This window comes from Enterobacter hormaechei subsp. xiangfangensis, assembly GCF_001729785.1.
GTDB classification, from domain to species: domain Bacteria; phylum Pseudomonadota; class Gammaproteobacteria; order Enterobacterales; family Enterobacteriaceae; genus Enterobacter; species Enterobacter hormaechei_C.
The window spans coordinates 1-56,016 of record NZ_CP017183.1 but is presented as its reverse complement, the minus strand read 5'-3'; the positions used below and the strand labels follow the sequence as shown (position 1 = coordinate 56,016).

The 56,016-nt window shown below is 56.8% G+C and carries 54 protein-coding genes, 1 pseudogene and 1 other annotated feature; of the genes and pseudogenes, 18 read left to right on the top strand and 37 right to left on the bottom strand.

Features of this window, described 5'->3' with window-relative positions; translation table 11 throughout:
* Window positions 1-69 precede the first annotated feature (69 nt).
* Window positions 70-1,569, bottom strand: a complete 1,500-nt coding sequence (locus BFV63_RS00270; protein WP_032608159.1) for an MDR family MFS transporter — start codon at window positions 1,567-1,569, stop codon at window positions 70-72.
* Window positions 1,570-1,647: 78 nt separating this feature from the next.
* Here BFV63_RS00270 and BFV63_RS00265 point away from each other — a divergent pair, with 78 nt between their 5' ends.
* Window positions 1,648-2,295 carry a TetR/AcrR family transcriptional regulator gene (locus tag BFV63_RS00265; protein WP_003861018.1) on the top strand — a complete coding sequence of 216 codons (648 nt, stop codon included), beginning with the start codon at window positions 1,648-1,650 and terminating at the stop codon, window positions 2,293-2,295.
* Here the strand turns inward: BFV63_RS00265 and BFV63_RS00260 are convergent.
* Entirely contained in the window at window positions 2,292-2,711 is a 420-nt protein-coding gene (locus BFV63_RS00260) for a GNAT family N-acetyltransferase (RefSeq protein WP_048241594.1), read from the bottom strand. The genes BFV63_RS00265 and BFV63_RS00260 overlap by 4 nt on opposite strands.
* Window positions 2,712-2,848: 137 nt before the next feature.
* Between BFV63_RS00260 and BFV63_RS00255 the strand changes: the two genes are divergently transcribed.
* Window positions 2,849-3,145, top strand: coding sequence for a YicS family protein (locus BFV63_RS00255; protein ID WP_003861030.1), 297 nt, complete (start codon window positions 2,849-2,851; stop codon window positions 3,143-3,145).
* Window positions 3,146-3,193: 48 nt separating this feature from the next.
* On the opposite strand, the gene BFV63_RS00250 is transcribed toward BFV63_RS00255, so the two are convergent.
* Window positions 3,194-4,144 carry a LacI family DNA-binding transcriptional regulator gene (locus tag BFV63_RS00250; protein WP_048241596.1) on the bottom strand — a complete coding sequence of 317 codons (951 nt, stop codon included), beginning with the start codon at window positions 4,142-4,144 and terminating at the stop codon, window positions 3,194-3,196.
* A 293-nt stretch (window positions 4,145-4,437) separates the two neighbouring features.
* Between BFV63_RS00250 and BFV63_RS00245 the strand changes: the two genes are divergently transcribed.
* The 6 genes from BFV63_RS00245 to BFV63_RS00220 all read left to right on the top strand — a co-directional run bounded on the left by BFV63_RS00245 (window position 4,438) and on the right by BFV63_RS00220 (window position 10,362).
* A complete protein-coding gene (locus BFV63_RS00245; RefSeq protein WP_003861034.1) occupies window positions 4,438-4,752 on the top strand; it encodes a PTS sugar transporter subunit IIB in 315 nt (104 codons plus the stop codon).
* Window positions 4,753-4,763: 11 nt separating this feature from the next.
* A complete protein-coding gene (locus BFV63_RS00240; protein WP_003861036.1) occupies window positions 4,764-6,092 on the top strand; it encodes a PTS cellobiose transporter subunit IIC in 1,329 nt (442 codons plus the stop codon).
* 17 nt (window positions 6,093-6,109) lie between these two features.
* A complete protein-coding gene (locus BFV63_RS00235) occupies window positions 6,110-7,486 on the top strand; it encodes a glycoside hydrolase family 1 protein (RefSeq protein WP_022650104.1) in 1,377 nt (458 codons plus the stop codon).
* A 5-nt stretch (window positions 7,487-7,491) separates the two neighbouring features.
* Window positions 7,492-7,794, top strand: a complete 303-nt coding sequence (locus tag BFV63_RS00230) for a PTS lactose/cellobiose transporter subunit IIA (protein ID WP_014168006.1) — start codon at window positions 7,492-7,494, stop codon at window positions 7,792-7,794.
* 138 nt (window positions 7,795-7,932) lie between these two features.
* Entirely contained in the window at window positions 7,933-9,312 is a 1,380-nt protein-coding gene (locus BFV63_RS00225) for a carbohydrate porin (protein ID WP_022650103.1), read from the top strand.
* A 144-nt stretch (window positions 9,313-9,456) separates the two neighbouring features.
* Window positions 9,457-10,362 carry an EamA family transporter gene (locus BFV63_RS00220; RefSeq protein WP_023315096.1) on the top strand — a complete coding sequence of 302 codons (906 nt, stop codon included), beginning with the start codon at window positions 9,457-9,459 and terminating at the stop codon, window positions 10,360-10,362.
* A 48-nt stretch (window positions 10,363-10,410) separates the two neighbouring features.
* Here the strand turns inward: BFV63_RS00220 and nepI are convergent, their stop codons facing one another.
* The 3 genes from nepI to BFV63_RS00205 form a co-directional block, all read right to left on the bottom strand.
* Entirely contained in the window at window positions 10,411-11,601 is a 1,191-nt protein-coding gene (nepI, locus tag BFV63_RS00215) for a purine ribonucleoside efflux pump NepI (protein WP_047653544.1), read from the bottom strand.
* 65 nt (window positions 11,602-11,666) lie between these two features.
* Window positions 11,667-12,194, bottom strand: coding sequence for an SRPBCC family protein (locus BFV63_RS00210; protein ID WP_023323930.1), 528 nt, complete (start codon window positions 12,192-12,194; stop codon window positions 11,667-11,669).
* 97 nt (window positions 12,195-12,291) lie between these two features.
* Window positions 12,292-12,744, bottom strand: coding sequence for a DUF1198 domain-containing protein (locus BFV63_RS00205; RefSeq protein ID WP_003861042.1), 453 nt, complete (start codon window positions 12,742-12,744; stop codon window positions 12,292-12,294).
* 99 nt (window positions 12,745-12,843) lie between these two features.
* Here BFV63_RS00205 and BFV63_RS00200 point away from each other — a divergent pair, with 99 nt between their 5' ends.
* Entirely contained in the window at window positions 12,844-13,746 is a 903-nt protein-coding gene (locus BFV63_RS00200; RefSeq protein WP_069597422.1) for a LysR family transcriptional regulator, read from the top strand.
* Here BFV63_RS00200 and BFV63_RS00195 read toward each other — a convergent pair.
* From BFV63_RS00195 to BFV63_RS00150, 10 genes are all read right to left on the bottom strand, one after another.
* Complete coding sequence (locus tag BFV63_RS00195; protein WP_069597421.1) at window positions 13,734-14,738, bottom strand: alpha/beta fold hydrolase; 1,005 nt, start codon at window positions 14,736-14,738, stop codon at window positions 13,734-13,736. The two genes, BFV63_RS00200 and BFV63_RS00195, sit on opposite strands and share 13 nt — an antisense overlap.
* 161 nt (window positions 14,739-14,899) lie before the next feature.
* Window positions 14,900-16,291, bottom strand: coding sequence for a hexose-6-phosphate:phosphate antiporter UhpT (gene uhpT, locus BFV63_RS00190; protein ID WP_023315092.1), 1,392 nt, complete (start codon window positions 16,289-16,291; stop codon window positions 14,900-14,902).
* Between the two features lie 132 nt (window positions 16,292-16,423).
* Window positions 16,424-17,734, bottom strand: coding sequence for an MFS transporter (gene uhpC / locus BFV63_RS00185; RefSeq protein WP_003861050.1), 1,311 nt, complete (start codon window positions 17,732-17,734; stop codon window positions 16,424-16,426).
* Window positions 17,727-19,232, bottom strand: coding sequence for a signal transduction histidine-protein kinase/phosphatase UhpB (gene uhpB / locus BFV63_RS00180; RefSeq protein WP_048241598.1), 1,506 nt, complete (start codon window positions 19,230-19,232; stop codon window positions 17,727-17,729). The genes uhpC and uhpB overlap by 8 nt, the downstream gene beginning before the upstream one ends.
* Window positions 19,229-19,822, bottom strand: a complete 594-nt coding sequence (uhpA, locus tag BFV63_RS00175; protein ID WP_003861054.1) for a response regulator transcription factor UhpA — start codon at window positions 19,820-19,822, stop codon at window positions 19,229-19,231. Before uhpA ends, uhpB begins: the two co-directional genes overlap by 4 nt.
* An 82-nt stretch (window positions 19,823-19,904) precedes the next feature.
* Complete coding sequence (ilvN, locus tag BFV63_RS00170; RefSeq protein WP_003861055.1) at window positions 19,905-20,192, bottom strand: acetolactate synthase small subunit; 288 nt, start codon at window positions 20,190-20,192, stop codon at window positions 19,905-19,907.
* Window positions 20,193-20,195: 3 nt separating this feature from the next.
* Complete coding sequence (ilvB, locus tag BFV63_RS00165; protein ID WP_003861056.1) at window positions 20,196-21,884, bottom strand: acetolactate synthase large subunit; 1,689 nt, start codon at window positions 21,882-21,884, stop codon at window positions 20,196-20,198.
* A gap of 229 nt (window positions 21,885-22,113) precedes the next feature.
* Complete coding sequence (gene ivbL, locus BFV63_RS22930) at window positions 22,114-22,212, bottom strand: ilvB operon leader peptide IvbL (RefSeq protein WP_057979964.1); 99 nt, start codon at window positions 22,210-22,212, stop codon at window positions 22,114-22,116.
* Window positions 22,213-22,319: 107 nt separating this feature from the next.
* Window positions 22,320-22,799 (bottom strand): Hcp family type VI secretion system effector, encoded by a 480-nt coding sequence (locus tag BFV63_RS00160; RefSeq protein WP_048241601.1) that lies wholly within the window; start codon window positions 22,797-22,799, stop codon window positions 22,320-22,322.
* Between the two features lie 198 nt (window positions 22,800-22,997).
* Window positions 22,998-23,711, bottom strand: coding sequence for a hypothetical protein (locus tag BFV63_RS00150; RefSeq protein ID WP_023315090.1), 714 nt, complete (start codon window positions 23,709-23,711; stop codon window positions 22,998-23,000).
* Window positions 23,712-24,431: 720 nt separating this feature from the next.
* On the opposite strand from BFV63_RS00150, the gene tisB reads away from it, so the two are divergent.
* The 4 genes from tisB (at window position 24,432) to emrD (ending at window position 27,288) form a co-directional block, all read left to right on the top strand.
* On the top strand, window positions 24,432-24,521 hold the full coding sequence (tisB, locus tag BFV63_RS22260) for a type I toxin-antitoxin system toxin TisB (protein WP_022646551.1): 90 nt from the start codon (window positions 24,432-24,434) through the stop codon (window positions 24,519-24,521).
* 64 nt (window positions 24,522-24,585) lie between these two features.
* A complete protein-coding gene (locus BFV63_RS00140) occupies window positions 24,586-25,032 on the top strand; it encodes a GNAT family N-acetyltransferase (protein ID WP_003861064.1) in 447 nt (148 codons plus the stop codon).
* A gap of 62 nt (window positions 25,033-25,094) precedes the next feature.
* Window positions 25,095-25,928 carry an EamA family transporter gene (locus BFV63_RS00135; protein ID WP_023323922.1) on the top strand — a complete coding sequence of 278 codons (834 nt, stop codon included), beginning with the start codon at window positions 25,095-25,097 and terminating at the stop codon, window positions 25,926-25,928.
* A gap of 175 nt (window positions 25,929-26,103) precedes the next feature.
* On the top strand, window positions 26,104-27,288 hold the full coding sequence (gene emrD, locus BFV63_RS00130; protein WP_003861070.1) for a multidrug efflux MFS transporter EmrD: 1,185 nt from the start codon (window positions 26,104-26,106) through the stop codon (window positions 27,286-27,288).
* Here the strand turns inward: emrD and BFV63_RS22255 are convergent.
* A pseudogene (locus BFV63_RS22255) lies at window positions 27,194-28,279 on the bottom strand (cellulase family glycosylhydrolase); the annotation flags it as partial. The gene emrD and the pseudogene BFV63_RS22255 sit on opposite strands and share 95 nt — an antisense overlap.
* Before the next feature lie 84 nt (window positions 28,280-28,363).
* On the bottom strand, window positions 28,364-29,290 hold the full coding sequence (gene dsdC / locus BFV63_RS00125) for a DNA-binding transcriptional regulator DsdC (RefSeq protein ID WP_048241919.1): 927 nt from the start codon (window positions 29,288-29,290) through the stop codon (window positions 28,364-28,366).
* A gap of 204 nt (window positions 29,291-29,494) precedes the next feature.
* Between dsdC and dsdX the strand changes: the two genes are divergently transcribed.
* Window positions 29,495-30,832, top strand: coding sequence for a D-serine transporter DsdX (gene dsdX / locus BFV63_RS00120; RefSeq protein ID WP_048241602.1), 1,338 nt, complete (start codon window positions 29,495-29,497; stop codon window positions 30,830-30,832).
* Window positions 30,833-30,849: 17 nt separating this feature from the next.
* Window positions 30,850-32,136: a D-serine ammonia-lyase gene (gene dsdA, locus BFV63_RS00115; RefSeq protein ID WP_022650093.1), complete on the top strand. Its 1,287-nt coding sequence runs from the start codon at window positions 30,850-30,852 to the stop codon at window positions 32,134-32,136.
* Window positions 32,137-32,168: 32 nt separating this feature from the next.
* Here dsdA and BFV63_RS00110 read toward each other — a convergent pair whose 3' ends face one another.
* From BFV63_RS00110 to BFV63_RS00095, 4 genes are all read right to left on the bottom strand, one after another.
* Window positions 32,169-32,516 carry a DUF202 domain-containing protein gene (locus tag BFV63_RS00110; RefSeq protein WP_022650092.1) on the bottom strand — a complete coding sequence of 116 codons (348 nt, stop codon included), beginning with the start codon at window positions 32,514-32,516 and terminating at the stop codon, window positions 32,169-32,171.
* Complete coding sequence (locus tag BFV63_RS00105) at window positions 32,506-32,853, bottom strand: YidH family protein (protein WP_003861080.1); 348 nt, start codon at window positions 32,851-32,853, stop codon at window positions 32,506-32,508. The genes BFV63_RS00110 and BFV63_RS00105 overlap by 11 nt, the downstream gene beginning before the upstream one ends.
* Window positions 32,854-32,945: 92 nt before the next feature.
* Window positions 32,946-34,268, bottom strand: a complete 1,323-nt coding sequence (locus tag BFV63_RS00100; protein WP_048241604.1) for a 6-phospho-alpha-glucosidase — start codon at window positions 34,266-34,268, stop codon at window positions 32,946-32,948.
* A complete protein-coding gene (locus BFV63_RS00095; protein ID WP_045346070.1) occupies window positions 34,265-35,887 on the bottom strand; it encodes an alpha-glucoside-specific PTS transporter subunit IIBC in 1,623 nt (540 codons plus the stop codon). Before BFV63_RS00095 ends, BFV63_RS00100 begins: the two co-directional genes overlap by 4 nt.
* A gap of 222 nt (window positions 35,888-36,109) precedes the next feature.
* Between BFV63_RS00095 and BFV63_RS00090 the strand changes: the two genes are divergently transcribed.
* Window positions 36,110-36,844: a GntR family transcriptional regulator gene (locus tag BFV63_RS00090; protein WP_003861087.1), complete on the top strand. Its 735-nt coding sequence runs from the start codon at window positions 36,110-36,112 to the stop codon at window positions 36,842-36,844.
* On the opposite strand, the gene BFV63_RS00085 is transcribed toward BFV63_RS00090, so the two are convergent.
* The 3 genes from BFV63_RS00085 to ibpA all read right to left on the bottom strand — a co-directional run bounded on the left by BFV63_RS00085 (window position 36,824) and on the right by ibpA (window position 39,650).
* On the bottom strand, window positions 36,824-38,485 hold the full coding sequence (locus tag BFV63_RS00085) for a putative transporter (protein WP_032608144.1): 1,662 nt from the start codon (window positions 38,483-38,485) through the stop codon (window positions 36,824-36,826). The two genes, BFV63_RS00090 and BFV63_RS00085, sit on opposite strands and share 21 nt — an antisense overlap.
* 189 nt (window positions 38,486-38,674) lie before the next feature.
* Window positions 38,675-39,103 (bottom strand): small heat shock chaperone IbpB, encoded by a 429-nt coding sequence (gene ibpB / locus BFV63_RS00080; RefSeq protein WP_003861091.1) that lies wholly within the window; start codon window positions 39,101-39,103, stop codon window positions 38,675-38,677.
* 136 nt (window positions 39,104-39,239) lie between these two features.
* Window positions 39,240-39,650 carry a small heat shock chaperone IbpA gene (gene ibpA, locus BFV63_RS00075; RefSeq protein ID WP_003861094.1) on the bottom strand — a complete coding sequence of 137 codons (411 nt, stop codon included), beginning with the start codon at window positions 39,648-39,650 and terminating at the stop codon, window positions 39,240-39,242.
* Window positions 39,644-39,718, bottom strand: a sequence feature (ROSE (Repression Of Heat Shock gene Expression) occurs in the 5'-region of heat shock genes and acts as an RNA thermometer to modulate expression.). It overlaps the preceding gene by 7 nt.
* Window positions 39,719-39,965: 247 nt before the next feature.
* Between ibpA and BFV63_RS00070 the strand changes: the two genes are divergently transcribed.
* A complete protein-coding gene (locus BFV63_RS00070; protein ID WP_003861096.1) occupies window positions 39,966-40,298 on the top strand; it encodes a YceK/YidQ family lipoprotein in 333 nt (110 codons plus the stop codon).
* Here BFV63_RS00070 and BFV63_RS00065 read toward each other — a convergent pair.
* From BFV63_RS00065 to BFV63_RS00030, 8 genes are all read right to left on the bottom strand, one after another.
* Window positions 40,295-41,524: a YidR family protein gene (locus BFV63_RS00065; RefSeq protein WP_072203092.1), complete on the bottom strand. Its 1,230-nt coding sequence runs from the start codon at window positions 41,522-41,524 to the stop codon at window positions 40,295-40,297. The two genes, BFV63_RS00070 and BFV63_RS00065, sit on opposite strands and share 4 nt — an antisense overlap.
* Window positions 41,525-41,575: 51 nt before the next feature.
* Window positions 41,576-42,913, bottom strand: coding sequence for an MFS transporter (locus BFV63_RS00060; RefSeq protein WP_015570129.1), 1,338 nt, complete (start codon window positions 42,911-42,913; stop codon window positions 41,576-41,578).
* Between the two features lie 180 nt (window positions 42,914-43,093).
* The gene (gene dgoD / locus BFV63_RS00055) at window positions 43,094-44,242 is read right to left on the bottom strand and encodes a galactonate dehydratase (RefSeq protein ID WP_003861103.1); all 1,149 of its coding nucleotides are present in this window, start codon (window positions 44,240-44,242) and stop codon (window positions 43,094-43,096) included.
* A complete protein-coding gene (locus tag BFV63_RS00050; RefSeq protein WP_023315081.1) occupies window positions 44,239-44,856 on the bottom strand; it encodes a 2-dehydro-3-deoxy-6-phosphogalactonate aldolase in 618 nt (205 codons plus the stop codon). Before BFV63_RS00050 ends, dgoD begins: the two co-directional genes overlap by 4 nt.
* Entirely contained in the window at window positions 44,840-45,718 is an 879-nt protein-coding gene (locus BFV63_RS00045; protein ID WP_003861107.1) for a 2-dehydro-3-deoxygalactonokinase, read from the bottom strand. The genes BFV63_RS00050 and BFV63_RS00045 overlap by 17 nt, the downstream gene beginning before the upstream one ends.
* Window positions 45,715-46,404, bottom strand: a complete 690-nt coding sequence (dgoR, locus tag BFV63_RS00040) for a D-galactonate utilization transcriptional regulator DgoR (protein ID WP_003861109.1) — start codon at window positions 46,402-46,404, stop codon at window positions 45,715-45,717. The genes BFV63_RS00045 and dgoR overlap by 4 nt, the downstream gene beginning before the upstream one ends.
* Before the next feature lie 226 nt (window positions 46,405-46,630).
* Window positions 46,631-47,443 carry a sugar-phosphatase gene (gene yidA / locus BFV63_RS00035; RefSeq protein WP_048241608.1) on the bottom strand — a complete coding sequence of 271 codons (813 nt, stop codon included), beginning with the start codon at window positions 47,441-47,443 and terminating at the stop codon, window positions 46,631-46,633.
* A gap of 113 nt (window positions 47,444-47,556) precedes the next feature.
* On the bottom strand, window positions 47,557-48,582 hold the full coding sequence (locus tag BFV63_RS00030; protein ID WP_048241609.1) for a zinc-dependent alcohol dehydrogenase family protein: 1,026 nt from the start codon (window positions 48,580-48,582) through the stop codon (window positions 47,557-47,559).
* A 113-nt stretch (window positions 48,583-48,695) separates the two neighbouring features.
* On the opposite strand from BFV63_RS00030, the gene BFV63_RS00025 reads away from it, so the two are divergent.
* Window positions 48,696-49,631 (top strand): LysR family transcriptional regulator, encoded by a 936-nt coding sequence (locus BFV63_RS00025; protein ID WP_047055137.1) that lies wholly within the window; start codon window positions 48,696-48,698, stop codon window positions 49,629-49,631.
* A gap of 33 nt (window positions 49,632-49,664) precedes the next feature.
* Here the strand turns inward: BFV63_RS00025 and gyrB are convergent, their stop codons facing one another.
* Genes gyrB through dnaA form a run of 4 tightly spaced genes read right to left on the bottom strand, consistent with a single transcriptional unit; the run spans window position 49,665 to window position 55,677 of the window.
* A complete protein-coding gene (gyrB, locus tag BFV63_RS00020) occupies window positions 49,665-52,076 on the bottom strand; it encodes a DNA topoisomerase (ATP-hydrolyzing) subunit B (protein ID WP_003861119.1) in 2,412 nt (803 codons plus the stop codon).
* A 28-nt stretch (window positions 52,077-52,104) separates the two neighbouring features.
* Entirely contained in the window at window positions 52,105-53,178 is a 1,074-nt protein-coding gene (gene recF / locus BFV63_RS00015) for a DNA replication/repair protein RecF (RefSeq protein WP_003861121.1), read from the bottom strand.
* Window positions 53,178-54,278 carry a DNA polymerase III subunit beta gene (gene dnaN / locus BFV63_RS00010; protein WP_003861122.1) on the bottom strand — a complete coding sequence of 367 codons (1,101 nt, stop codon included), beginning with the start codon at window positions 54,276-54,278 and terminating at the stop codon, window positions 53,178-53,180. The genes recF and dnaN overlap by 1 nt, the downstream gene beginning before the upstream one ends.
* Window positions 54,279-54,282: 4 nt before the next feature.
* On the bottom strand, window positions 54,283-55,677 hold the full coding sequence (gene dnaA, locus BFV63_RS00005; protein ID WP_003861124.1) for a chromosomal replication initiator protein DnaA: 1,395 nt from the start codon (window positions 55,675-55,677) through the stop codon (window positions 54,283-54,285).
* Window positions 55,678-56,016 lie beyond the last annotated feature (339 nt).

Here is a 56,016-nt window from a genome sequence, read left to right as displayed (position 1 = left end):
GTAAGCGTAGCGCCACCGGGCGATGGGCATCAGGCTACGGTAGTCCAGGCGCAAGCAGAACCGCTAACCTCACGCCTGCCGACGCAGCGGCGCTTCGCGCAAAAACCACGACAACACAAACGCCAGCACCATAATCCCCGCCGCCAGCATGAACACCGCATGGATCGCCGAGCCGAACGCATCCAGATAGTCCAGACGCAGGGCATCAGGCAGATGGTGTATGGCAACGGGATTAAGTTCGCGCGGCAGTTCCGCCCCTTCCGGCAGCCTGTCGATCAGACCTGATTGCAGAATATGGGTGAACACCGCGCCAAACAGCGCAACGCCAATCGCCCCGCCAATGGAGCGGAACAGCGTCACCCCAGACGTCGCGACGCCGTATTGATCGGCTGACACGCTGTTTTGCACCGCCAGCACCAGCACCTGCATCACCAGTCCCAGCCCCATGCCCAGCACGCCGGTAAACAGGTAAAGCTGCCAGGTTGGAGAGGTGATTGAAATGCGCGTCAGTAACATCATCCCCACCACGCCGAGCAGCGTGCCGAGGATCGGGAACAGACGATATTTCCCGGTACGGCTGATGATGCGCCCGCTGATGATGGAGGTGAGCAACAGCCCCCCCATCAGGGGGATGAGCTGCAAACCGGCCTGCGTCGGCGTGGCGTCTTTTACCACCTGTAAATAGAGCGGCAGGAAAGTGACGGAGCCAAACAGCGACATGCCGATAATAAAACCGATCAGGCTACAGAGCAGGAAGCTGCGGTCGCGGAAGAGCGACAGCGGGATAATCGGCTCCCACGCCAGCCGCTCTTCGTAGATAAACCCGGCGATCCCCGTCAGGCCGAAGGCCAGAATGCACCACAGCTGCGGGTCGCTCCATTGGCGGATCGTCCCCCCCTCGGTGGTAAACAGAATGATGCACAGCAACGCCATGCTGAGGTAAATCGCCCCCAGGTAATCAATCTCATGCTTGCTGCGCCGCGCGCTGCCGTGGAAAACCGCGCCAATCACCAGCAGCGCAAACAGCCCCAGCGGCAGGTTGATGTAGAAAATCCAGCGCCAGGATGCGTGCTGAACGATAAACCCGCCGATCAGCGGCCCTATCACCGTCGCCAGGCCAAACACGCCGCCAAACAGCCCCTGATAGCGACCCCGATCGGCAGGCGGGATCACGTCCGCCACGGCAGCCATGCTGATCACCATCAGCCCCCCGCCCCCCAGCCCTTGCAGGGCGCGCATCAGCACCAGCTGGGTCATGTTCTGCGCCAGACCGCACAGCGCGGACCCCACAAGGAACAGCACAATCGCGATTTGCAGAACGATTTTTCGGCCAAACAGATCGCCGAATTTGCCGTACAGCGGCACCACGATGGTCGAACTGAGGATATAGGCCGTTACCACCCACGAGAGTTTATCCAGCCCGCCCAGCTCACCCACGATAGTCGGCAGCGCGGTGGAAACAATGGTTTGATCCAGCGCCGAGAGCAGCATCACCAGCAGGAGTGCGCTGAACAGCAGCTTAATCGACGGCGCCTTTTTCGCAGGTTGAGTCATTACGTCGGACTCCATAAGACATCACTTGAAATTAATTAATCGTATAATTAATATTTGTGGAAGTGATGAATAAGATCAAGAGATACGGTGACCATGTCAGCACAAAAGGACAATTCTGAACCCCGCCGCCCCGGTCGGCCACGCGGCGGCAAGCGCGTTACCGCCAGCCGTGAACAGCTGCTGGATATCGCCCTGAATCTCTTTTCCCGCCAGGGGATCGCCAATACGTCGTTGAACGCTATTGCCCGCGAAGCAGGCGTGACGCCCGCCATGCTGCACTACTACTTCAACTCCAGAGAACAGTTGCTGGATGCGATGATTGAGGAGCGCTTCCTGCCGTTACGCGAGCGGATCGGGGCGATTTTCGCCGACAACCGGGATTCGCCGGTGGATGCCCTGACGGAAATGGTCAGGGTGCTGGCCGAACTGGCTGAAAAGTATCGCTGGTTTGCCCCGCTGTGGATGCAGGAGGTGATTGGCGAGATGCCGGTACTGCGCACCCATTTGCAGGCACGCTTTGGCGATGAGAAATATCACACCACGCTGGCAACCATCAAAGGCTGGCAGCAGGAAGGAAAGCTGAATCCGGCGCTGGCCCCCGAACTGCTGTTCACTACGCTGCTGAGCCTGGTGCTGGTGCCGTTCTCCCGCATGCGCAATGACGAGAGGCTTAGCGCCCTCTCGCCGGAGATCGTGGTGCGCCACGTGTTAGCCGTGATAGGCACCGGGATCGGCGGTTAAAGATTTTTGGACAGATAGTGTCTCTGCATTCCCTGATAAGGGTAATCCTGCAAGGACATCTGCACCTGATAACCCTGTTTTTCATAGAACGGACGCGCCTGGAAGCTGACCGTATCCACCAGCGCGTGACGACAGCCTTTGCGACGGGCCTCCTCTTCAGCCGTTTTGATAAGCTGGCTTCCCACGCCCGTTCCCCGCACGCTGTCGCTGACCCACAGATAGTCGATGTTCAGCCAGTCGCCTTTCCGTACGCCGATTAACCCGCCCAGCATGACGCCATTGTCGTCTCGCATATATACGCCAATATCGCCACTAAACGTCCCCAGATCTAAATACTGCGCGTTATAGGCTCTTAGCCCCGTTAATAATTCTTCTTTTTCCTGTGGTGTGACGTTCTCCGTCGTGATCAGATGCATAGCGTTCTCCTTGTTTTTGTGCAGTTTAACTATCGCACAACTGCATAGCAGGGAAAATTCATACTTTTGACCGGGGTCACGGCGCTGAAAGTAACCCTACATTTCAGAGAAAGCCTGTGACTTTACCGGAGGTTTCGATGAAATCTGCACACCTGGTTTGCCTGCTCGTTTGCCTGATTTTCGCTGCGTTTGTTCACGCGCAGGAGAAGAGCGCTCCGGAGAAAGAGGCCCAGATAAAACAGCAGGTCCTGAAAGATGTAAAGAAAACCTGTACCCCGCAGAAAAAGCAGAGCGATAAAGCCTGGCAGGCGATGATTTTGTCGTCTGAGGCCAATCAGCTGCTGATCAAAAACGCCATCACCGCCGTGAAGCGTGACAACCTGGACGCCTACTGGGATGCAGTAAGTCAGGTGGATTGTATGGAAGATTACTGAGGGTTGAGCGCCGGGTGGCGCTGCGCTTACCCGGCCTACATTACACGTTTAACGCTTCCGCACATCTGGAATAATTAAATCCCCGCGCAGCACGTAGGACCCCAGCATCTGCGTTTTCTCTGTCAGCCAGCTCACGATACGCGCCGCCATGGCGTCCATGGAATACTCAATGGCCGGGATCACCGGGATACCCGGCAGATGCAGCGAACCGCCGAGGCTAAAGACCATGATGTCTTCCGGTACCGATTTATTAAACGCCTGTAACTGCGGGATCACCCGCTGGGCTTCCTGCTCATCCGCCACCAGCAGCGCGTTGAAGTTCAGCGTGGACGCGTTGTTGAGTAATTCCTGAAGCGCAACGGACGATGAAGTTGCGTCCATATACACGAGGTTGCGATTAAAGGGCAGGAAGTTTTTCTCCAGCGCATGTTTGTAACCCAACAGCACCTGATCGGCAAAGCCGCTGCCGTGCGGGTGGATGAGCGCTATCTGGCGACGCCCCTGGCTGGTGAGATAGTTGCAGGCCGTTTCAGCCGCGAACGCGTGATCGAACTGAATGCTGTTGGCGTTATCGGCTTCCATACAGTCGACCAGAATCACGTTGTCCATGTCCACGTCCAGCGGGAAACGCGCGCCAATCACCAGAATGTCATCACATAAGCCGCAGGAGAGTTCTTCAAGGGCGTTCATCACTTCTGTTTTCGTGTGTGCGAAACGCAGCAGCAGATGTTTTTGATGCTGGCTGAGGTGTTTTTCCAGCGCGTACAGGTAACCGGTGGTCTGGTTAATGTTTTCCTGCGCGCAAATCACCCCAATGCAGCCCGTCGACTGGCTGAGCAGCGACTGGGCGATCACATTGGGACGATAGTTCAGCTCGTCCACCGCTTTCAGAACAGCCTGGCGGCTGGCTTCTTTAACGCCACGCGACCCGCTCAACACCCGTGATACCGTGGCTTTGGACACCCCGGCCAGACGCGATACATCGTTGATTGTAGACATCTCTCTCCCCTGTCAGACGCAACTGGCGTCTGTAATTTCCATCACCGCTACGGCTCACATTATAGCCAGAACGGAGTATATCCGTTTCCGTTTTCCATGGAAACCGATTTTCCGTTTCCACTCAATTTGATGCCAAAACAGCCAAATTATGTGACCCACATCCGGTTAATTAGCCTCATAAGTAATGGATCTTGATGGTTGTCACACTTCTGTCTTTTATAAATGGAAACCGGTTTCCGTATCATGTCCAATCATCCTCGCAATAACTTTTTACATTTTGAGGATGGTTGTCGATGTTCAAGATTATGCTGTGCTGCTCTGCCGGGATGTCCACCAGCCTGCTGGTCAGCAAAATGATCGATGTAGCAAAAGAACGGGGCTTACCCGTGAAGATAGATGCGTATGGCGTATCCGAATTTGATACGCAGTTTCCGCACTATCAGGTGGTGCTTCTCGGACCGCAAGTGAAATACATGTTAAAGACACTCTCAGACAAGGCAGCGACGCAAGGCATTCCGGTGCAGCCCATCGACATGATGGATTACGGCATGCAGCGTGGCGATAAAGTACTGGACTATGCTCTGTCGCTTATCGAAGCGGCACACTAAAAGGTGTTCACATGAGTTCGTTATATCAATCTATGGTCGCGGTCATTGAGCAATCAATTACCCCGCTGGCCGCGAAGCTGGGTCAGCAAAAGTATGTGATTGCCATCCGCGACGGCTTTACCGCCGCGCTGCCGTTTATGATCATCGGCTCGTTTATGCTGGTGTTTATCTTCCCGCCGTTTTCGGCGGATACCACCAACAGCTTCGCCCGCGGCTGGCTGGATTTCTCCGAGACCTACCGCGAACAGCTGATGCTGCCCTTTAACCTCAGCATGGGCGTGATGACCTTCTTCATCTCGGTGGGGATTGGGGCGAGCCTGGGGCGTCAGTTTAACCTCGATCCGGTGATGTCCGGCCTGCTGGCCTTTATGGCCTTCCTGCTGGTCGCAGCACCCTATGCCGATGGCAAAATTTCGACCCAGTATCTCTCCGGCCAGGGGATCTTCACTGCGCTTATCACCGCGATCTACTCCACCCGCGTGTACGCGTGGCTGAAGCAGAACAACGTCACCATCCGCCTGCCGAAAGAGGTGCCGACCGGCGTGGCGCGTTCGTTTGAGATCCTGATCCCGGTGATGGTGGTGATCGGGACGCTGCACCCGCTGAACCTGTTCATTGAAGCGCAGACCGGCATGATTATCCCGCAGGCGATCATGCACCTGCTGGAGCCGCTGGTCTCGGCGTCTGACTCCCTGCCCGCGATTCTGCTCTCCGTGCTGCTGTGCCAGATCTTCTGGTTCGCGGGTATCCACGGGTCGCTGATTGTCACCGGCATCATGAACCCGTTCTGGATGGCGAACCTCTCTGCAAACCAGGCGGCACTGGCGGCGGGCGCGGCGCTGCCGCACGTTTATCTGCAAGGTTTCTGGGATCACTACCTGCTGATTGGCGGCGTAGGCTCGACCCTGCCGCTGGCGTTCCTCCTGCTGCGTAGCCGCGTTACCCATCTGCGCACCATCGGCAAAATGGGCGTTGTGCCAAGCTTCTTTAACATCAACGAACCGATTCTGTTCGGCGCGCCGATCATCATGAACCCGATGCTGTTTATCCCGTTCGTGTTCGTTCCGCTGGTCAACGCCTGCCTGGCGTACGGCGCAACTAAACTCGGCTGGCTGGCTCAGGTGGTTTCGTTGACCCCGTGGACCACGCCCGCGCCGATTGGCGCCTCGTGGGCGGCGAACTGGGCGCTGAGCCCGGTGGTGATGTGCCTCGTCTGCATGGTGATGTCGGCGCTGATGTACCTGCCGTTCCTGCGCGCCTATGAGCGTACGCTGATTAAAAACGAAGAGCAGAAAGCCCAGGCTGCAACCGTGGGTGCCGCTGAAGCCACAAGCAATTAAGTCAAAGAGGAAGGGTCATGAAATACGCATTTCCCGATAACTTCTGGTGGGGCAGCGCAAGCTCCGCTCTCCAGACGGAAGGGACACGAGAGGGTGAAACCACGTGGGACTACTGGTTTGCCCGCGAGCCGAACCGTTTTCACAACGGCGTGGGGCCGCAGCACACCTCCACGTTTTATCAGCACTGGAAAACGGACATTCAGCTGTTAAAACAGCTGAACCACAACAGCTTTCGTACCTCGATTAGCTGGGCGCGCCTGATCCCCGACGGCATCGGTGAAGTGAACCCGGACGCGGTCGATTTTTACAATCAGGTTATTGATGAGCTGAATGAACAGGGCATCACGCCGTTTATCACCCTGTTCCATTTCGACATGCCGATGGCGATGCAGGAAATTGGCGGCTGGGAAAACCGTGACGTAGTGGACGCTTACGCCCGCTATGCGCAGATATGCTTCGAGCTGTTCGGGGACCGCGTGCTGCACTGGTTTACCTTCAACGAGCCGATTGTTCCGGTGGAAGGCGGTTATCTGTACGACTTCCACTATCCGAACGTGGTGGATTTTCGTCGGGCGGCCACCGTGGCGTATCACACGGTGCTGGCCCATGCGAAGGCGGTTCAGGCCTACCGCGCCGGGCACTACGCGGGTGAGATCGGCATCGTGCTGAACCTGACGCCGTCTTACCCGCGCTCCCGGAACCCGGCAGACGTGAAGGCAGCGCACATTGCGGATTTAATGTTTAACCGTAGCTTCCTCGACCCGGTGCTGCGCGGGGAGTATCCGGCCGACCTGGTGGCATTGCTGAAATCTTACGATCAGCTGCCCGCCTGCAAGCCGGAAGACGGCTTCCTGATTGCGGAAGGGAAAATCGACCTGCTCGGCATTAACTACTATCAGCCGCGTCGCGTGAAGTGTCGCGACAGCGCGGTGAACCCGCAGGCGCCGTTTATGCCGGAGTGGTTCTTTGATAATTACGAGATGCCGGGCCGCAAGATGAATCCGTACCGCGGCTGGGAAATCTACGCGCCGGGTATTTACGATATTCTGGTTAACCTGCGCGACCATTACGGCAACCCCCGCTGCTTTATTTCGGAAAACGGCATGGGTGTCGAAAATGAGCAGCGCTTTATTGAAAACGGCCAGATTAACGATCAATACCGCATTGATTTTATTTCTGAGCATTTATCGTGGCTGCACAAAGGTATTAGCGAAGGCTGCAATTGCCTTGGCTACCATATGTGGACGTTTATTGATAACTGGTCGTGGTGTAATGCGTATAAAAACCGCTACGGTTTTATTCAGCTCGATGTAGAGACGCAGCAGCGCACCATTAAAAAAAGCGGAGAGTGGTTTGCCGCCACCGCCTTAAATAATAGTTTTGATAAAGAGTAAAGATAATGATCGCACTAGAAGAAGCCGTAATGGAAATTATCGTCAACGCCGGGCAGTCCCGCAGCCTGTGCTTTGAAGCCCTGCACGCGGCGCGCCAGGGCAACCTTGACGAGGCCAAAAGCCTGCTGCGCGAAGCCGACGGCTACGCGCGCCAGGCGCACAAGATGCAGACCAAACTGATTGAGCAGGACGCGGGCGAAGCCCGCCAGCCGATGACATTAATTATGGTGCACGCGCAGGATCATTTAATGAATTCGCTATTAGCGCGTGAATTATCTGAAGAGATTATTCATTTATATCAGAGATAGTCTATGGCGAAATAATTTAATGTAATACCTCTGTACCTAAAACTAGAAATCCACTTGTTCTGATGATAGCGACATATTCTGTCAGATCGGAGCGGGATGGTTATTGTCTGAATAAAATTAAACTATATTGAGATAACCATGAATACGATTAAAAAACTTCCATTAACCATGGCGGTTATCGCCGCGCTTTGCCCAATTTCCGTCCTCGCTCAGGAATTCACGCAGGAGCAAATCGACGCCATTGTGGCGAAAGCGGTGGATAAAGCCCTGGCCGAGCGTCAGGCTAAAATGGATGCGGCGGTCGCGAAAAAAGCGGACGTGGTGACCGAGCCGCAGAGCGCGGCGCAATCTCCGGATATGGCGATTCCGTTCGGGGTTAAATTTACCGGCTACGCCCGCTACGGCGCGCACTTCCAGGCTGCCGATCAGAAATACGTGGCGGTGGACGGCTCCTACAACGGCGCGTCCGCCATTGGTCGTCTGGGTAACGAAGGCAACGGTGGCGAGTTCCAGCTCTCTAAAGCCTTCAAGGGCGAAAACGGCGCCATCTGGGACATCAACGTGATGATCGACCACTGGGGCGACGAAGTTAACCTCAAGAAAGCCTACGCCGGCGTGACCAACATTATGGCCTCCAACCCGAACGCCTACTTCTGGGCGGGTCGCGACTTCCACCAGCGTCCGCAGCAGGGCATCAACGATTACTTCTGGATGAACCACGACGGTCAGGGCGCCGGGGTGAAGAACTTCGATATCGGCGGCGTGCAGTTTGACGTCGCTGCCGTGGCGGCAGTGGAATCCTGTAGCCCGGAAGTGATGGAAGACGAAGCGAACCCGTCACGCATCACCTGTACCGGCGGGTCCGGCACGGGCGACAAAGGTAACTACGCGGCCACCTCTAAAATCCACGGCATGAAGCTCGGTCCGCTGGATCTGGAGCTGTACGCCAACTACGGCTTTGATTCAAAAGCGGTAGAGAGCGACGAGCGTCTTAACGCCTGGCAGGGCGGCGTGGTGCTGAGCCACACCAACGACAGCGGCGTGAACAAGGTGATCGCCCGCTACTCCGATAATTCGGACAACAGCGTGTTCAATAAAACCGAAGACCTGACCACGGTCTACGCCAGCTTCGAAGGGCTGTACAAATTCACCCAGGCGACGCAGGTGGAGTACATCCTCGCCTTCCACGATTACGACAATAGCCGCGATAAGACCGACAACCGCAAGAACTACAATGCCATCGTGCGCCCGATGCACTGGTGGAACGACGTTCACTCCACCTGGCTGGAAGCGGGCTGGCAGCACGTGGATTACGACAACGGCGGCGACAACAAGGGCTGGAAGCTGACCCTGTCGCAGAACATGTCTATCGCCATGGGGCCGGAGTTCCGCCCGATGCTGCGCTTCTACGTGACCGGCGGCAAGGTGGATAACGAACGCACCGCGCGCGTGAACAACACCAAAGATGAGACGCTGGACGACTTCAACGTCGGCGCGATGTGGGAGGCGTGGTTCTAAAGTAAAAGCAAAACGGCAACGAAAGTTGCCGTTTTTAGTGTTCGCTCCCTCTCCCCGTGGGAGAGGGCCGGGGTGAGGGCATCAGGCCGCACACAACCATGCTATGCTGTTGACCGAATTAACGACAACATAACAGGGGAGAACATGGGTTCCACACGCAAAGGGATGCTCAACGTCCTGATCGCCGCCGTTTTATGGGGCAGTTCCGGGGTTTGCGCGCAGTACATCATGGAGAAAAGCCACATTTCTTCGCCTTACCTGACCATGGTTCGTCTGCTGTTTACCGGCGTGATCCTGTTGACGCTCTCCTTCGTTCACGGCGACAAGATTTTCTCGGTCATCAAAAACCGCAAAGACGCCCTCAGCCTGCTGTTTTTCTCGCTGGTTGGCGCGCTCACCGTGCAGCTCACCTTCCTGCTGACGATTGAAAAATCCAACGCTGCGACGGCCACCGTGCTCCAGTTTCTGTCGCCGACCATTATCGTGGCATGGTTTGCGCTGGCGCGGAAAACGCGTCCCGGCATATTTGTCTTATCCGCGATTTTCACGTCGCTTGTGGGTACCTTCCTGCTGGTCACCCACGGCGACCCGACGTCGCTCTCCATCTCGCCTGCCGCGCTGTTCTTCGGTATCGCCTCAGCGTTTGCTGCGGCGTTTTACACCACCTATCCATCGACGCTGATTGCCCGCTACGGCACGCTGCCGATTGTCGGCTGGAGTATGTTGATTGCGGGATTAATGCTGACGCCGTTCTACGCCGGACGCGGCACCACCTTCGTGATCGACGGCGGCCTGCTGCTGGCGTTTTTCTACCTGGTGGTGATTGGCACCGCGCTGACGTTCAGCCTGTATCTGAAAGGCGCACAGATGATCGGCGGGCCGAAAGCGAGCATTCTGAGCTGCGCCGAACCGCTGAGCAGCGCGCTGCTGTCGGTGGTGTTGCTGGGGGTGGCATTCACCCTGCCGGACTGGCTGGGGACGCTGTTGATTGTGTCGTCGGTGGTGTTGATTTCGATGGATTCACGCAGAAGGGTTAAGGCATCGGCGTAGCCTGATGCCCTCACCCCAACCCTCTCCCACGGGAGAGGGAGAAAAGCACTACTTCGCCTTAACCTTCCCCGCCACCAGCAGCGCCGTCAGCAGCATCAGCGTGCCGGAAATCACCAGCGGTGACGTCAGCCCCAGATGGTCGAGCGCTACGCCGCCCACCGCCGCGCCGCAGGTGTTCGCCAGCTGGATCACCGCTACCTGAATCGACCCGGCTTTTTCCGCCTGATCGGCAAGCGAGCGGGTGATCCACGTCGACCAGCCCACCGGCACCAGCGCAAAGGCAAAGCCCCAGATAATCGCGATCGCCGAAGCCACCCACTTATCGCTACCCCACAACACCAGCACCGCGGCGCTGATCGCCAGCACCAGCGGGGCACCCGCCAGCGCCACCTTCAGGGAGCGCTTCAGGAACTGAGACGACAGTGAGGTGCCGACAAAGCTGGCGATACCGAAGCTCAGGAGCACCAGCGTCAGGCCGTCCACGTCAAAGCCCGCCATGGTCATATACACCGGGCGAATATAGGTAAAGAAGGCAAACTGCCCGGCAAAGGCCATGAAGATGGCGGTCATCCCCGCCAGCACGCCCGGACGTTTCAGCAGCGCGAACATGTTCTGTTTGTGGTGCGCCGCCTCACCCGGCAGGGACGGCAGCGCCTTCCACACCCAGATAATGCACAGCACGCCCATCACTGCCGCCGCGTTAAAGACGTTACGCCAGCCAATAATCCCGCCGAGGAAGCTGCCCAGCGGCGCGGCAATCACCAGCGCGATAGAGACCGCACCGAAGATAACGGAAAGCGCTTTTGGCACCGTCCGCGCGGGCACCAGGCGCATGGTCAGCGAGGCGGACATCGCCCAGAAGCCGCCTAATCCCAGCCCCAGGCAGGCACGGCCGAGCAGCAGCAGGGTGAAGCTTTCAGCGAAAGAGACCAGCAGGCAGGAGAGCGTCAGCAGCATGCTGAACAGAATAACCACCTTGCGACGGTCGATGGTGCCGATCGCCTGAGTGATAAACAGGCTGGCGAACATCGCCACAAACGCGGTGACGGTAACGGACTGCCCCGCCACGCCCTCGGAAATGCCCAGATCCTGCGCCATCGGCGTCAGCAGGCTCACCGGTAGAAACTCAACGGTAATCAGGCAGGCGACGCAGAACGCCACGGAGAAAACCGCCGACCAGTTGGGGCGCGACACCTCTTTGGTCTGCGGTCTGGTTGTGGGCTGGATATGTTCTGTCATGGCATCACCTGAAGATAAAAACGTGCGGAAAAGTCGCGCAGTTTATCATCAAAAGTGTGACGAATTTAACGTTTCGACAACTTTTCTTGCATCGCTGCATTCGCCAGCCCAACGATCCACTCCTGGTGCCCGTTGATCATCGGATTCGGCACGGTGCGAGCAAGTTCCTGTGCAGGAACGCCTTTCTGCGACTCCTGAGTCAGAATACGGACGCGGTTTCCCGGCAAGTCTTCAAACAGCCAGGCGTGGATCACATCCAGACGCGAGCTGGCATCGCCCTCCACCCAGCCGTGCCAGGCGATCCGTGCGGCTTCGCCGTCAACGGGCAGAACATACTCCGTGACCTGCGCCTCAACCGGGAAGCCAAAGGTCGTAAAGCGGAAGCGGGCGTTGGCGCTCAGTTCCGGACCGCTGCCGTCGTGAAAACGAATATCTTCGGCGTTGCTGTAGTAGTTCGGCCACAGGGTAGTGTCGTTAAGCTGCGCCCAAATCTCTTTTGCGCTCAGCCCGGCGACGATGATTTCGTTGGATGCAAAGTTATCGGTTGTGCCTGGCAGGTAGTCGTTTGGCCAGATAATGGCGGATTGTTTCATGGTTCACCTCATCAGCGAGTGGATGAAGTGATGGTGCGCCTGCGGCAGATATAAATCTAATGACGATGCTTTATACTCTTCATCACGTTTCGTGATATCAGTGCAGATAAAACACGCCCTCTTCCGGGAGGAAAAGCTGGTTATAGCGCAGCTGGAAGGCGTCAAGCTCCTGCGGATCGGGCTCTATCTCGCGCATGAAGCCGAGCGCGAGGCGGATTTGCGCATCGGTGATCGGTGCGGCCAGGCGGGCTTTACGCAGCATGCGGTGCCAGGTATGCAGATTCTCTTCGCTCCCGTCGACGATGCAGACCTGCCAGATAAGCAGGACCTGGGCGGCGTTTTGCAGGTGCGCTTCGTCTGGGCGCTCAAGGTAGCGGATAAACTCATTGCCCGGCGTTTTACCGAACTGGTCGATCATCGATTCTACCGGCATCGGGGTGATACCCAGCCGTTCGCTCAAGCGTTTGATGGCGCGGCGGGAATCCGAGGTCAGGACACGAAACCCAACTACAAACACCACGGCAAGCGTTGCCAGCATTATCCAGACCATGCGTTCTCCTTAGACTAGCCGCCCATCATAGCGGGAAACGCAACGCGTCGACAGCGGGCAGCGCCATAATAGTGAACGGAAAAGAGGTAGCAAAACATCATGAAAGCGGATCTGCGCACGCTGGATCTAAACCTGCTGAAAACGCTTGACGCTCTGCTGGATGAACGCAGCGTCACCCGCGCGGCGGCGCGTCTTGCTCTGACCCAGCCCGCCGTGAGCGGCATGCTCAACCGCCTGCGGGACTACTTCGACGATCCGCTCTTTATCCGCGCCCCGCACGGCATGGTGCCAACCACGCGCGCGGAAGCGCTGGCCGCTCCGGTGAAGCGCATTCTCGCGGATATCGACGTGCTGCTTCAGCCCGTTGCCTTTGACCCAAATACCGCTCGCCTCACCTTCACTCTTGCCGCTACGGATTATGCACTTCGGGCGGTTGTTGTGCCGTTTATCGCCGCCCTTAAAACACAGGCGCCTGGCATACGCGTGCGCGTGGTGCCCGTTACCCCCGGTAGCCTTGTCAGCCAGCTTGAGCAGGGCGCTATTGACGTAGCGCTTATCACCCCCCACACCACGCCCGATGAGCTTCACAGCCGTGCGCTTTATGATGAACGGTACGTATGCATGATGCGCGCCGATCATCCAAACGCCGGAGAGCCAATGACGTTAGACCGATTTTGCGCCCTTGAGCATGTGCTGATCTCTTACGAGGGAGACGGCTTTCGCGGGGTAACCGATAGCGCGCTGGAGAAAATTGGCCGGACGCGGCACGTGGGGCTCTCGGTGAGCCACTTTTTGGTTCTGCCGGACGTGCTGGCCCTCAGCGATATGATTGCCGTCGTGCCGTCACGCATCGCGGAAAATCAGACGGGGATGTTCATCTGCGAGACGCCAGTTCCAGTGCCAGGCTTTACCAAGAGCATGGCCTGGCACGGCAGAACGCACCGCAATCCCGCGCAGGCGTGGCTGCGCGGGCTGTTGCTGCAAACCAGTCAGCGGGCCTGAAGCCCCTTAAGCAGCGCCTCGTGGAAGCGCTCAGGATCCTGCATCTGCGGCGCGTGGCCCATGTCGTTAAATTCCACCAGCGTAGCGTGCGGGATGCGCTTCGCCGTCTCCTTTCCCAGCACCGCATAGTTGCCGAGCGTTTTGCGGATCTCAGGCGGGGCGAGATCTTTCCCGATGGCGGTGTTGTCCTTCGTGCCGATCATCAATAATACCGGCATCTTCAGCTCGTTAAATTCATAGACGACCGGCTGGGTATAAATCATGTCGTAGAGCAGCACCGAGTTCCACGCCACGCGCGCTTTGCCTGGCCCGTTGTTTAACCCGGCAAGCATGGTGACCCAGCGCTCGTACTCCGGCTTCCACTCCCCGGCGTAGTAGGTGTTTTTCTCGTACTGACGAATGCCGTCGGCACTGACCTTCAGCTCACGCTGGTACCACTGGTCGACCGTAATATGCGGCACGCCGCGCGCTTTCCAGTCTTCAAGCCCTATTGGGTTCACCATCACCAGCTGTTCCACCTGCTGCGGCCACATCAGCGCGTAGCGGGTCGCCAGCATGCCGCCGGTCGAATGGCCGATGACCGTGACGCGATCGACGCCCAGCGTTTTCAGCAGCGCGTGGGTGTTATCCGCCAGCTGCTGGAAGGTGTACTGATAATGCTCCGGCTTGGTGGATTTGCAGAAGCCGATCTGGTCGGGTGCGATCACGCGATACCCGCTGGCTGAAAGCGCGCGGATCGTGCCGTCCCAGGTACCGGCGCAGAAGTTTTTGCCGTGCATCAGCACCACGGTGCGGCCGTTGGGTTTTTCCGGCTTCACGTCCAGGTAAGCCATATCCAGAGGCTGGTTCTGCGAGGTAAAGGTAAAGTGTTTTACCGGCCAGCCGTAGTCAAAACCTTCCAGCTTCTCGCCGTAGGTAGGTGCATTCGCGGCCATTGCGGGGGAGGCCAGCGCCATCAGCAGCGCCAGGCAGGACAATCGTCGGGTTAACATGCAAGCTCTCCGTTAGCAAAAGGGGCTAAGGCTGCACGAAAGGCGGCAGCAAAAACACTGTAGAGCATGGAGAAGGGTGAGTGTGTAAAGCGGGGTAAAGGTGTGGCGTGCAAATAAAAAAGCCCGGCATCACACACCGGGCAAAGAAGTTACCTGCACACTCAGGCTACTTTTAATTTCTGCGCACGATTCTCACGGCGAATTTTACGTTCTTCCAGCACCGCGACCATCGCCATCAGGACGATACAGCCGATCGCTGCCGCATCCAGCGCCGCGAAGGTGCCCGCCCAGCCGGTGAGGCCGAAAATCGGCGTGCCGTCGGCGATCATCCCCAGGCCCAGCTTGGCGAAGCTGTCGCCGATCAGGTAGGCGAAGGTGCCTTTAATCCCATCGGCGGCGCCGATCGCTTTTTTCGGCACGAACCCTACGGCCGCCACGCCAATCAGCAGCTGAGGGCCAAACACCAGGAAGCCGAGCGCGAACAGGGACGCCAGATAAACGTACTGGTTGCTGGCGTGCTGGTAAACGCCGAGCGTGGCGATAATCAGCGCCAGCGCGATGCAGGCCACCAGCGCGCGACGGCCGTTGGCGAGGTCGGAGAGCCAGCCCCACAGCAGCGTGCCGACCAGCGCGCCCACTTCGAACAGGGTGAAGCCCTGAATCGCCACCTCTTTAGAAAGCTTCAGCTCCTGGAAAGCATACACGGTTGACCACTGGTCAATGCCGATACGCACCACGTAGAGGAAGATGTTTGAGAAGCAGAGCAGCCAAATCACTTTGTTTTTCAGCACGTACTCAACAAAGATCTGCCATTTGGTCATCTCGTTCTCTTCGGTCTCTTTGTCCTCTTCGCTGATCTCCTCGCCGAACAGCTCTTCGGCTTTGCCGAGGCCGTATGATTCCGGGGAGTCGCTGCCGTAGCGAAGGCCGATAAAGCCGACGATCAGGGCGATAATCGACGGGAAGATAAACATGCCGATCACATGGCCGTCGAACAGGTAGTTTGCGCCAAACAGCGCCACGCCAGCCGCGCCCGCTCCGCCGAGGTTGTGGGAGATGTTCCACATGCCGAGGTAGGAACCACGCTTGCGGCGTGGGGTCCATTTGGTAATGGTGGAGTAGCTGCACGACCCGCCGGTACTCTGGAAAAAACCGCTCAGGGCGTAGAAGGCGATCATCAGGAACAGGCTGACGGAGCCCGCGCCCATGCTGGCGCTGAAGCCGAGCATACAGATAGCGGAGAGGATCAGCATAAACGGCAGGAACTGCTTGGTGTTTTTGCCGTCCGCGTAGTAGGACACAACCGTTTTCCCCACGCCGTAGGTGATGGAAAAGCCCAGGCCAATCATCCCCAGTTGGGTCATGCTCAGCCCGTAGGTCGAGATCATGTCGTTCTGCGCGATGTTAAAGTTTTTGCGGATCAGATACATGGTCAGGTAGCCGATGAAGACCACCAGATAAGACTGCATGAACGGTTTGAACCACATCTTGCGCCGCACGTCGAGCGGCAGATCCAGGGTCGGCTTGCGCACCTGGTTTAAGAAGGCCAGCATGGTTGGTTTACTCCTGAGCTGATTTTTGCAGCATTGTAAAAACCAGCCGGGAGAGATGCCTGAGACAGCGTCCAGGTAAAACCGGGAAAATTTCTTAGTTTTGCGCGTCTCGGCAGCAAAAGGTGAGGCGCGTCACGCTTCGCGCGGCGCCTGCGCGTGCAAAAACGGCAGTAAAAGCAGGGCGGAGATGCCCGCCGCGATGGCGATCACCGCGAAGAACCCGCTCCAGTGCCAGATGTCGATCACCCGCGCCAGCGGCCAGCCGGAGAGCGATGCGCCAAGATAGGCAAACAGCCCGACAAAGCCCGTCGCCGCGCCGGCCGCCTCTTTGTGGGAACACTCCGCCGCCGCCATGCCGATCAGCATCTGCGGGCCAAAGACGAAAAATCCGATGGTGAAGAAGCACGCCGCCTGCATCACGTAGCTGGCGAACGGCATCAACCATAGTGAGCCGACGGAGAGCAAGATCCCGGCGGCAAAAATCAGGTTCATCGGGCCGCGGTTGCCGTTGAACAGCTTGTCCGAGCCCCAGCCCGCCACCAGCGCGCCGATAAACCCGCCCAGTTCAAACATGGTCACCGCCGAGTTGGCGGTCACCAGATCCACGCCGAGCGTCTCGGACATGTACAGATTGCCCCAGTCGTTAATGGCCGCGCGCACCACGTAGACCAGCACGTAGCAGAGCGACAGCAGCCAGATGTAGGGGTTTTTCAGCACGTATTTGGTGAGGATCTCCTGGCGGGACAGCCCGGCCCCTTCCTGCTGCTGGGCGATCTCCATTTCGTCGTGCCGCCAGTCGCCCACCGGTGGAAGGCCGACGGTCTGCGGCCTGTCGCGCAGGCGCCAGCAGAGGAACAGCCCGGCGACAATCGCGAGGCCACCGGCTATCATCATCCCCGCGCGCCAGCCGTAGTGCAGCGCCGCGGCACCCACCACCATCGGGATCAGCGCCCCGCCGACGTTATGCGCGGTGTTCCATATCGCCCACCAGCCGCCACGCTCGTTGCGTGAGTACCAGGCGGTCAGCAGGCGGGCGCAGACCGGCGCGCCCCAGCCCTGGAAAAAGGCGTTCAGCGCCCACAGCAGGGCGAAGGCCCAGAGCGAGGTGGAGAAGCCAAACAGAATATTCACCACGCCGGTGGCGATCAGCCCGACGCCCATAAAATAACGCGCGTTGGAGCGATCGCTGACGATGCCGGAGAAGAACTTCGACAGGCCGTAGGTGATGTAAAACAGCGTCGCCAGCAGGCCGATATCGGTGCGGGTCATCACGCCGCTCGCGAGGATCTCAGGCGCGGCGGCGTTGAAGCTTTTGCGGGTAAAGTAGAACAGCGCGTAGCCGAGCCAGATGGTAATCAGGATATGGCGACGCCAGTAGCGGTAGCGGGAGTCGATTTCCGCTTTGTTGCTTAGCGGGGCGGCGCTGGCGGGGGTTTTAAACATGATGCGTCCTTAACGGCAAACTGACGCTGACGCGCGTCCCGTGGGTGCAGGAGAGGCTCAGCGTGCCGCCAAGCGCCTTTACGCGCTCGCGCATGCCCGCCAGGCCAAAGCCCTGCTGCCCGGAGCCCGGCGGCAGGCCGCAGCCGTCGTCTTCAATCACCAGCATCAGGCGCTCGTCCTGCTGCCAGCCCTGGATCGTGACCGCGCTGGCACTGGCATGTTTGACGATATTGTTCAGCCCCTCCTGACAGACACGGAACAGGGTTACGCGCTGGCCTTCGCTCAGCGCAGGTTCGCTAATGCGCCAGTCGAGATGGCTGACAATGCCGCGGCTTTCCAGCTCCATCTCGCGCATCAGAGAGCGTACCGCCTGCTCCAGGGAGAGATCGTCAAGCTGGCGCGGGCGCAGCCGCCCTAACAGGCGACGAACGGAATCATAGACGCCCAGCGAAAGCTGTTCGATATGCGCCCCGCCCTGCTTCACGCCCGCGTTTTCTGCCGCCAGGCGCTGAACAATGCCCGCCTGGGTACGGATGGCGGTGATGGTCTGGCCGATGTCGTCGTGCAGCTCGCGGGCAACCTCTTGCCGCACGCTCTCTTCCGTCTCCAGCAGACGCTCCGCCAGACGGCGGTTGCGCGCCAGCTCGTTTTGCAGGGACTGGTTCAGCTCGCGCAGGCGCTGTATGCCCGCGCCGAGCAGCAGCCCGGTCAGGCTCTGGGCCAGCAGGGAAAGCAGTAAATCTACCGGATGATCGTGCCAGGTCTGGCTGGCAATCAGCGCGATGGCGTTCATCAGCGTGGCGATCAATGCGCCCTGCCAGCCGTAGTGCCAGGCAAGGGCGATGATCGGCAGCGCCAGACAAAACGGCGTGAAGCGTGATAATTCAGCGGGGAGACCAAGCTGGAGCCACAGGCTCACCACAAACAGCAGCAGATACCAGATGAGATGCCGGGCACGCCAGTTCACCGGCTGGGAGACCAGCGCCGGGCCGAGCGGCTGCCAGACAGTGCTTGTAAGATAATGCCAGATCACAAGGCAGGTCGGGGCCAGCGTCAGGCCGCCGGTAAGGGTCAGCAGCAGGGCGTTAAGCACCTCCTTTTCACCCACCCACGGCAGAGACTGCAACAGCGCGGCGGCAATTAGCGCCGCCCCCTGACGCAGCAGCGTGCGCCAGTCGCGCTGGTGACGGTAGCGGGAAATCAGGGCGACCGGGATAAGCGTGAGCAGGCTTCCGGTTATCAATAACGGCAGATGCGCCAGCGCCACTTCCTGCGCCAGCCAGATCAGCATCAGCCACTCTGCGCCCAGCAGCACCGGCCAGTAGCCGCGCGGGCATTGCAGCATCAGCCCCAGACGCAGGCCAAAGGGGAACAGCAGCACCGCCAGCTCCGGGCGTTCCACCAGATGCAGGCTGATACTCCACAGGCAGAACCACGCGGCGGAGAAGATAAAAAAGCTGGCGACAACGGCGATCAGCCGCGAAAAAAGGGAGTTCATTGCCAGCTGTCAAACATACGGCGCGCCAGCTCGACATCGTTACTGACGTTGAGTTTTTCCATCAGGTTGGCGCGATGAACGTGAACGGTCTTTGGCGACAATCCCAGCTCTACGGCAATCTCTTTCACCGACATGCCCTGGGCAAGTTTCTCTGCCACCTGACGCTCGCGTCTGGTGAGTGGATCCTGCCGTCCCGCCGCCAGCTTGATGGCGATATCCGGCGTCAGGTAGCAGCCGCCGGTGGAGACGGTGCGCACGGCGGCGATCAGCTCATCCGGGCTACAGCGTTTTGAGAGGAACCCGCGCGCCCCCGCGTTGAGCGCCTGCTCGACCAGCGCCGGGCTGTCGTGGACCGAGAGCATAATGGTCGCCATTCCTTTCGGCAGCTGGCTTAACAGCTCAAGCCCGGAGAGATCCGGCATTGAGATATCGCAGATACAGACCTGCACCCCGCGCCCCGGCAGGCCCGCCAGCGCCTCGCGACCGGAGCCAAACTCGGCCACGACCTGGAAATCCGGTTCGAGGTTGAGAAGCTGGGCAAAGCCAGAGCGGACGATAAGGTGGTCGTCAATAAGGGCGATGGTGGTCATGTGTGTTCCTGCGGTCTGAAAAAGCCGGATGGCGCTGCGCTTATCCGGCCTACAAGAGCGAAAGACGCTTACCTTAAGCGATCTATTCGAAGAACACCGCAATTTTGTTAAACATGGTGGGATCGGACTGGTTGCGCGCCACGTTGGTGACGTCTTCCAGCTTGTCGATCTGCGCTATCATCTGCTCCAGACGCTGGTCGTCGTTGACCAGTAGCCAGATGCGGCTGTGCTCGCTGCCCTGAATCGGCAGGCAGAGAATGCCTTCCACGTTAAATGCCCGGCGGGCAAACAGCCCGCAGACGTGGGTCATGACGCCAGGGTGGTTGCGGACGGTGAGTTCCAGAATGACGTTATCATGTTGTTTCTGCATGGCTTATTCTCCCACCATCTCAGTATTTGCCGCACCCGGCGGCACCATCGGATACACTTTTTGTTCAGGGTCGATACGCACGTGGATCAACGCCGGGCCAGGGCGAGAAATCGCATCCTGCAACGCCGCGTGGGCATCTTCTTCGGCGTTCAGATCGCAGGTGTGCAGGCCAAAACCAGCGGCAATCTGCATGAAGTTGATCATCCCCGGATAGGTCGCCGCAAACACGCCCTGCTTATAGAACAGGCTCTGCTGCTGGTGTACCAGACCCAGCGCCTCGTTGTTCATCAGAATGATTTTGACGTCTAACTGGTTTTCGGCCGCCGTCGCCATCTCCTGAATATTCATCATCAGGCTGCCGTCACCGGAGAAGCAGATCACCTTACGGTCCGGGTTGGCGAGCGCCGCGCCAACCGCTGCTGGCAGGCCGAAGCCCATGGTGCCAAGGCCGCCGGAGGTCAGCCACTGGCGCGGGCGGTTCAGCGGATACGCCTGGGCAGTCCACATCTGATGCTGGCCGACGTCGGTGGTGATAATCGCGCTGTCATCCACGCAGGCGGCAACAGCGTTGATAAGACCATAGTGGCTCAGCGGGTCGCCCTCGGTTGGGATAGCGCCCGGGAACTCGCGTTGCAGATCGGCCACCAGCTGGCGCCAGTCGGCGCGGTCGGTTGCCACCGTCTGCGGGATCAGCTGCGCCAGCACCTCGGCCACGTCGCCCTGGATCGCCACGTGCGGCTGCTTGATTTTACCCAGCTCGGCGCGGTCGATATCCACGTGAATGATTTTGGCGTTCGGGCAGAACTGCTCGGTTTTGCCAATCGCCCGGTCATCAAAACGCGCCCCCATAACTATAAGCAAATCCGCCTCTTGCAGGATGTAATTGGTGCTGCGCGCGCCGTGCATGCCCAGCATCCCTAAAGACAATGGATGCGCTTTGGGCAGCATACCCAGCGCCATCAGGGTCATGGTGGTCGGCAGGTTGGCTTTTTCCGCAAACTGGCGGATTTCATCCGCTGCGTTGATCGCCCCGCCGCCCAGATACAGCACCGGGCGTTTGGCGGCGTTGATCATTGCCGCCGCATCGCGCACGCTCTCAGCGCTGAACTCCGGCGCGGGGGCACGCTCGCCCGGCTCCGGCAGAATGTCGATCTCGATCTCTGCGGTCTGGACATCCTTAGGAATGTCTATCCACACCGGGCCCGGGCGGCCAGACTGCGCGATGCGGAACGCATCGCTGATAACCTGAGGCAGCTCGCTGATATCGCGAACTAAATAGTTATGTTTGGTGATGGGGATAGAGATGCCGTAGGTATCGACTTCCTGGAACGCATCGGTGCCGATCATCGAGGACGGCACCTGGCCGGTAATGCAGATCAGCGGAATGGAGTCGAGACGCGCGTCGGCGATGGCGGTCACCAGGTTAGTGGCGCCCGGCCCGCTACAGGCCATACAGACCGCTGGTTTACCCTGGGTACGCGCCATGCCCTGGGCGATAAAGCCTGCGCCCTGCTCGTGGCGCGCCAGCACGTGGCGGATCTGTGTGCTTTGGCTTAACGCATCATACAGCGGCAGTACGGTCCCACCCGGGATGCCCGCAACGGTGGTGATGCCCTGTCGTTCCAGTAAATGAACAATCAGCTGCGCGCCTGTAAAACGCGTCTTGGTGGATGTTGTGCCCGAACTTGCCATGCTCCAGTCCTTTTCTTCTGAGCCAGCTTTACGCGTCGTAGTTCAGGTTGCAAATGCGTTGGCTGCGTTCCCTCACCCCAGTCACGTACCTATGTACGCTCCTGGGGATTCGCTCACTTGCCGCCTTCCTGCAACCCGAACTACTTAGCGTATCCGGGAGGGGTCCTAAACGAAAAACCCCGCCCGGTTTGCGCCGGCGGGGTTTTGGATTCGTGTGTTGATCCAGTCCCTACGGCGCATTGCCGACGACCACCACCACACGCACGACGACCACTGCGGCAGGTTGCGCAGTTTTTAGTAGGGTCGAAGTGAAGATGGATGAAGTCATTGGGGACCTGTGTTTGGAATCATTGATTGAATTTATACAAACACAGGTTTTCGGGCGTGACAATGGAAATATTTTCATCTGCGCAAAAATGCGTCAGGGATCACGTTTCAGTACGTTGCTCGCTCATTCCAGGCATCACTATAGATGGCATTGCCGTCACAATGCTTCCAGGTGATTTTCTCGTAGCGTATAACAACCGTTTCAAGGTGTGTTCCGGTGTTTGCGCCGGGATACAGGTCTGGTGTGATTGAGGTTATTTTCACATTCTCCAGAAGGATATTAAAATATTCCTGTTCTAAACCCGCCTCATTAATCTGAAACATCTTAATAGTGGCTGACTTGAGCATTCTTCCCGTACTCAGCGCCCGAAATAAAATCGGGGTTACACGATCAAATTCCTTCTGAAACATGACGGGCATGTGTATGCGCGTGCCCGTTAATTTCCCGGTATTTCCGTCGACTGGGATATTGACATTATGAGTGAACGATTTGAGTTCAATTGCACCTTCACGCCCTGACACAAGGCAAGAGCCAACCATGGGAGAACCATTTTCATCTGTTAAAAACAAATAAGCTGGGTTTGACATAAAAAAAATCCTTTTTATATGATTTAATCGTACTTATCAAAGTGGCCGAAAATTATCGGATGTACAATAATAAATACAATGATAGAAATGAATGTTAGTAATACCCAGTGGTCAGGCACTAACCACAGAAACAAAGAGGCGCACGCAAAAATATAAACAGGGAATAAAATATCCGTGAATAGAATTGATAACAGACTCTTAAACATGCTCCGTGCTCTTTAAGTCTTTATAAATTGCATCGAAATCCTTATAGAATCCCAACTGCACCTTCTTAATGAGTTCAGACAGGAAAGGCTCAAAAAAGTAGTAAAGCATCTCCAGTTGTGCGGCATAGAGGGTGGCGTAATACTTAGGGTCCAATGTTTTCAGGCGGCGAGCAGCAAGAGCGCACTTCTGTTCCGTTCCAATCAATTGAAGCGCCATGACAACGTTAGGTACGCGGCGTGCAAGCCGTTCGACGACGATTTCAGACAGCAGGCCTGATTCGGACAGGGATTTGGCCAGACCCCATGCTATTGCTAAACGCGCGGCCTTGCTGGTCGGTATGTTATTAACAAGCCCTGTTACTTTTGAATCTATCTTGCGAACGCGATTGTGTTCATTCCCGTTTTCTGAATCGGAAATAACATGTTCAAAATAAAGATAGAGCATGTGTGCTATTACATCGCGATAACGGTAAAGCGAGAGGATTGAGAGGTACATTCTCTTTTCTTCGGAGAGAAGCTCGTCACACACATCGTGATAGCTGGGGATTAAGCATGATGAGTACCAACTTACACACTCAATTCCTGAGTAAATATCAGAGCCAATCCCCTTTAATGCTCGCCATGTTCCTGCAACACCTTGCTGTCCATAAATAGCCAACTGCCTGTCACTCTGGAACTTCATCTTTAAATAATCAGATGCTTGCATAATGTATACACACAATGATTGTGGCTATAGAAATATACATTGAAAAGTCCAGAAATTCAAACCAGTAAAATTGCTTTACATAAACATTCACATAAAAAATAAGTCAGTACGATTTTATTTATTAAGGTTATATACGAAACAACTTAATTACTTGAAGGGCATTAGCGGTTTTTATTAGTTCACACATTTTTAGTTTAATCATTGCAAAATGAGTCTAATACCTATCTCTATAAAGAAAGTTGCATAAGCGATGCTATCCCGTTCACAACGAAGCTAAATAGCAGAAACCTCGCTTTTACAGCAGTCTTTTTATGGGCAGTCCAGAAAACAAAAAACCCCGCCTAAGCGAGGTTTTTATCAGGGTTTTGCGGTTGGTCGCCGCAGAACACACTGTGTTACGTCAACGCGAAAAGTATACGCGATCGAAGACGAACGCGCAATTCCGGCACGGATTTTGACGTTTTTGAGTATGGATCGCCTTCCAAAATTTGTCCATAAAATACTGTTCATGCATACAGTATTTATCTATACTGAGGGTGTTCGCAGTGAGCGAGGGGGCCGCAGTTTACCGGCGCAACGAAGTCCTGGCTGAAACGGGTGGTGCCGTCAGTGCCTTAACCCCTGAAGTGAGCACACTGTGTTACGTCAATCCAGGTGCTGGCCACAGGCGGCGGAAAGGTACGCCAGCATCGTGCTCCTTTTAACCAAAAGGAGACGCGTATGAGCGTCGTGGATATGGTCATACTTGTCCTCAAACTCATTGTTGCTGTATTGCAACTGCTTGATGCTGTCCTGAAATACGTTAAGTGATTCAGGTTCAAGTCGCACCTGAGAGGGGCGGGCAACCGCCCCTCTTTAATAACGAGGGAATGCTATGTCGCGTCTGTTAATTGAGCCTGTTACGCCTGATGAACCGGGCTATATCGCCCTGAAGGCGGAGAGTATCGCGTTGAATTTCAATATGCTGCGCAGGCTGGAAGAGAACTGGCAGCGGGGTGAAAACCGCTTTAACGCGCCGGGTGAAAAGCTGCTGGGGGCGTTTCTTAACGGCAGGCTGGTGGGCGTGTGCGGCCTCAACCGCGATCCGTTCAGCCAGCAGCCGCGCGCCGGACGTATTCGTCATCTCTACGTCAGCGAAAAGTGCCGTGGGCAGGGCATTGGCAAACAACTTTTGACCGTGGTGATGGCGGATGCCAGCATCTGGTTTGATTTTCTTAATACCCATGCGCCGGAAACCGCGTACGGATTTTACCATCGGGCGGGCTTCAGGCTGGTGTCAGACGAACCCCGGGTGACGCACCGCCTTTTTTGCGCAGTGTAAGCGGCTGGCAGCATCGACGGGTGAATGTTACAGTTGGATGACATTTCCCCAACCGATACGCCATGACCATCACCGTTTTCTGCATTTTACTGTTCGCCGCACTGCTGCATGCCAGCTGGAACGCCATCGTTAAAGCCGGAACGGATAAACTCTACTCGGCGATCGGGGTCAGCGGTTCAGCCGCGCTTATTGCCCTGATTTTACTGCCCTTCTCTCCTCAGCCAACTGCCGCAAGCTGGCCATATTTGTTCGTCTCCTGTGCGTTACAGGTGGTGTATACGGTACTGGTGGCAAAAACTTATCAGGTCTCCGACATGAGCCAGACCTACCCCCTTATGCGCGGGACGGCCCCTCTGCTGGTGGCGCTGATCAGCGTAATGGTGCTCGGGGATCATCTCTCCTGGCTTGCGTGGTCCGGCATCGGGGTCATTTGTCTGTCGATTCTGGCGATGGCGATGAACGGCCGCATGCAGTCACGCAAGGGGATCTGGCTGGCGCTGCTGAACGCCTGTTTTATCGCCGGGTATACCCTGGTGGACGGCACCGGTGTGCGACTCTCGGACACTGCGCTGGGCTACACGCTCTGGACCTTCTTCATGAACGGTTTCTGTCTGCTGAGCTGGGCAATGGTGGCGCGGCGTCGCGAAGCGTCCAGCTATCTGCGCCTGCACTGGAAAAAAGGGCTGCTCGGCGGCGTCGGGACGATGGGATCTTACGGTCTGGCACTCTGGGCGATGACCCAGGCACCGCTGGCTGTGGTCGCCGCACTACGTGAAACCTCTATTCTCTTCGGCGCATTAATCGCATTTGTGCTTTTAAAAGAGAAGGTTGCCGGCCTGCGCATCGCGGCGGCACTGGGAATTGCTGCCGGTGCGATCCTGCTGCGCCTGGCGTAATTCACTGGCAACATTAGTTGCCGATCTTGTTTACAAATCCTGCCTTCACGTCTTCTGTCATTCATCACAGTAATGCTTAAATTGTCATCTCTCTGTGGTAGATTCCTCGCGCATTTATGGGAATGCATAGTCACTTATTCTTCATTTATCTCTTTTGGCAAAAGTATTCAGCGACATGAAAAAGCAACGGAACGTGAACTTATTGTTGATGCTGGTGTTACTGGTGGCCGTCGGGCAGATGGCGCAAACCATCTACATTCCGGCGATTGCCGATATGGCAAAAGATCTGAGCGTCCGCGAAGGTGCAGTCCAGAGCGTGATGGCAGCCTATCTGCTAACCTATGGCGTTTCACAGCTGGTTTATGGTCCCCTGTCCGATCGCGTCGGGCGTCGTCCGGTCATTCTGGTGGGCATGAGCATTTTCATGGTAGCGACGATGATCGCCATTACCACTCACAGCCTGACCGTCCTGATTGCCGCCAGCGCCCTTCAGGGTGTGGGCACCGGCGTCGGCGGGGTTATGGCGCGTACCCTGCCGCGTGATATGTACCAGGGCACACAGCTTCGCCACGCCAACAGTCTGTTAAATATGGGTATTCTGGTCAGCCCGCTGCTGGCCCCGCTGATTGGGGGTCTGCTGGACACCGTCTGGTCCTGGCGCGCCTGTTATGCCTTCCTGCTGGTGCTGTGCATTATTGTCACCTTCAGCATGGGGCGCTGGATGCCGGAAACCCGCCCAAAAGACGCGCCGCGCACGAAGCTCATCGCCAGCTACAAAACGCTGTTCGGTAATGGATCCTTTACCTGTTATCTGTTGATGCTAATCGGCGGCCTGGCGGGCATTGCGGTGTTTGAAGCCTGTTCCGGCGTGCTGCTGGGCGCGGGCCTTGGCCTGAGCAGTATGGTGGTGAGTATTCTGTTTATTCTGCCGATCCCGGCGGCGTTCTTCGGCGCATGGTTCGCCGGACGTCCGAACAAGCGTTTCTCCACCCTGATGTGGCAGTCGGTGATCAGCTGTCTGCTGGCCGGGCTGATGATGTGGATCCCGGGGCTGTTTGACGTGATGTCGGTCTGGACGTTGCTCATCCCGGCAGCGCTGTTCTTCTTCGGCGCGGGCATGCTGTTTCCCCTCGCCACCAGCGGCGCGATGGAGCCGTTCCCGTTCCTCGCAGGCACGGCAGGCGCGCTGGTGGGCGGTTTGCAGAACATCGGTTCCGGCGCGCTGGCCTGGCTTTCGGCTATGATGCCGCAGACCGGGCAGGCGAGTTTAGGCTTGCTGATGACCCTGATGGGGCTGCTGATTTTGCTGTGCTGGCTGCCGCTGGCGTCGCGTGTCTCGCATCACGAACAGCCGGTTTAACCGCATGATGGCCCGGCTTCTCGCCGGGCTTTTCACAGACGGGCGCAATCATCGCCTGCAATAGCCGCTCTGGGGCAGGCCGCCACGCCCCCTCTTCCCCGTCATAAAACTGAACATCGGCGTTTATCGCATACGGGATGTTGGCATGTTGCAGCTCGCACGCCATAAACGTGGCAAACGCCATCTGCGAGGCGGTTGGCGTCAGGCTTTTCGATTCGCCCACTCCCCAGCCGCCAACCCAGCTCACATGCCCGGTTTTTTGTTGCCAGTGCAGCGCGGCGTTGATTCGGTTACGGATAGCCGCTTTCTCAGCCGCAGTTCCGGACGTCCACGGGTATTTACCGTTCGTTTTCAGCGGCCCCCAGGGGAAAATATGCCACTCCGCCAGCAGGTAATTCTGGCTGTGCGCGGGCAGCTTCAGGGTGGATAAATCCTCCGGCGCGGCGCGCAGACGAGGGGCGATAAAAATCATGCGGCTGGCATCAATGGCGTGAATGTCTTTGATCGCTTTCTCATACACCCGGTTGAGCGAAGCAACGTTGTGGTTGAGCTTGTCCGCCGGTTCGTAGATCAGGTCAAAGCCTAGCAACGGCGAGCGCTGACCAAAATAGTGCGCCACGGCAATCCACCAGTTAATCACCTCTTTTTCGGTATCCGCTTTCGGGTCGTTTTTATATTCATCGGCCTGATAAGCGATGATGGGGATGACGCCGTATTGCTCGCATGCCTCCACCAGCTTACGCAGGTGAATCAGCCGCGCTTCCGTCGGTTCGCCCGCCACCCGAATACGGACATGGTGTATGCCTTTCGCCTGAAAATCACGGACCACCAGCGGGTCGAATTCGCGTATGCCGCGCTCGGTGCGTGCCCAGTCCACATCCATCCCGACGCCCAGCATCTGCGCGTAACGGGCAGCCGTCAGCGGCGGCTCAGCGGCAGTCGCCCAGCCGGAAGAGAGTAAGATCGCAGTGGCAATAAAAGGCTTTAACACGGTTTACCCTGGAAAAATCAAAAGCATTACCTGTATTTAGCACGCTTTTTCACATTTGGTGTAGAGCGAAAGCGTAATAATTCTTCAACCCGCCAGCTCTCTTAGCCAGCCGATAAAGGCGTCAATTTTCGGCCACTGACGGCCGGGAAGCGTTGAGACGTAATAATGCTGATGGCACTTGAGGGTTTCCCCATCAAAGGGTGCGATCAACTCCCCCCGTTCGAGACGTTTTTGCACCAGCCGCTTTCTCCCCATCGCCACCCCGACATTACTCATGGCCGCGATAATGGCTAAATCAGAACGATCGAAGCCAATACCCGATGATAACGGCATATTCACCGCGTAATGCTGCGCCCAGCTCAGCCACTCATCCGTACCGGAATCATTGCTCCAGGCCTGACGGTCGTGCAGTAACGTGCAGTGGCTGAGGTTATGGGGGTTTTTCAGCAGTTCATGCTCCCGGGCATACGCCGGCGAGCAGACGGGCAAAATCTCTTCATCCATCAAAAAGTGATGAGAAAGGTGGTTTGGCGGCGTATCGTCGAAATAGAGCGCCAGATCGATGCCGGTTCGCTGCATGTTGACGTAATCATTACCAGTCAGAATAGTAAGTGAAATCGACGGGTAGCGGCGGGTAAAATCCCCCAGCATCGGCACCAGCCAGCACTGGGCGATCGACGGCCGGGAGTACACCGTTAGCGTACCTGACAGCGCCTGGTTTTTAATGTCCAGGATCTCCTGATTCAGGGTGTCGAGGGACGATTTCAGCGTCCAGTAAACGCGCTTGCCTTCCTGCGTCAGCTCCACTTTACGGTGTGAGCGGACAAACAGCTGAATGCCCAGCTCCTCTTCCAGCAGGTTAATGCGGTGGCTCACCGCGCTGGGGCTGAGCGACAGCTCCGCCGCCGCCAGGGCGAAGGACTCATGCCGGGCAGCCACTTCAAAGGTGTACATTTTCGACAGCTGCCAGCCGTTTAACAGCCGGTTTCTGCCTTCATTCGCATCGGTCATCACAATTCCCACACGTAATTTCTGCGTTTAGCATACCGCTCAAGAATGAATTTATGTGAACCAACGGCAAAATAAGTGCGCCTTTTAGAGTCCAGTCACTCAGTTGATCCAATCTGGCTCATCTGAACGCCAATTTATATCGTTTGTCAGCCCACGCCGTTTTTTCGTCCAATACCCCCAGATGACATAAGGGTGAGGTGAGATATGGGATCTCAGGTCTGGGTTGTGGCAACGCTGCTTGTCAGCATCGTGTTGATTGTTTTAACCATCGTAAAACTGAAGTTTCACCCGTTCCTCGCGCTGCTGCTGGCAAGCTTTTTCGTTGGCGCGATGATGGGGATGAGCCCGCTGGATATGGTTAACGCCATTGAGAGCGGGATTGGCGGTACGCTGGGCTTCCTGGCGGCGGTTATCGGTCTTGGCACTATTCTCGGCAAAATGATGGAAGTCTCCGGCGCGGCAGAGCGCATCGGGATTACGTTGCAGCGCTGCCGCTGGCTGTCGGCGGACGTGATTATGGTCCTGGTCGGCCTGATCTGCGGCATTACGCTGTTTGTTGAAGTGGGCGTGGTACTGCTGATCCCGCTGGCGTTTTCCATCGCCAAAAAGACCAACACGTCGCTGCTCAAGCTGGCCATTCCGCTCTGTACCGCACTAATGGCAGTGCACTGCGTGGTGCCTCCGCATCCGGCCGCACTATTTGTCACCAACAAATTAGGGGCGGACGTCGGGACGGTGATTGTCTACGGTCTGGTGGTGGGCCTGATGGCGTCTCTGGTTGGTGGCCCGCTGTTCCTGAAGCTGCTCGGCAACCGTCTGCCCTATAAGCCGGTTCCGGCGGAATTTTCAGACCTGAAGGTGCGGGAAGAGCACACTCTGCCGTCGCTGGGCGCCACGCTGTTCACCGTGCTGCTGCCGATTGCCCTGATGCTGGTGAAAACCATTGCCGAGCTGAACATGGCGAAAGAAGGCTCGCTGTATACCCTGCTGGAGTTTATCGGCAACCCCATCACCGCGATGTTTATCGCCGTGTTTGTCGCCTATTACCTGCTGGGGATCCGCCAGCACATGGGCATGGGCGCAATGCTGACCCATACGGAGCACGGCTTTGGCTCTATCGCCAACATTTTGCTGATTATCGGTGCGGGCGGGGCGTTCAACGCCATCCTTAAAACCAGTGGTCTGGCGGAGACGCTGGCGCATATTCTCTCGAACCTGCATATGCACCCTATCCTTCTAGCCTGGCTGGTGGCACTGGTGCTGCACGCCGCCGTGGGTTCGGCAACGGTAGCGATGATGGGTGCCACGGCGATAGTGGCGCCGATGCTGCCGCTCTACCCGAACGTAAGCCCGGAGATCATCACCATTGCCATCGGGTCCGGCGCTATTGGCTGCACGATCGTGACCGACTCTCTCTTCTGGCTGGTGAAGCAGTATTGCGGCGCGACCCTGAATGAGACCTTCAAATACTATACGACGGCGACGTTTATCGCCTCGGTGCTTGCACTTGGCGGCACATTCCTGCTTTCTTTCATTATCTGAGCGCGAAGAGACGTATTATGGAAAACGCAACTATCACTACTTTAACCGCACAGTTTCCTCTGGTTGAGGATCTGATTGCCCTGAAAGAAACCACCTGGCTTAACCCGCGCACCACGACGCTGGCGGAAGGATTGCCGTATGTCGGGCTGACGAAAGCCGACGTAGACGACGCGCACGCGCGCCTGAAACGCTTCGCGCCGTATCTGGCGAAAGCGTTCCCGGAAACGGCGGCAACGGGCGGGATTATCGAATCCGACCTGGTCGCGATCCCGGCGATGCAGGCGCGGCTGGAGAAAGAATCTGCGAAGCCTGTTACAGGCACGCTGCTGCTGAAAAAAGACAGCCATCTGCCGATTTCCGGCTCGATCAAAGCGCGCGGCGGCATCTATGAGGTGCTGACCCATGCGGAGAAACTGGCGCTGGAAGCCGGGTTGCTGAGCGTTGAAGACGACTACAGCGTTCTGCTGGAGCCGCGCTTTAAGGACTTCTTCAGCCAGTACAGCATCGCGGTGGGCTCAACCGGCAACCTGGGGATGTCCATCGGCATTATGAGCGCACGCATTGGCTTTAAGGTGACCGTGCATATGTCCGCCGACGCCCGCGAGTGGAAGAAAGCCAAACTGCGCAGCCACGGCGTGATCGTCGTTGAATATGAGCAGGATTACGGCGTGGCGGTGGAGCAGGGACGCAAAGCGGCGGAAAGCGATCCGAACTGCTTCTTTATTGACGATGAGAATTCACGCACGCTGTTCCTGGGCTATGCGGTTGCTGGCGAGCGCCTGAAGGCGCAGTTTATCGAACAGGGCCGCGTGGTGGATGCCGATCATCCTCTGTACGTCTATCTGCCGTGCGGCGTCGGCGGCGGCCCCGGCGGCGTGGCTTTTGGCCTGAAGCTGGCCTTTGGCGATAACGTCCACTGCTTCTTTGCGGAGCCAACGCACTCACCGTGCATGCTGCTGGGCGTTTATACCGGGCTGCACGATGAAATCGCCGTGCAGGACCTGGGTATTGATAACGTGACGGCGGCGGACGGACTGGCGGTAGGACGTGCCTCCGGCTTCGTGGGCCGCGCGATGGAGCGCCTGCTCGACGGGTTCTATACCCTCTCCGATCAAAGCATGTACGACATGCTCGGCTGGCTGGCGCAGGAGGAAAGGATTCGCCTGGAGCCGTCGGCGCTGGCGGGGATGGCCGGGCCGCTGCGCGTCGATGCCGATGAGAACGTTACCCACCTGGTGTGGGCGACCGGCGGCGGCATGGTGCCGGAAGACGAGATGGCGAAATATTTAGCGAAAGGGAAGTAATTATGCCGGGTGGCGGCTGCGCCTTACCCGGCCTACAGGTGCAAAATTTGTTGAATGTGGGTTACCGCAAACAGCAGTGACAACGACAGCACGGCCAGGGCGATGAGGAACTTATCCCGCACCGCTTTCGGCTGCGCAAAGTCGTTCTGCGACACGTCCATCAGGTTACGGCTGCGGGTGTAGCGCCATAAAATGATGGCTACCAGCGCCAGCACAACAATGGAGATCCAGAATGGCGCCCCCGTGCGGTGCCAGTTGTGCTTAATGGCAAGAGCGATCAGCGCGCCATACCCCAGCAGCGTGCGCAGCCAGGCCAGCGAGGTTCGCTCTGGCTGAAGGCCGGGGTCCGCTTCCCGCCGCGCTTTGCGGCTATCCGGCATACAGCACCAGTAACATCACTACGCCCGCAACCATCAGCAAAATCGTACTGATAATGAGCAAGCCGCGCGTGTAGGGGAGATCCTGCTTCAGACGCATCGCCTTTTCATTTCTCAGCCAGCGCAGATAGCCATAAATCGCCAGCACGCCGGCAATCAGGCACAGTAGCAGGGCCAGCACTTCGCGAATCAACGGGGTGGCAAAATCGGGGGCGAGCTGATCAAGGCCGACGCCTGCGGCCAGAAAGCCCAGGGCGGTGCGGATCCACGCTAAGAACGTGCGTTCGTTAGCCAGTGAGAAGCGGTAGTCCGGTGCTTCACCGAGGCGGGAAATGTTCATGAAAGTTCCTTGTCGTGCTGCATGCAGGCTTCAGCATAGCGTAATTCAGCCAGGACAAGGAGACCGGCATCAGGCGATGCCGGTCAGAAAGATTAGTGCAGCTCTGGCCAGTAATCCTTATTCGCTTCAATCAGATCGTCCAGAATCGCCTTCGCCACCGATGCGCTCGGTACGGTTTTCGACAGGGTAATCGCCTGCCAGAGTTTCTGATACGAGCGCTGCTCCCAGGCGTCCACCACCAGTTTTTCCACCGCCACCTGCTGGCTCATGAGCCCTTTCTGGAAGTGCGGAATATCACCCACGGTCAGCGGCTCCGGTCCGTTGTGGCCGACCAGACAAGGTATTTCTACCATCGCGTCAGCATCAAAGTTATGGATAGCCCCATTGTTAGGCACAATCAGCAGCATGCGTTCCTGGGTGTTAAAGGCAATCGCGGTCGCCAGATCGACGATGTACGACGCATGTTCGTCAATTTCCAGTTCACCGGCAGAAGAATGACCGGCTTCGATAATCGCCCGACATGAACTGAATACATGCTTCTCACGGTGATCCATCACTTCATTGGCGCGGGTACGCTCCGGATTGGAATGGGCGACCACATAGTCCGGGAACAGGTAATACTTCAGGTAGGTGTTCGGCATGGTGTCCGGATCCAGCGCCTGTACGTCTTTGGCCTTGGCGAAGGTATCGTTCCAGCTCGCTTCAGTATGCACATCTTCCGAAGGCGGAACATAACCGTTTTTCGCCACGTATTCGCGCAGCTTCGGCATCAGATCGTTGCCGTTCTGATCTTCAATCGACGTCCACCAGCCGAAGTGGTTCAGACCGTAGTAGCGCACGCGCATCTCTTTGCGGTCTTTCAGGCCCACGATTTGCGCCATACGTCCTTCAATGCCGATCGGCATGTCGCAGATGTTGAGAATTTTCGCGTTCGAACGCAGGCGGCGCGTGGCTTCCGCGACAATCGCCGCCGGGTTGGAGTAGTTCAACATCCACGCGTTCGGGGAGTACTGCTCCATGTAATCCACCAGCTCCAGCACGCCGCCGATGGAGCGCATGCCGTAGGAGATGCCGCCCGGCCCGCACGTTTCCTGGCCCAGCACGCCGTGGCGCAGCGGGATTTTTTCATCTTTTTCACGCATGGGATATTTGCCAACGCGAATATGCGCCATCACGAAATCCACATCGGTAAAGGCCGCTTCAGGATCGGTGGTGTAACTAAATTCAATCTCCGGCGCCTGCTCCTTAAGGATGATTTTACACGCCTCGGCGATGATCTCCTGACGTGCTCCGTCATTGTCATAGAACTTCAGCGCACGCAGCGGGAAACGGTCACGGTTGGCTAACAGCATCAGGACGATACCAGGCGTGAATGTACTGCCGCCGCCTGCAATAACAACTGAGAATTTTTTCATGATATAGCCTCTGTCAGAGTGGTTTGTTCGTTTGTTAAAGGGGTTTTCATCAGCGATTCCAGCTGGTCGCGCACCTGAGGAACGTGCAGACCGACAATCACCTGTATGCCGTTGCCGCGCCGCACCATACCGTGTGCTCCCAGGGCTTTGAATACGTCATCGCTTTGGGTTTTCGTCATATCCACCAGGGCGATACGCAGGCGGGTGGCGCAGTTATTGATACTTTCGATATTCGCTGCGCCGCCGAGCGCCTGTAAGAACCCAGCGGCCTGTCCGACCTGCTGGCTGGCTGCCGCCGGGGCGGTGGTTTGCCCACGAGCGGCCTTATAGTCGGCCTTGCTGTAGAGCTTGATTTCGCTCTCTTCCCGGCCCGGCGTTTTGAGATTCAGACGTTCGATAAGCGTTCTGAAGACCACGAAGTAGATCCCGGTGAAGCAGAGGCCGATGCCAATCTGGGTGAATACCGTCGAGGCGTGGTTATGGAACATCGGGATCCAGTTTTGCGGCAGGAACTGGTCCAGCAGACCGCCGCCCATGTTCCCCACCACCCCGAAGATATACATCACCGTCGCCATCGTTGCGGCCAGCACGGCGTGGATGGCAAACAGCAAAGGCGAGATAAACAGGAAGGTGAACTCCAGCGGTTCGGTAATGCCCACCAACACGGCGGTAAGCGTGGCCGGGATCAGCAGACCTGCCACTTTGACGCGGTTCTCCGGTGACGCGGTATACCAGATAGCCAACGCAATACCGACTGAGCCAAACACCTTAGAGTTGCCGTGCAGCGCGAATCCGCCCTCCGGGAACAGCGTTTTCAGCGGCACAGTGCTCTGGCTGAATTCCTGAAGGTGCTGTGCCCAGTAGACCTGAATGCCGCCTTCTACCGCAGCCGGGCCGAAGATAAACGGGCCGTAGACAAAGTGGTGTAATCCGGTTGGGATCAGAATGCGTTCCAGGAAGGTATAAACCCATACGCCCAGCGCGCCAGCGGTACGTAGAAAGGCCTGCAACGACTCAATGCCCATCTGCACTTTCGGCCAGCCCAGCAGCGTCAGCCAGGCGCAGGGGATCATCACGAAGAACGCGAGGATAACGACAAACGAGGTGCCCTGGAAAATCCCCAGAAAGACCGGCAACGGCTTGTCGAAAAATCGGTTGTGGATGGCGGTGACGAGCCCGGAAATGATAATCGCCCCGATGATGCTGGTATCAAGCGTTTTGATTCCGGCAATCATCGCCAGCCCGCTGCCGGCAGTGGGTTCAGCAGAGAAGTCGACGCCAAAGAAGTGGCCCCAGGTCATCCCCATCGCGTTGATAAAGTAGTTCCAGGTCAGAAAGCTAATCAGCACCGCCAGACAGGCGCGGCCCTGCGCCTGCTTTGCCAGGCCAATCGGTAAGCCGACAGCAAAAATCAGCGGCATATTACGGAACACCGCCCAGCCGCCCTCTTCGATGATGTGAACAATTTGCGCGAACAGATTATCAGGCGCGGTTAAGGCCTCACCGACAAACAGCGGATTGCGAAGCATGATGGCGATCCCAACCACGATCCCGGCAAAGGGAAACAGCAAAACCGGGGTGAACATGGCGCCGCCAAAGCGTTGTATTTGACTGAGCATTTTTAAATCCTCATGAAACAACCTGTAGGGGATAGAGGCCTTTATGGTTTTTTACTGGCCTGAGGTGAGCATAAGAAGTTACTGATGCGGGAACATGGCGTGCCGCTGCGATTCGTGATCGCATTCATGGTTTTAATTTGACCAATCAGGTCTACTTTTTAAACTAAACATGGACAAGTTAAGACGTATTCCACGCCATGATGTGCGCAGAGAGGTCTACTGGTGATCTACAAATCAATTGCCGATCGGCTACGGCTGCGGCTGAATTCTTCGGACTACAACATTGGCAGTCCGTTACCCGGAGAAAAAGCGCTGGCAAAGGAGTTTGGCGTAGCCCGGATGACCGTCCGCAAAGCGCTGGATCTGCTGGTAAGCTGGGGGCTGGTTGAACGTCGACACGGTAGCGGGACGTTCGTGGCGCGCAAAGACGTTCATCATGAAACGACTAACCTGACTGGGCTGGTGGAGGTATTGCGCCAGCAGGGGAAAGAAGTGCAAAGCAAGGTGTTGCAGTTTGAAGTGATGCCCGCGCCGCCCGCCATCGCCAGCCAGCTGCGGATTCAGGTTGATGAGCGGATCTATTTTTCAAGGCGGGTGCGTTACGTGGACGGAAAACCGCTGATGCTGGAGGACAGCTTTATGCCGGTGAAGCTGTTCCGCAATCTTTCCCTGGCGCATCTCGAAGGGTCTAAGTTTGATTACATCGAGAAGGAGTGTGGGATCACCATCAGCGGCAATTACGAGAGCCTGACGCCGGTGCTGGCAGATAAACAGCTGGCCGGTTATATGAATGTGCCGGAACAGACGCCGCTGCTGCGCATCACCTCCCTTTCCTACAGCGACAGCGGCGAGTTCCTCAATTATTCCGTGATGTTCCGGAACACCAGCGATTACCAGGTGGACTACCATCTGCGGCGCATCCACCCGGAAGACTTATTAGCCCATCCCCCAGAATAGCACCGCCAGTAGCTGCGGGGTGATGATGCGCAGAAACATCACCAGCGGATAAACCGTGGCGTAGGATAACGCCGCCGCGCCGCTGGTGGCGTGCAGGTTATTGGCGAACGCCAGCGCGGGCGGATCGGTCATGGAACCGGCCAGCATGCCGCACAGCGTGAGATAGTTCATTTTAGCGAACATACGCGCCAATAATCCGACAGTTATCAGTGGGATAGCGGTAATAAATATGCCGTATCCTACCCAGCTCATCCCTTCGCCGTTCACCAGAGTATCGACAAAATCGCCGCCGGATTTCAGCCCCACCACCGCCAGAAACAGCACGATGCCCAACTCCCGCAGCGCCAGGTTAGCGCTCGGCGGCATAAACCAGTAGAGCTTACCGATGGAGCCGATACGCCCGAGGATAAGCGCCATAATGAGCGGCCCGCCTGCCAGACCCAGCTTCAGTGCTACCGGGAAGCCGGGCACATACAGGGGGATGGAGCCAAGCATGACGCCAAGCCCGACGCCGATAAAGACCGGCAGCATCTGCACCTGCTGGAGTTTTTGCTGGGCGTTGCCCACCATGTCCGCTACGGCATCAATAGATGAAGGACGCCCGACGAGGTTGAGAATATCACCGAATTGCAGGCTGGCATCCTGGCTGGCCACCAGCTCGACACCGGCGCGGTTAAGCCGGGAGATCACCACGTCATAACGCTCTTTAACCTGCAAATCGCGTATTTTCTTGCCCAGAACCTTCTCATTGGTCACTACCACGCGCTCCACGCGCATGTCCGTTCCACGGGTTGAGAGTGAGGTATCCACCTCCTGACCGATCACCAGCCGGGCATTGTTTAAATCCGCCGGTTGCCCTACCAGATGCAGGAGATCGCCGTGCTGAATAAGGGTATCCGGTGAAGGCACCATCAGCGTGTCATCACGTTTCAGGCGGGAACAGATAATGGTCGCGCTGTTCAGAATGGGAACATCCTGAATCGCCATATTGTTCAGATTAGGGTTTTCGACGCGAATATTGATAGTTTTAATGAGCGCATGGCCGTTGGTCAGCGTGCTTTCATGCTCTTTTGCCTCCTGCTCGACGTTAACGCGGAACAGCACGCGCACCAGCCACATCGAGAGCAAAATACCGCAAATGCCAAACGGATAGGCCATGGCGTAGCTCATCCCCATCTGATCGACGACATCAGCAGGGATACCCAGATCGCGCAGAATTTGCTGGCCCGCCCCGAGCGCGGGCGTATTCGTGACGGCGCCGGAGAAGATGCCCAGCACGACGGGCAGCGGAATAGCGAAGAGTTTATGCAGGATCGCGGTGACCAGCCCACCCATCACAACAATGCCGAAGGCAAAGAGATTAAGGCGTAAACCGGAGACGCGCAGGGAAGCGAAGAAGCCCGGCCCCACCTGAATACCGATGGTATACACAAAGAGGATCAGGCCGAACTCCTGGATGAAATGCAGCATATCGGCGCTGAGCACCCACCCAAGCTGGTCGGCAAAATGGCCGACAAAAATCCCGCCGAACAGCACCCCGCCAATCCCAAACCCGACGCCGCGGATTTTGATATTCCCCAGCCATAGCCCCACTACCGCGACAAGGGCCAACACGCTGACGGTTAACGCGATATCACTCATGTTCCACATCCTGTGTATAACCTTAGTTATGATAAGGATTCTCTCAGAACTGGCGGCGGTTGTATGGGCGATGGCGCACATAAAAGCCGAAGGTAAACGCAAAACGGTCACCCGAAGGTGACCGTTTTTAATGTTTGCATCCTCTCCCACAGGGAGAGGGTCGGGGTGAGGGCACCAGCCCGCACACGATTAGCTATTCAACGCCGGGCGTTCGCTAATGGCGATGCGTTGAGGCGCAATGGCTTCCGGCACGTTACGGGTGAGGTCAATGTTCAGCAGCCCGTTAGTGAACGTCGCGCCAGAAACTTCCATATGGTCTGCCAGGGTAAAGCTCAGGCTAAACGGCTGAGTGACAAGCCCCTGATGCAGCCATTTGGTCTCGGTGTCTGGTTTTTCCGGTGACCCTTTCACGGTCAGGCGCGCACCCTCAAGCTGGATGTCGAGATCTTCCTGGCGGAACCCGGCCAGCGCAAGCGTGATGCGGTAGTGGTTATCATCGCTTTTTTCGATGTTGTACGGCGGAAAGGTCTGCTGTTCGGTTGCGCTTTGCAGCGCGTTAGCCAGTTTGTCAAAACCGATCCACTGACGCAGCAGGGGGGAAAAATCATAGTTACGCATACTAAATCTCCTTCTGAGAAGCGAGTTCGGCACAGTTTAATTTTGTGCACAGTTGTACCTGCAAACCCTTGCGGATTCGCATATGCTCCCTTTACGGCAAGCAATTTCAGGTGGGCCGCAGCCGCGACCCGCTTAATTAATTGATTTCGATACGACGCGGTTTTTTCTCTTCCGGAATCACACGTTCCAGTTCGATAAACAGCAGGCCGTTCACCAGGTTCGCGCCCTTGACGTGGATGTTCTCAGCCAGCTGGAACTTGCGTTCAAAGTTACGCTCTGCGATACCCTGGTAGAGGTAGGTTCGTTCTTTCTGCTCGCCCGCATGGGAGCCTTTCACCACCAGCAGATTGTCCTGCGCGGTGATCTCCAGTTCGCTCTCTGCGAAACCGGCAACAGCAATCGCAATGCGATAGTGGTTTTCGTCAACCAGTTCAACGTTGTATGGAGGATAGCCGTTGCTCTGGCTCTGGTTGTTTTCTAAGTGGTTGAACAGACGATCAAAACCAATGGCAGAACGGTATAGCGGAGAGAGATCGAAATTACGCATAGATAAATGCTCCTGAAATCAGCGAGAAAATGTAGCCTTCCACCATGGACAGGCTTCTGCTTCCCCGAACACCCATCAGGCGTGTCCGTTATCGGGTTACATTCTTAAAATGGGTATGGATACGGCCTTTTCAAGCCTGTTGATGTGAGATTTTTTTGCACTTTGCTGGTTGTCGCATAGACTCAGGGGCACAGCACAAAGGGTTAAATTGCGATGGCGACCACAGTGCGGGAGTTTGGAGCTATCCATTTTGGACGCGCCTCGCTATAACCCTGAGTTGCAGGTCAATGCCGTGCTACTAATGATGACTGAGTGATGATGAGAAATGTTCTGATTAAGCTGGCGACGTTCAGCGGGGTTGTTTTACTTTGCGGGTGTTCGAGCGTGATGTCGCACACCGGCGGTAAAGAAGGAACATATCCGGGGACGCGCGCCAGTGCCGCAATGATCTCTGATGATGAGACAAACTGGGGTACCAAATCTCTGGCGATTCTTGATATGCCGTTTACGGCGGTTGCCGATACGCTTTTGCTGCCGTGGGATATGTTCCGCACCGACAGCTCAGTGCGTTCGCGCGTTGAGAAAAGCGAGCAGGAGACGCTGGCAACCAACTCCGTCATCCCGCCCGCAGCGATGCCTCCACGCTAATTCTGTGCGGTTTCCGTTAGCCACAGCTGGCGGAAGCCGTCCTTCTCTTCCATCCATGTAATAAATCGTCCGTCCGGGGAAAACACCACAGCGTCAGCAGACGGCGGATTGCCATGATCGAAGGTCAAAAACGTCACCTCACCGGTCTGCGCATCGCAGCAGGCAATGCGGCTTTCGAGCACAAACCCAAGTGCGCGGCCAGAAGGATGCCAGTTAAAAGCCGACTGAATATCACGCTCAGTGTGGGTCAGCTGGCGCGGCTCGCCGCCCTCAGGGGAGATAAGCCACAGCTGCACAACGCCGTTATCGTCCCGCATTAAAAACGCGACCTGCGTCCCCTGTGGATTGCTGCGCACCCAGTGGCGCGGCACGTTCACCAGCCCCGGATACGCCTTCTGATGGGTGAAGGTAAGGCGGCGTTGCATGACGCCCGCAGGCGGCGCGGGCATTGTATCCGGCGTTCCCTGCAACGGCGCATCGCCCGCTCGTTTCCAGCCCTGCTCGTCTTTGGGAAGATCGACAATAAACAGTTCGGGCACTTTCTCGCCTTTCGCAGACACCGTATCGCCGATAAACGCCAGCCTGTCGTTGCCCACCCAGCCCTCTTCATAGGCGCGGTTGATCTCATCGCTGCCCGGTTTCGGGTTCGGCGTTGTCCGGCTTACCAGTACGCTCCAGAAGGTTCCGGCATATTCCCGCGGATGGTTCCCCTGTGGGTTTACCGGACCACAAGGCGCCGCCACCCCGACGTTACGCAAATCCAGCTGCGGATCGCGCGCGTGCAGCACATGGTCGTTATAGGTAAAGCTGACGAACTGCCCGTTCGGGCTAAAAACGTGAACGTGGGTGCCGCCACGCAGCGCACCTGCCGTGTAAGGCGCGGTGATATCCATCGCATCAAGATTGCTCACCTGACCATTGTGCGCAATCACCCCCTGACGATGGTGAAAATCATACTGCCAGTCTGCATCCGGGTTTTTCGGGCCGTGGATAAAAACATATTTGTCCTGCGCCGGATGAACGGTTACCACGCCAACATGCGCGCCGTCAGTCGCACGGTAGATCGCCTCAACCTCGCCCGTACTAACATTGACCCGCTCAATGGTTTCACCGGTAAACGACGCGCCGGACGGGCGGACATCATAGACAAGCCACTGGCTGTCTGGCGTCCAGGTGTTGATGTTGGTGAGCTGGTGGTTGCGGGAAGCGAAGGTGATTTGTTTCATGAAAATACCCTGATGCGCGGTTATCGCATCAGGGTAAAACATCCGAAGGGATTAGCCTACTCGTTTCACGTCGCCGACCAGCAGGATATAGGAGAGCGCCCCGATCAGCGCCACGGCAGAGATATACACCAGCGCCGGACCAAAGCCGTAGTCCTGCGCCAGGTAACCGATGACCAGCGGCACGGTGATCCCGCCCAGGCCGCCAACGAAGTTAAACACGCCGCCGGTCAGGCCAATCAGACGCATCGGCGCCAGCGACGACACCAGCGACCAGGTGATGGAGGCAAAACCGTTCCCGAAGAACGCTACCGCCATCAAGGTCATGATCCACACCGGATCGTTGGTGTAGTTCGCTCCCATGATGCAGGTAGAGATCAGTAGGCCGCAGATAATAGGCGTTTTACGCGCAACGCCCAGTGAGAAGCCTTTTTTCACCAGTTTGTCCGCCAGCCAGCCCGAGAGCAGGACGCCGAAAAACGCCGCAAGGAAGGGTACGGTAGTCATAAAGCCCGCCTTCAGCGCGGTAATCCCTTTTTCCTGGGTCAGATAGTTCGGGAACCAGGTGAGGAAGAACCACAGCGTGGAAGTCACCGCGAACTGACCCAGATAAACGCCCACCAGCTTACGGTGGAAGACCAGCTTCCAGTCCGCTCTGGTCAGCGGCTGGCGCGCCTCTTTTTTCACGGGCGCATCGCCGTCCACCAGGCCACCGCCGTCGCGGATGTAGTCCAGTTCGGCTTTGGTGATGCTTTTGGTCAGGCGCGGCGGCTGATAGACCTTAAACCAGATTAACGACCAGATAATGCCGATCCCGCCGGTGACGATGAACACCCAGTGCCAGCTCAGTAGCTCCTGGATCCAGATTAACAGCGGCGTCAGAAATGCCAGGCCAACAAACTGCCCGGAGGTGTAAAAACCAACAGCGGAAGCGCGTTCGTGTTCCGGGAACCAGCTGGTCACCATGCGGTTGTTGGTCGGAAACGCGGGCGCTTCAAACACCCCGGTGATGGCGCGCAGGCCAATCAGTGACATCAGCCCGGTGGCGAAGCCCTGGAACAGGGTCGCCACGGACCAGCCAAAAATAGCGATAAAGTAGGTCAGACGCGACCCCACGCGGTCAAGGAACCAGCCGCCCGGGATCTGGCAGAGCGTATACAGCCAGGCAAACGCCGAGAAGACGTAGCCCATTTCCGCTTTGGTGATGCCAAACTCTTCCTGAATATGAGCCGATGCCACGGCAAGGTTGGCGCGGTCGACATAACAGATGACCACGGTAATAAAGATCATGATAAGCGTCAGGTAACGACGACGCCCGGTTTTTGCAGCAGTAACTGGAATATCCATCGCAATCTGTCTCCAGATTTTGGGCATAGCGAAGCCGCTCACCATGCCCTGTAGTTTACAGAGGGTGTATTTGTTTTTTTTAATTAAAAACGTAAACGGAATGCGCTAAATAATTTGTGCTGGGGGAAGGCGGCAAGTTTTCGCATCCCCGGGAGCATACAAAAGTATGTGACCGGGGTAAGAAAACGCAGCCAACGCATCACCAGCGCGAAGTATGACGCGCATTTACCACTCGGCTACGGAACCGTCTTCATGACGCCACAGTGGGTTACGCCAGTCCGGCGCACTTTTACTCAGCTCAATGACTTTGGCTTCGTCGATCTCCACGCCAAGGCCCGGCTTCGTTAACGGTTTAAAGAAACCGCCTTCCATGCTGAAGTCTTCCTTGTTTTTCACAAAGTCGAGCAGCTCCGCGCCCTTGTTATAGTGAATGCCCATGCTTTGTTCCTGGAACACCGCATTGCGCGAGACGAAGTCGACGTGCAGGCAGGCCGCCAGCGCAATTGGCCCAAGCGGACAGTGCGGGGCCAGCGCCACATCGTAGGCTTCTGCCATTCCGGCAATTTTGTAGCATTCGGTGATGCCACCCGCGTGGGAGAGGTCCGGTTGCAGGATCGCAATGCCGCCCGCTTCCAGCACGCGTTTGAACTCGAAGCGCGAGAACATACGCTCACCCGCGGCGATAGGAATATGGGTCTGTTCAGCCAGTTTTGGATAGTATTCCGCCTGCTCGGCCAGCACCGGCTCTTCGATAAACAGCGGGCGATACGGCTCCAGCTCTTTAATCAGCACTTTGGCCATTGGCGCGCTAACGCGGCCGTGGAAATCCAGGCCAAACTCAATCTCGTTGCCGAAAGCCTCGCGGATTTGCGCCACGGTATTCACCGCCCGGTCTACCGCGCGCGAGTTGTCGATAACGCCCATCTCTTCGCAGCCGTTGAGTTTGAAGGTGTCAAAACCGATGTTGCGCAGTTGCCGGATACCGTCGATCACTTCCGCAGGGCGGTCACCGCCCACCCAGCTGTAGGCTTTGATTTTGTCGCGCACCAGGCCGCCCATTAATTGCCAGACCGGGGCATTCAGCACTTTGCCTTTGATATCCCACAGCGCCTGATCAATACCGGCGATGGCGCTCATCAGGATCGGACCGCCACGGTAAAATCCCGCCCGGTACATGACCTGCCACAGGTCGTTGATGCGCGCCGGATCCTGGCCAATCAGGTATTCGCCCAGCTCGTGAACCGCGGCTTCAACGGTGCGCGCACGGCCTTCAATCACCGGCTCGCCCCAGCCAACCACGCCTTCGTCGGTTTCGATTTTCAGGAACATCCAACGCGGGGGTAAACGGTACGTGGTGAGTTTGGTTATTTTCATTGCACTGCCTCTCGATACGCTTTCACAAATGCTGCCGCCTGCTGTGCGGTACGCTCAACGGGCTGTCCGGCACGATAGAGATCGCTGCCCAGCCCGGCGCCCACACAGCCCGCTTTTATCCACTGCACCAGGTTTTCCGGCGTGACGCCGCCCACGGCAAAGACCGGCACGCTGGCGGGTAAGACCGCTTTCAGCGCTTTGATGTAATCCGGACCAAAGGCCGACGACGGGAAAATTTTGAGAGACTGTGCGCCTGCATCGAGGGCGGCAAAGGCTTCTGTAGCCGTGGCGCAACCCGGGCAAACGGTCATGCCGTACTCCACCGCCCGGCGGATCACCTCGGGGTTCATATTCGGTGTGACAATAAGCTTGCAGCCCATCTTCGCCAGTTCATCCACCTGCTCCGGCTGTAATACGGTGCCAGCGCCAATCAGCGCCTTATCACCAAACGCCTTCACAATTGCCGGAATGCTTTTTTCCCACTCCGGGGAGTTGAGCGGGATTTCCACCGCGTCGAACCCGGCGTCGATCACCGCGCCAACGTGCGCTAAGGCCTCACCGGGCGTGATACCGCGCAAAATCGCGATCAGGGGAAGTTCAGTTTGCCACTGCATGAGCGATGCTCCTTATGCCTGCCTGAAATGCCGTGTCGCCTTCCACCGCAGCAACATCCCGTCCGATAGCGTGGAACGCCTGGCGGTAACGAGACGTCAGCGATGAACCCGCGACGAGCGTGATGGCCTGCTGCCCGGCGAACGCGTCGCTCAGGGTGGCGACCTCTGCGCCAATCAGCAGGCCGGACAGAAATTCGCTGACCTGTTCGCGCGGAAGATTTCCCAGCACGTGCGAGGCGCGAACCTCAAAAAGTTGCGGCAAAACGGCAGGGGATGCGATCCCGCGCTCCAGCCCGGCGGCAAACGCTTCCGGCGAAGGGGTCTGCTCCGGCAAACCGGCCCCCACCAGCGAGTGCTTAAGCAGCAAGTGGTGCAATTCGCCGGTCATTACGGTGCGAAAGTCATGAATTTGCTCAGCATCCGCCTGGACCCATTTGCAGTGCGTCCCGGGCATGACGTAGACAGAAGAAGGAGAAAGCGTGCGCGCCCCGAGCAGTTGCGTCTCTTCACCGCGCATCACGTTATGGTTATCGTCGCGAGAGACGCATAAACCGGGGATAATCCAGACATTGTCGCCAACGGACGTTAACTGCTCGCCAACGGCAGTGAAATGCACCGGAACCGACAGATAAGGCGCAACCTTCCAGCCTACGTTACTGCCGACCATTCCGGCCATCACCACTGGCGTAGTACCGTCGCGCCAGTTTTGTGTCACCTCTGCTAACACCGCTGCTGGGGATTTACCGTTCAGGCGCGTCACACCTGCTTCTGATTGCCTGCTTTCCAGGCACTGCTCACCCTGGTAGAGCCAGGCGCGCAGATTGGTCGATCCCCAGTCAATTGCGATGTAGCGTGATGTCATGTGATTTCCTTCAACCTTCGTGTCGAGCTGGCGATCATGGTCAGCGCCGCCTGCTCTGCCGCATCGCCGTCCTGATGCCGTATCGCATCGAACAGCGCTTTATGTTCCTGAAGCGTTTTCGGCATGTTGGCCTCATCACCCATCCAGGTACGTTCAAATACTGCTCGCTGTAGCGAGCTGATCGCCACGCTAAGCTGCTGTAACACCGGGTTATGCACCGACTGCAATACCGCCTCGTGGTAGCGAATGTCCGCCTCGTTGAACGCCTCCCGATTCTGGTTATTGGCGATCATGTCGTTTAAAGCCGACTCAATCTGTGCCAGGTCACCTGACGTTGCGCGCTCAGCCGCCCAGCGGGCAATGGCCGGTTCCACCAGATTTCGGACTTCGCTCATCGCGCCGATAAGCCGTGGGTCGTAGTCGTTTTCCAGTACCCATTGCAGAACATCGGTATCGAGGTAGTTCCACTGGTTACGCGGCGCCACAAACGCGCCGCGATAGCGCTTCATTTCAATCAGCCGCTTCGCCATCAGCGAGCGGAACACTTCCCGGATGATGTTGCGCGAGGTTTCAAACTCCTCGCACAGTTCCGCCTCTGCTGGCAGCGGCGAACCGGGAACGTATTTGCCACCCACAATCTGAGTGCCCAGCGTGATGACAATGCGATCGGTTTTATTGAGTGTCATGGAGAGTCCTTGTGCTCTGTAAGTCCATCACTACTTTACCGCGACCGCTGAATTTCGCCTCACTTTTGCAGTACAAACGTGAGGCCTTTCGTCTTTGCCGTGGTGACAATGTAGTACAATCAGTTAATGTTGTACTACAATCCAGATCACAAAAAGAACAATTCGATAAATTCAGGGCCAAAAAAAGCCCCGGTAGATAACCGAGGCTGATGATTACAGACAGCTGCTAGGAGAGGACAAATTTCTCGATCGCCCAGGCAACGCCGTCTTCCAGGTTAGATTTGGTCACGAAGTTCGCCACTTCTTTTACCGACGGGATGGCGTTATCCATCGCCACGCCCATGCCTGCATATTCGATCATCGCAATATCGTTTTCCTGGTCGCCCAGCGCCATGATCTCCTCAGGCTTGATGCCCAGCGCATCGGCAAGCGATTTGACGCCCGTGCCTTTATTGACGCGTTTATCGAGGATTTCGAGGAAGTACGGCGCACTTTTCAGTACGGTGTATTTCTCTTTTACCTTAGCCGGAATGCGTGAAATGGCTTTGTCGAGAACCGCAGGTTCATCAATCATCATCACTTTCAGGAACTGTGTCGCCGGATCCATTTTCTCCGCTTCACAGAACACCAGTGGAATGGTTGCAACGTAGGACTCGTGCACCGTGTAGTAGCTGATATCGCGGTTGGCGGTGTAAAGCGTATTGCGATCTAGCGCGTGGAAGTGAGAGCCCACGTCGCGGGAGAGTTTTTCCAGGAAACGGTAGTCATCATAGCTCAGTGCAGTTTGCGCCACCGTGCTGCCATCGGCTGCCTTTTGCACCAGCGCGCCGTTATAGGTGATGCAGTAATCGCCAGGCTGGTTCATGTGCAGCTCTTTCAGGTAACTGTGCACCCCGGCATACGGGCGTCCGGTGGTGAGCACCACGTTCACGCCTTTTTCGCGTGCGGCGGCGATCGCATTTTTAACGGCAGGAGAGATAGTGTGGTCTGGCAGCAGCAGCGTGCCGTCCATATCGATTGCAATGAGTTTGATGGCCATGGGGTCCCCGGGATAAATGAGTGCTACCTCATGCTAACGCGATTAAGCACACAAAAATAGAGCTACCTTGCGCAACAAAAAGCCCCTTTTATATTTATCCCGGGAACAAGAACTCACTCGCGGGTGAGAACGATTTTGCCAAACGCACCGCGATCCAGATGCTCAAGCGCCTGTTCCAGTTCGTCAAAACGGTAGCGATGCTCAATCACGGGCTTGAGTTCCATCACATCCACGGCGTGGACGAAATCTTCCAGCGCCCGGCGGTGTCCAACCCCAATCCCCTGAATGACGGGAGATTTCAGCAACAGCTCGCTTGCAGGGAGAGTAATCTCTGTCCCGGCCAGCACGCCAATGACCGATATCCGCCCATGAACGGCAACGGCGCGCAGGGAATGTCTCAGGTTCTCCCCACCCACGGTTTCGATAATATGGTCGATGCCGCGATCCTGCGTCAGTGCCAGCGTATTTTCAGCCCAGTCGCCTTTCAGTCGGTTGATGCCCTGGCTGGCCCCCAGCTTTTTGGCCCGCGCCAGTTTTTCATCACTTCCCGAGGAGACAAACACCTCTGCGCCGTGCGCTTTTGCTATCTGCAAAGCGAATAGCGCCACACCGCCCGTCCCTTGTACCAGCACCGATTGCCCGGCGCGTAAATGACCGCGCTCCACCAGCGCGAACCATGCGGTAAGCCCCGCGCAAGGAAGCGTGCTGGCCTCAGCGTCATCCAGGCTTTCCGGGGACGCCACCAGCGCGTTTTCACTCACAATCACATATTCGGCCAGCATGCCCTGGAAGTATCCACCGGACGTTTTATAGGGCAAATCGCGCGCGTCTGCCTGCGGCTTGCCGTCGATCCATTCCGGGAAGAAGGTTGAGATGACGCGTGCGCCGGGTTTGAAACGCGTAACGCCTTCACCGATGCTGTCCACCACGCCTGCCATGTCAGATGCTGGGGTAAACGGGAAGGAAAGCGGAATCGGCATCGTGCCTTCAATCACCATTTTATCCCGGTAGTTGAGCGCAACGGCATTAACCCGTACGCGGACCTCTCCCGGGCCTGGCTGTGGAACAGGCTCCTGAATGAGCCTGAGGCTTTCACGACCAAGGGCATCCATTGACCAGCGTTGCATTGTTGCTGTCATTTTTTTCTCCTGTCATCAGATGATTTTCAGTTCTGACAGTCTACCGTTGACTCAGCGTCACCAGTGGCGATAAGTTTTCCCTTCATTGATGACCAAATTGATACAATTCATCCATGACCGATACGCTGAAAGATATTCCCGTTTTCGTTGCCTCCGTTGAGGCAGGAAGTTTTGCCCAGGCCGCCGTCCGTCTGCATTTGTCGCGCTCGGCGGTAGGAAAAAGCATTGCTCGTCTTGAAGAGAGGCTGGGGGTTCGTCTGTTTCATCGGACCACCCGCAGCCAGAGGCTGACCGATAACGGCGCGCTTTTTTATGAACGCTGCCTGCGCGCGCTGGAAGAGATCCGTGGCGCTGAATCGCAGCTTGAAACCGGAAAACATCAGGTCAGCGGTCGGCTGCGTGTTGCCATGCCGGTGCTGTTTGGTCGCCAGTGTATCGCCCCGCTGCTAATAGAGCTGGCGCAGGAGCATCCCGGGCTTGAGCTTGAAATGTCCTTTAGCGACCGCATCGTGGATCTTGTGGAAGAAGGGTTTGATATGGCGGTGCGCAATGGCACCCTGGCTGACAGCGCCGTGCTGGTCGCCAGAAGGCTGGGAGTGCACCGAATGGTTCTGTGTGCCGCGCCGGATTATCTGCTTAAGAATGGCCAGCCGCAAAGCGTTGATGATTTACGCCAGTATACGGCCATTAACTACACGCGTGCGGGCAGAGTCTTACCCTGGCAGCTGATGGATTACGATGGCACGTCGCGCACGTTTATTCCCCGCTCATCCCTCAATATGGATGATTTGCAGGCGATCTGCGACGCGGCGCTGGCCGGCCACGGTATTGCATGGTTACCCTGCTGGATGGTCATCAAAGAAATTCATCAGGGAAATCTTGTCCCGCTCTTTAAGCAGGCCCCGGATGTACGCTTCGACGTTCATGCCGTCTGGCAGCAGACGCCACACCTGCCGCTAAGGGTAAGAATTGCCATAGATATGCTGGTCAAACGTTTACCGGCAGTGATGTCGCTGGAGTTTCCTGCGTCCATAAAAAAGCCGCGCTAAAGCGCGGCCAGTTATGTTGTCGTAAAGCGACGATTAAATATCGATATTCGCCGCCTTCAGGGCGTTCTCTTCGATGAAGGCGCGACGTGGTTCAACCGCATCGCCCATCAGGGTCGTGAACAGCTGATCCGCTGCGATTGCGTCTTTAACGGTGACGCGCAGCATGCGACGGCTTTCCGGATCCATAGTGGTTTCCCACAGCTGATCCGGGTTCATTTCGCCCAGGCCTTTATAACGCTGAATAGAGAGGCCACGACGGGACTCTTTCACCAGCCACTCCAGCGCCTGTTCGAAGCTGGCTACCGGTTGACGACGCTCGCCACGTTCGATGAACGCGTCGTCTTCGATCAGACCACGCAGCTTCTCGCCGAGGGTGCAGATACGGCGGTATTCCGGACCGGTCACAAACTCGTGCTCCAGCGGGTAGTCGGTATCGACGCCGTGGGTACGCACGCGAACAATCGGCTCGAACTGCTGCTCAGCGTTCTGCTGAACGTCGAACTTCCACTGGCTGCCGTGCTGCTCTTTCTCGTTCAGCTCGCTCACCAGGGTGTTCACCCAGCGGGTGACGGTCTGCTCGTTGCTCAGATCGGCTTCGGTCAGGGTCGGCTGGTAAATCAGCTCTTTCAGCAGCGCTTTCGGATAGCGACGCTCCATACGGCCAATCATTTTCTGCGTGGCGTTGAACTCGGAGACCAGACGCTCCAGCGGCTCACCGGCCAGCGCTGGCGCGCTGGAGTTTGCGTGCAGGGTCGCACCATCAAGGGCGATCGCGATTTGGTACTGATCCATCGCGTCGTCATCTTTAATGTACTGTTCCTGCTTGCCTTTTTTCACCTTGTACAGCGGTGGCTGCGCAATGTAGACGTGGCCGCGCTCAACGATTTCCGGCATCTGACGATAGAAGAAGGTCAACAGCAGCGTACGGATGTGCGAGCCGTCGACGTCCGCATCGGTCATGATGATGATGCTGTGATAACGCAGTTTGTCCGGGTTGTACTCGTCGCGACCAATGCCGCAGCCGAGCGCGGTGATGAGCGTCGCCACTTCCTGAGAAGAGAGCATCTTGTCGAAGCGCGCTTTCTCAACGTTGAGGATTTTACCCTTCAGCGGCAGAATCGCCTGGTTCTTGCGGTTACGGCCCTGCTTTGCAGAACCGCCCGCGGAGTCCCCTTCCACAAGGTACAGTTCAGACAGCGCCGGGTCGCGTTCCTGACAGTCAGCCAGTTTGCCCGGCAGGCCTGCCAGGTCCAGCGCGCCTTTACGACGGGTCATTTCACGCGCTTTACGCGCCGCTTCACGGGCACGCGCCGCATCGATAATTTTACCCACCACGATTTTCGCGTCGGACGGGTTTTCCAGCAGGTATTCGCTCAGCAGTTCGTTCATCTGCTGTTCAACCGCCGATTTCACCTCAGAAGAGACCAGCTTGTCTTTGGTCTGTGAGGAGAACTTCGGATCCGGCACCTTCACGGAGACCACGGCAATCAGGCCTTCACGGGCATCGTCACCGGTGGCGCTGACTTTCGCTTTTTTACTGTAGCCTTCTTTGTCCATGTAGGCGTTCAGGGTACGGGTCATCGCCGCGCGGAAGCCCGCAAGGTGCGTACCGCCGTCGCGCTGTGGAATGTTGTTGGTGAAGCAGTAAATGTTTTCCTGGAAACCGTCGTTCCACTGCAAGGCCACTTCCACGCCGATACCGTCTTTTTCAGTAGAGAAGTAGAAGATATTCGGGTGAATTGGCGTTTTGTTCTTGTTCAGATACTCAACGAACGCCTTGATACCACCTTCGTAATGGAAGTGGTCTTCTTTGTTGTCGCGTTTGTCGCGCAGACGAATCGACACGCCGGAGTTCAGGAACGACAGTTCACGCAGGCGTTTCGCCAGAATGTCGTACTCGAATTCGGTGACGTTGGTGAAGGTTTCAAGGCTCGGCCAGAAACGCACCATGGTACCGGTTTTCTCGGTATCACCCGTGACGGCCAGCGGCGCTTCAGGCACGCCGTGCTGGTAGATCTGACGGTGAATTTTGCCTTCGCGCTGGATAACCAGCTCCAGCTTCTGCGACAGGGCGTTTACTACGGATACGCCTACGCCGTGCAGACCGCCGGAAACTTTATAGGAGTTATCATCGAACTTACCGCCTGCGTGCAGAACGGTCATGATCACTTCCGCAGCAGATACGCCCTCTTCCGGGTGAATACCGGTTGGGATGCCACGGCCGTCATCGGTAACGGACACGGAGTTGTCCGCATGGATGGTGACCACGATGTCTTTACAGTGACCCGCGAGCGCTTCGTCGATAGCGTTATCTACCACCTCGAATACCATGTGGTGCAGACCGGTGCCGTCATCCGTGTCGCCGATATACATACCCGGGCGCTTACGCACCGCATCCAGCCCTTTCAGGACTTTGATACTGGAGGAGTCATAAGAATTCGACATCAACGTTTCTCGCTCATTTCAACTTGGGTTAATCCGTTATTTTACCCTTTTCCACGGTAAACATCTTCGAATTTTCGTCCGACATGTCCATAACGTGTTCAGCGCTAATGGCGCTGACGAAAACCTGCGACTGCGTGGCTTTCAGGCGGCTGGCAAGCAGCCCGCGCCGCGCGTCGTCAAGTTCCGAGGCAAAATCATCTATCAGGTACAGGCAGCGTCGCCCACTTTCGCGGGTGAGGAACTCCCCCTGCGCCAGGCGCAGCGCACACATCAGGAGCTTCAGCTGCCCGCGCGACAGCGTGTCTTCCACCGGCGCACCGTCGGCACGAATGCGGAAATCCGCCTTGTGCGGGCCGTGCGCGGTGTAGGTCAACATGCGATCGCGCTCGAAGCTTCTCTCTAACACCTCGGCATAGTCCGTCTCTTTCTCCCAGCCACGCTGGAAAGAGAAGGTGAGAGAGAACTCGGGTAAAAACTGTTTGCAGGTGTCGGCCATGTCTTCGGCGATACCTGCGCTGTATTCGGCACGCCAGCGGCTGATTTGTTCCGCTAGAGGGATTAGTTCCATGTCCCACGGACGCAGCTGGGCGTAGCGCGTGACCTGGCGCAATGCGGCGTTACGCTGTTTAAGCAGACGCTTCAGGTTGCTCCAGGCGTTAAAGAAACCGGCTTCATTGTGAAAGCATCCCCAGTCGAGGAACGCTCTTCTGTATTTGGGGCCGCCGTTGAGTAAAGTAAACCCCTCGGGCGTAATCAGCTGCATCGGCATCAGCAGCGCCAGCTCCGCCACCTTGTGGCCATCGGTGCCGTCGATGCGCACCTTGCTGTCACCCTGCTTATCTTTGGTCAGGCCGATGGCGGTCTCTCGCTCCTCTCCCTGCAAACGCCCGTGCAGAACAAAAGAATCCTGCTCGTGGCGAATCACGCGACCAATCTGCAAACTGCGAAACGCCCGGCCGTGGCCGAGCGTATAGATGGCTTCCAGCACGCTGGTTTTGCCGCTGCCGTTCGCGCCAACCAGGAAGTTAAAGCCAGGGGATAAAGCGAGATCCGCGCTTTCGATATTGCGAAAGTCGCGGATCAACAGACGGGTGAGCGACATTACAGTCTCATTGGCATAACAACATAAGCAGCCGACTGTGATGCGGCATCTTCAATCTGTACGCTCGAAACGGAGTCAGTCAGCAGGATGCGAACGTTCTCGCATTTCAGTGCATTCAGCACATCCAGCACGTAGCTGACGTTGAAGCCGATTTCCATCTCAGCCCCGGCGTAGGTGACGTCCAGAATCTCTTCTGCCTCTTCCTGCTCCGGGTTGTTGGCGGTGATTTTGATCTGGTTTTCACTCACGTACAGACGTACGCCGCGGAATTTCTCGTTCGAGAGAATAGCGGCACGCGCAAACGCCTGCTTGAGGATGTCGCAACCCGCCTCCAGCGTTTTGTCCGGATTCTTCGGCAATACGCGGCGATAATCCGGGAAACGACCGTCTACCAGCTTCGATGTGAAGACAAAATCGCCCACGTGGGCACGAATATTGTTGCTGCCAATCTGCACGCGCAGTGGGGTATCGCCGCCGTCGAGCATGCGCATCAGTTCAATTACGCCTTTACGCGGTACGATCACCGAATGGTTTGGCAGTGAATCGCCAATCGGCATGGAACAGACCGCCAGACGGTGACCGTCGGTCGCCACGGTACGCAGCTCTTCACCTTCGGTTTCGAACAGCATGCCGTTTAAGTAGTAACGAACGTCCTGATGCGCCATGGAGAACTGCGTGGCTTCAATCAGACGCTTCATCGTCGCCTGCGGCAGGGTAAATTCAACTTCGCTCTGCCAGTCATCCAGGTTCGGGAAGTCCGCAGCGGGCAGCGTGGAGAGGGAGAAACGGCTGCGGCCAGAGCGCACCAGCATGCGGTCGCCCTCCAGCTGCACGGCGATTTCAGCGCCTTCCGGCAGCCCACGGCAAATATCAAAGAATTTACGTGCCGGAACCGTGGTCGCGCCCGCGTCGTGCGGCTGAGTCAGCGTAACGCGCGCGATCATTTCCATTTCCAGATCTGTGCCGGTCAGCGACAGCGTACCGTCCGCGACCTGAAGCAGCAGGTTTCCAAGAATAGGCAGCGTAGGGCGGCCGCCTAATGGGCCACTCACCTGTTGCAGCGGTTTTAATAAATGTTCACGTTCAACGGTAAATTTCATAGCGTCACGATGATAATGTTCTGATTAAATTGGAAAAATCTTCTTTTATGTCGTGGCTTTCTTCGCGTAACTGCTCGATCTTGCGACAAGCGTGCAGCACGGTCGTATGGTCACGGCCACCAAACGCATCACCGATTTCCGGCAGGCTGTGGTTGGTTAGCTCTTTTGCCAGCGCCATCGCCATCTGACGCGGACGCGCCACCGAGCGGGAACGACGTTTAGACAGTAAATCTGCCACTTTGATCTTGTAGTACTCAGCCACCGTCTTCTGAATATTGTCGATAGTGACCAGTTTTTCCTGCAAAGCCAATAAATCGCGCAGCGCTTCACGCACAAAATCGATGGTGATCGCACGACCGGTGAAGTTGGCGTTAGCGATAACGCGGTTCAGCGCCCCTTCCAGCTCACGCACGTTGGAACGCAGGCGCTTGGCAATAAAGAACGCCACTTCACCCGGCAGGCGAATGTCGTTCTCGTCGGCTTTTTTCATCAGGATCGCGACGCGGGTTTCCAGCTCCGGCGGCTCGATCGCCACGGTCAGGCCCCAGCCGAAGCGGGATTTGAGACGATCTTCAACGCCGTTGATCTCTTTTGGATAACGATCCGAGGTCAGAATGATCTGCTGATTGCCTTCCAGCAGGGCGTTAAAGGTATGGAAAAACTCTTCCTGCGATCGTTCTTTATTGGCAAAGAACTGAATGTCATCGATCAGCAGCGCATCAACGGAACGGTAGTAGCGTTTAAACTCTTCGATCGCATTGTTTTGCAGGGCTTTTACCATGTCCTGAACGAAGCGTTCGGAGTGCATATACACTACTTTGGCATTGGGCTTACGCGCCATAATGCCGTTGCCCACCGCATGCAACAGGTGCGTTTTACCGAGACCCGTGCCGCCATACAGGAACAGCGGGTTGTAAGCGCCACCGGGGTTATCGGCAACCTGGCGAGCCGCCGCGCGCGCCAGCTGGTTCGACTTACCTTCAACGAAGTTATCGAACGTGTGTTTCACGTTAACGTTAGAGCGGTAGGTAGGCTCAGCGGGGGCCGGAACGTTATCCCACCCCTGACGAGCCGGTGCAACGCGAGGCGCTGGAGCGGGCGCCGCCTGTGCAGGGGCTGCCACATTGACAACTTCACGAACGGTTTGGGTGACCGGCTTTGTGCCCACTTCAAAACGCAGCTGTGGGGCATCTGACCCGCAGAAATCGTTCAGCAGTCCATTGATGTTATTAAGGTATTTATCCCTTACCCAATCGAGCACGAAACGGTTTGGCGCATACAAAGCCAGCGTGTTATCGCTCAGTTCCGCCTGCAACGGGCGGATCCACATACTGAATTCTGTGGCTGGTAACTCATCCTGCAATCGGGCAAGACACTGCTGCCAAAGCGAAAGTGACACGGCGGACTCCACTCGAACAATAAAAGAAAACTATTGAATATTCATGATTGTTGGCGCACATCGACATGACCCCATCAGGGTGATGTGCGAACCGCTATCTGCGGTTATACACGCTATCGTTGATACAGCCTGAACGATGTTGTGTTTATGCCCGACCAGGATCGCTGGATCCCGATCGGGACCGCGGATCATAGCCTAAACTGAGCCAGAGATCTTCTGTTTCTCACAGATTCTTCCCGATTTATCCACAGGAAGATCCGGAATCGGGTAAGTGTAAACGATCCTGACGCGAGTGCCTCGCGATTTAGGCCGCATATTGGAAAATTTAATGAGCACAGA

What these genes read in the sequence shown, in the direction of transcription:
- BFV63_RS00270 (WP_032608159.1), bottom strand. Translation starts at nt 1,569, where the DNA reads ATGGAGTCCGACGTAATGACTCAACCTGCGAAAAAGGCGCCGTCGATT.
- BFV63_RS00265 (WP_003861018.1), top strand. Translation starts at nt 1,648, where the DNA reads ATGTCAGCACAAAAGGACAATTCTGAACCCCGCCGCCCCGGTCGGCCA.
- BFV63_RS00260 (WP_048241594.1), bottom strand. Translation starts at nt 2,711, where the DNA reads ATGCATCTGATCACGACGGAGAACGTCACACCACAGGAAAAAGAAGAA.
- BFV63_RS00255 (WP_003861030.1), top strand. Translation starts at nt 2,849, where the DNA reads ATGAAATCTGCACACCTGGTTTGCCTGCTCGTTTGCCTGATTTTCGCT.
- BFV63_RS00250 (WP_048241596.1), bottom strand. Translation starts at nt 4,144, where the DNA reads ATGTCTACAATCAACGATGTATCGCGTCTGGCCGGGGTGTCCAAAGCC.
- BFV63_RS00245 (WP_003861034.1), top strand. Translation starts at nt 4,438, where the DNA reads ATGTTCAAGATTATGCTGTGCTGCTCTGCCGGGATGTCCACCAGCCTG.
- BFV63_RS00240 (WP_003861036.1), top strand. Translation starts at nt 4,764, where the DNA reads ATGAGTTCGTTATATCAATCTATGGTCGCGGTCATTGAGCAATCAATT.
- BFV63_RS00235 (WP_022650104.1), top strand. Translation starts at nt 6,110, where the DNA reads ATGAAATACGCATTTCCCGATAACTTCTGGTGGGGCAGCGCAAGCTCC.
- BFV63_RS00230 (WP_014168006.1), top strand. Translation starts at nt 7,492, where the DNA reads ATGATCGCACTAGAAGAAGCCGTAATGGAAATTATCGTCAACGCCGGG.
- BFV63_RS00225 (WP_022650103.1), top strand. Translation starts at nt 7,933, where the DNA reads ATGAATACGATTAAAAAACTTCCATTAACCATGGCGGTTATCGCCGCG.
- BFV63_RS00220 (WP_023315096.1), top strand. Translation starts at nt 9,457, where the DNA reads ATGGGTTCCACACGCAAAGGGATGCTCAACGTCCTGATCGCCGCCGTT.
- nepI (WP_047653544.1), bottom strand. Translation starts at nt 11,601, where the DNA reads ATGACAGAACATATCCAGCCCACAACCAGACCGCAGACCAAAGAGGTG.
- BFV63_RS00210 (WP_023323930.1), bottom strand. Translation starts at nt 12,194, where the DNA reads ATGAAACAATCCGCCATTATCTGGCCAAACGACTACCTGCCAGGCACA.
- BFV63_RS00205 (WP_003861042.1), bottom strand. Translation starts at nt 12,744, where the DNA reads ATGGTCTGGATAATGCTGGCAACGCTTGCCGTGGTGTTTGTAGTTGGG.
- BFV63_RS00200 (WP_069597422.1), top strand. Translation starts at nt 12,844, where the DNA reads ATGAAAGCGGATCTGCGCACGCTGGATCTAAACCTGCTGAAAACGCTT.
- BFV63_RS00195 (WP_069597421.1), bottom strand. Translation starts at nt 14,738, where the DNA reads ATGTTAACCCGACGATTGTCCTGCCTGGCGCTGCTGATGGCGCTGGCC.
- uhpT (WP_023315092.1), bottom strand. Translation starts at nt 16,291, where the DNA reads ATGCTGGCCTTCTTAAACCAGGTGCGCAAGCCGACCCTGGATCTGCCG.
- uhpC (WP_003861050.1), bottom strand. Translation starts at nt 17,734, where the DNA reads ATGTTTAAAACCCCCGCCAGCGCCGCCCCGCTAAGCAACAAAGCGGAA.
- uhpB (WP_048241598.1), bottom strand. Translation starts at nt 19,232, where the DNA reads ATGAACTCCCTTTTTTCGCGGCTGATCGCCGTTGTCGCCAGCTTTTTT.
- uhpA (WP_003861054.1), bottom strand. Translation starts at nt 19,822, where the DNA reads ATGACCACCATCGCCCTTATTGACGACCACCTTATCGTCCGCTCTGGC.
- ilvN (WP_003861055.1), bottom strand. Translation starts at nt 20,192, where the DNA reads ATGCAGAAACAACATGATAACGTCATTCTGGAACTCACCGTCCGCAAC.
- ilvB (WP_003861056.1), bottom strand. Translation starts at nt 21,884, where the DNA reads ATGGCAAGTTCGGGCACAACATCCACCAAGACGCGTTTTACAGGCGCG.
- ivbL (WP_057979964.1), bottom strand. Translation starts at nt 22,212, where the DNA reads ATGACTTCATCCATCTTCACTTCGACCCTACTAAAAACTGCGCAACCT.
- BFV63_RS00160 (WP_048241601.1), bottom strand. Translation starts at nt 22,799, where the DNA reads ATGTCAAACCCAGCTTATTTGTTTTTAACAGATGAAAATGGTTCTCCC.
- BFV63_RS00150 (WP_023315090.1), bottom strand. Translation starts at nt 23,711, where the DNA reads ATGCAAGCATCTGATTATTTAAAGATGAAGTTCCAGAGTGACAGGCAG.
- tisB (WP_022646551.1), top strand. Translation starts at nt 24,432, where the DNA reads ATGAGCGTCGTGGATATGGTCATACTTGTCCTCAAACTCATTGTTGCT.
- BFV63_RS00140 (WP_003861064.1), top strand. Translation starts at nt 24,586, where the DNA reads ATGTCGCGTCTGTTAATTGAGCCTGTTACGCCTGATGAACCGGGCTAT.
- BFV63_RS00135 (WP_023323922.1), top strand. Translation starts at nt 25,095, where the DNA reads ATGACCATCACCGTTTTCTGCATTTTACTGTTCGCCGCACTGCTGCAT.
- emrD (WP_003861070.1), top strand. Translation starts at nt 26,104, where the DNA reads ATGAAAAAGCAACGGAACGTGAACTTATTGTTGATGCTGGTGTTACTG.
- dsdC (WP_048241919.1), bottom strand. Translation starts at nt 29,290, where the DNA reads ATGACCGATGCGAATGAAGGCAGAAACCGGCTGTTAAACGGCTGGCAG.
- dsdX (WP_048241602.1), top strand. Translation starts at nt 29,495, where the DNA reads ATGGGATCTCAGGTCTGGGTTGTGGCAACGCTGCTTGTCAGCATCGTG.
- dsdA (WP_022650093.1), top strand. Translation starts at nt 30,850, where the DNA reads ATGGAAAACGCAACTATCACTACTTTAACCGCACAGTTTCCTCTGGTT.
- BFV63_RS00110 (WP_022650092.1), bottom strand. Translation starts at nt 32,516, where the DNA reads ATGCCGGATAGCCGCAAAGCGCGGCGGGAAGCGGACCCCGGCCTTCAG.
- BFV63_RS00105 (WP_003861080.1), bottom strand. Translation starts at nt 32,853, where the DNA reads ATGAACATTTCCCGCCTCGGTGAAGCACCGGACTACCGCTTCTCACTG.
- BFV63_RS00100 (WP_048241604.1), bottom strand. Translation starts at nt 34,268, where the DNA reads ATGAAAAAATTCTCAGTTGTTATTGCAGGCGGCGGCAGTACATTCACG.
- BFV63_RS00095 (WP_045346070.1), bottom strand. Translation starts at nt 35,887, where the DNA reads ATGCTCAGTCAAATACAACGCTTTGGCGGCGCCATGTTCACCCCGGTT.
- BFV63_RS00085 (WP_032608144.1), bottom strand. Translation starts at nt 38,485, where the DNA reads ATGAGTGATATCGCGTTAACCGTCAGCGTGTTGGCCCTTGTCGCGGTA.
- ibpB (WP_003861091.1), bottom strand. Translation starts at nt 39,103, where the DNA reads ATGCGTAACTATGATTTTTCCCCCCTGCTGCGTCAGTGGATCGGTTTT.
- ibpA (WP_003861094.1), bottom strand. Translation starts at nt 39,650, where the DNA reads ATGCGTAATTTCGATCTCTCTCCGCTATACCGTTCTGCCATTGGTTTT.
- BFV63_RS00070 (WP_003861096.1), top strand. Translation starts at nt 39,966, where the DNA reads ATGATGAGAAATGTTCTGATTAAGCTGGCGACGTTCAGCGGGGTTGTT.
- BFV63_RS00065 (WP_072203092.1), bottom strand. Translation starts at nt 41,524, where the DNA reads ATGAAACAAATCACCTTCGCTTCCCGCAACCACCAGCTCACCAACATC.
- BFV63_RS00060 (WP_015570129.1), bottom strand. Translation starts at nt 42,913, where the DNA reads ATGGTGAGCGGCTTCGCTATGCCCAAAATCTGGAGACAGATTGCGATG.
- dgoD (WP_003861103.1), bottom strand. Translation starts at nt 44,242, where the DNA reads ATGAAAATAACCAAACTCACCACGTACCGTTTACCCCCGCGTTGGATG.
- BFV63_RS00050 (WP_023315081.1), bottom strand. Translation starts at nt 44,856, where the DNA reads ATGCAGTGGCAAACTGAACTTCCCCTGATCGCGATTTTGCGCGGTATC.
- BFV63_RS00045 (WP_003861107.1), bottom strand. Translation starts at nt 45,718, where the DNA reads ATGACATCACGCTACATCGCAATTGACTGGGGATCGACCAATCTGCGC.
- dgoR (WP_003861109.1), bottom strand. Translation starts at nt 46,404, where the DNA reads ATGACACTCAATAAAACCGATCGCATTGTCATCACGCTGGGCACTCAG.
- yidA (WP_048241608.1), bottom strand. Translation starts at nt 47,443, where the DNA reads ATGGCCATCAAACTCATTGCAATCGATATGGACGGCACGCTGCTGCTG.
- BFV63_RS00030 (WP_048241609.1), bottom strand. Translation starts at nt 48,582, where the DNA reads ATGACAGCAACAATGCAACGCTGGTCAATGGATGCCCTTGGTCGTGAA.
- BFV63_RS00025 (WP_047055137.1), top strand. Translation starts at nt 48,696, where the DNA reads ATGACCGATACGCTGAAAGATATTCCCGTTTTCGTTGCCTCCGTTGAG.
- gyrB (WP_003861119.1), bottom strand. Translation starts at nt 52,076, where the DNA reads ATGTCGAATTCTTATGACTCCTCCAGTATCAAAGTCCTGAAAGGGCTG.
- recF (WP_003861121.1), bottom strand. Translation starts at nt 53,178, where the DNA reads ATGTCGCTCACCCGTCTGTTGATCCGCGACTTTCGCAATATCGAAAGC.
- dnaN (WP_003861122.1), bottom strand. Translation starts at nt 54,278, where the DNA reads ATGAAATTTACCGTTGAACGTGAACATTTATTAAAACCGCTGCAACAG.